Below are 57,671 nucleotides of genomic sequence, written 5' to 3'. Positions count from 1 at the left end.
AATGTAAGATAGCTTTGTTCAATATTCCATTACCTTTAAAGACATTTTATGCATTATTTTACCTTTAAATTAGCAGATAATCATAGTGTTCAATTATTTGAATTTCAGATAAATAATAAGTTTTTACTTTGAGTGAATAATCACGCAGAATAAGTTGCTATAAGTAAGCGTTAAGTTTGTAGATAAACAGCAAAATAAAACAGGGATCTGTATGAAGGTATGTTTTAAGAACCTCAGTCAAATTTTTACCATTTTTTGTATGACATTATTGCTTTCTGCCTGCGGTGGTTCTAATGATAAATCAAAAAATTATGCCATAACTGCTGATGTTTCAACAATTAGTTTTAGCAATGAGATAATTACTGAGTTTAAAGATTCAATAACGGTTAAGGTTACCTTTGCCGGCGATGGTTTATTAGTGGGTTATGCCCCTGACTCTCAACCCGTTGGCTGGCTAGCCTTTAGAACTGAAAACCTCACCGCTAATTCCGCCACTATTCATATTGATTTAACTCAAGCTGACCAAATTAATATTGGTGAATACGTCACAAAATTGCGTTTTTCAACTGGCGAACTCTCGGATAATGGCGCGACCTTAGTTCATCATGACATCAACGTTTCATTACTTATTTGGCAAGCCAATATAGATACTGAGCTGGTCAGTTTTCGTGGCACCTTTGGTGATGTCAGTATTCCTAGCCAAACAATAGCCATTACTAGTGAGAGTAATGACTGGCAGTTAAGCAGTGATATTGATTGGATAACTTTTGACATCTCTTCAGGCTCAGGTGATGCAACCGTCACTATTACCCCCAAGATTACCGGTTTTACTGCCGCGCAGTTATCAAGTGGAAATATTATACTCACCGAAACAACAACCGGCGATACTAAGCTTATTCCCGTAGAAGTCGGTTTAGATAATCAGTATTTATATACCAACCAAGCCAGTTTAGCTTTTACGTCAACCACTAATATCTCAGCACTTGAGCAAACGATAAAAGTGAATACCAACACCAGCGCGGTAATTAATTGGCAAGCAAGTTCCGCCGCAACTTGGTTAACCTTAACAAAACTTGATAATGACTTTCTTAAGGTTGTCGTAGATATTAATGCCATGCCAGCCGCTGCGATAAGTCAAACTGAAATAACCATTAATGCCATTGAAAATGAGGTTGTTATTGGTCAAACTGTGCCGGTATCATTATTTCAAAGTTCTGAGCAAACACAAACCAACGTTATCGCGGACATAACCGCAAATAGCGATACCGTAATAGCAGCACCTAACCTGCCCTACTTTTATCTTGGCTCAGCAAACAACTTACTGGTTTATCAACAATACAGTGGTGAGTTAGTTGCAACAATTGCTGTTGCTCCTGAAAACACTGAACTGGAGCAATTTATTGTTCACCCTGATGGAAGTAAATTACTAGCAAAAGCGCTGGAAACTATTATCAATGAAGACGAAACCACCACTGAAGTTGTTCATCGTTATAATATCAATTTAAACGATTATAGTTTTACTGAAATTGCAGCACCAACCATAGAATTTGAACCAAGCCGTTATGTGAAATTTTCAGGTCGATACTTTATTGTCACCCAAACTCTTGAATACGCTAATGAAGATTTACAGCGTTTATTTTGGGATCGTGAAAATGTATTTTTCACCTCATCCATTGACCAAGCCGCTGAAACAGAGGCTTTGTATGCGCTAGATTCCCCAACAGCAACCTTAAAACGTTATAGCGCGACAATTAATGATTTTAGCCAAGATAAAATCACCACCACCTTAACCCATGAATATAAGCCGGAACTGTTAGCTGAGGGCGATAGTATCTCAAGTTTTGTTGTTAGTAATGATGAAACGGCGCTTTACCTTATTAGCCCGACCAGTGAACACATCAGCTTTGATGGCAGCGTTTTTACTGATCAGGGTTTACTGACCCAAGCAGACGGTGCAACAACCTTGTTCGTTGAAAAATCGAACAACAATCTTGCCCATTATCTTCGTTTTGTTCCCGCTAGCGGCTTTGTAGTTAATGTTTACAACCAAGCATCAGCGCTGACTGCTACCATTGAAACTCAGGGACAACAGCCCAGCAGTATTGATCTTTCAGCAGACGATAAACGCTTGTTAGTTAACGCTACAAATAGCACTCAAATAGAAATAGTGACTTTAGCCCAGTTTGATGTGTCGGCAACTCAGTTATCCTTTAATACCACTTTTGGTAATACCAGCGTTGCCAGCCAAGAAGTAGATATTTCCGGTGTCAGTGATTCATGGCAAGCAACAGCAGATGTTCCCTGGTTAGCTTTTACCCAAACAACAACTGACGAGAGCAAAACGCTTGTTATCTCTATTGATGCAAATGAAATCAGCGGTTGGGGTTTATTTACCGGTATTGTTACTATTACTGACCCAGAGACTGGTATCAATGTACAAATAGTGATTGAGTTAGCGGTTGATGAAATAAGATTATTCAGTGACGCTTCTGCGCTTACCTTTACCTCACAAGCCGACAAATCAACGCTCAGTCATACGGTAGATATTCTTACCAATAAAACCAGTACGGTGACTTGGCAAGCACAAAGTAATGTCGATTGGTTATCTTTAACGGTTGATACCGTTAATAACACTCTAGCGATCACTGCCGATCCGAGCAAAATAGCCACTAACGGTTTATATTATGGTGAAGTCACCCTATCACCAGTCAACAGCACTGAAAGCGTCAATGGTACGATAAGAGTCAGTTTTGAAAAAGGCGATTTTGACACCAGCAGTGTCAGTGAAATTGTTATCCCTGATATTACACCTAATAGCTCAGCTGTGGTATTAGACCCACTTCGCCCTAATATTTATATCGGCCAAGGTGATGTGATAAAAGTGTTTAATATCATTACTGGCGCTGCAATAACAACAATTAATTCACCACTTGCCGGTGTTGATTTAACCAATTTAGTTATTCACCCGGATGGCTCACTCCTGTTAGCTTCGAATAGTGAAAATTACAGCGATGAAAATGGACAGCCACAAACGCGTATTAATCATTATCAAATAAACCTTAGTGATTTCAGTATTAACTTACTGCCAGCTACTGACATAGATCTACAATTTAGACCTAAAACTATCGCGATGATCGCGGGTAAAGCCATCGTTATCAGTCAAGCGTTAGAATATGCAAATTTAGCCTTAGCGGTGCAGTTTTGGGATAGAGAAAACATCTTCAATTCGCCTATCATCTATGACGTACCGGCAAGTAATAATGTCCTTGCCTATAACGCTAATACCTCAGCATTAATGCAATACACTTTAGCGTACAATGCATTTACCCCTGAAAGTGTCCAACAAATTACCAGTAATGAAAATATTAATAACGCTTATAGTGGCGTTTTATCAAATATAGTAACCAGCAGTGATGGTGCAGATATTTATACAGCGAGTACCACTTCAGAGTGGACGACTTTTGATGGTACAAGTTTTGCTGACCAAGGCGTTTTACGAGCGAGTATACGAACCGTTAACGTCGCCATTGACTCGGCTAATAATAGTTATTTTTATCGCTTCGATAGCTCTGGCTTTTTTCTTCTCAGTAAATACGATAAAAACCAACAGGCGCTATTTACCGTCGGTTATACCGCAGGCTCTATTGATAGTTACCTATCGCCTAGCTACCAACGTATCATTCACTATAATGCGTCATCATCAAGCTTAGTACTTGATTATATTCCTGATTAAGCACTAATAGACATTACGCTTACTTGATCCCGTGCTGACACGGGATTTTTATTTACCCTGATCTGTACTTATTTATTTTGCTGTGTACTTCACAAAACACTCAAGGTGAAACGAACAACTCAACAATTCAGCTTTTTTAACCGGTTACTCACCGTTTATAATCGTGCTGCACCTTGTAGGTTGGCTAAGGGCAACATAGAATAAATTCATCAACTTTGTCGATACGGTATTAACAAAGTCATTTAATTGTCTAAAATTTTAATAAAGGTCATTTATGAAGAAGCGCTTATTAGCTCCGCTTGCTATTGCTATCGCATTAGCCGGTTGTCAGTCGAACGACGATAACAAAAATAAAATTGAAGAAAGTCAGCAAAAAACGCAACAAGCTGATCATGTGAATCCATTGTTCAGCGCATTTACTACGCCACACGGTATGCCACCTTTTGATCAAATTAAAAAAAGTGATTACTTACCGGCATTTGAACAAAGCATTAGTGAAAATAAAGCAGAAATTGCCGCCATCGCCAATGCGATGAATGAAGCAACATTTGTAAATACCATTGAAGCTATGGAAAAGTCGGGTGACTTTCTCAACCGAGTCAGCAATGTATTTTACGGTTTAACTGGCTCAATGTCTGACGAAGAAATGCGCAGTATTGCCAAAGCTGTTTCGCCACAACTATCAGCATTAAATGACGACATTAATCTTAATGCGAAATTATTTGCCCGGGTAAAAGCGGTTTATGACAAAAAAGATCAGTTGAACTTGCAAGTAAACCAATTAACCTTACTTGAAAAAACCTACAAAGGTTTTGTCCGTGGTGGTGCTAATTTATCAGACGCTGACAAAGTAAAATTACGCCAATTTAATACGCAATTAAGTCAATTAAGCTTAAAGTTTGGCGAGAATTTATTACACGAAACTAATAGCTTTGAGATGGTAATTGATAACAAGGCAGATTTAGACGGTTTACCTGACGATATAATTGCCGCTGCCGCTGTTACGGCAACCGATAGAGGCCATGACGGTAAATGGGTGTTCACCACACATCGTCCGAGCAAAAATCCTTTCTTAACTTATGCAACTAACCGTAAATTACGTGAAACTTTATATAAAGGTTACACCATGCGCGGTAACAATGACGATGCCTTTGATAACAAGAAAATTGCTGCAGAAACAGCAAGTCTACGTTACCAAAAAGCACAGTTATTAGGTTACAAAACTCACGCCCATTTTGTCCTTGAAAATGCGACGGCTAAAACACCTGAAAACGTTTTTGGTTTATTAAATCAAGTATGGCCAGCCGCTTTAGCAAGAGCAAAAGAAGAGTCAGCCGATATGCAAAAATTGGCTAATTCAAAAGGGGCTAAAATTGAAATAGAAGCTTGGGATTGGTGGTACTACGCAGAGAAAATTCGTAAAGCACGTTACGACATAGATGCGGCAGAAACTAAGCCATATTTCTCGCTTGAAGGGACTTTACAGGGCATATTTTTCACCGCAGAGAAATTATGGGGCGTAACCTTCAAAGAACGCGACGACTTACCTAAATATCATCCAGATGTCCGTACCTTTGAAGTTTTTGACAAAGACGACAGCTATGTGGGTATTTACATGACCGACCATTACGTGCGCGAAAGTAAACGTGGTGGTGCTTGGATGAGCAGCTTCCGTAAACAACACCGTATGTATGGTGAAGACGTTACCCCTATTATCTACAACGTATTGAATTACCCGCGTCCAGTCGGTGATACGCCAACATTATTAACCTTTGACCAAGCATCAACTCTATTCCATGAATTTGGTCATGCTATTCAAGGGCTATTGTCTAACGGCTATTACCGCTCACAAACGGGCACAGCCTTACCACGTGACTATGTTGAATACCCTTCACAAGTTATGGAAAATTGGATGACAGAGCCAGAAGTATTAGCTAACTTTGCTAAACACTATAAAACAGGCGAAGTTATTCCGATGGCGTTAGTTGATAAAATTCAAGCCTCAGGAAAATTCAATCAAGGTTTTGGTACCACTGAGTACCTTGGTGCTGCTTTACTTGATATGAGCTGGCATTCTTTAGAAACAGCAGAGCTGCAAGATGCTGCTGTATTTGAGAAAAAAGTCTTGTCAGAAATTGGCCTGATCAAAGAAATATCCCCTCGTTATAGAACCGGTTACTTTTCTCATATATTCTCTGGCGGTTATTCATCAGGTTATTACGGCTACATTTGGTCAAATATCTATGATGCAGATACTTGGTTAGCGTTCAAAGAAAATGGCATATTCGATGAGAAAACTGCAGATTTATACCGTAAACATATCTTAGAGCCCGGTGGTAGTGAAGACCCAGCAGTAATGTACCGTCGTTTTAGAGGTCAAGACCCTAAAGTTCAACCTTTGCTTGACCGTCGTGGTTTAACAACAACTAAGTAACGTTAACAACGATATTTTTTGTACTTGTTATTAAAGACCCTGTCATGCTGATGCTGAATTAATTTCAGTATCAGCATGACAGTTTCAGTATCGTTTACAGAATAATTTTCAACGTTTATTGGTATTGTTGATAGCTTTCATAATGTAATCATAATAATATTTATTTCTAAATTCTGTACAGCTCACTAAAGTTAACACCTTATTATGAAGTCAAAATCTGCTGTATTACTCATATTGAAAGGCTTTATAAAAATGAGCGTTAGTTTCAATAACTGTAAAATAAAGCTCTCGCTGTTTTTATTTTTTATTCTCCTGCTCCCCTCCTACTTTTCATTGGCTACTGTGCAATCGACTCGGTTTGATCGGCTATCTATTGAAGATGGCCTGCCACAAAGTGACGTTGCTCATATATTACAAGACAAACAAGGTTTCCTATGGGTAGGTACTTCCAACGGGTTAGCGCGTTATGACGGCTATACATTCAAAGTTTTTAAGCATAGTGGTAAAAATCACAACTCACTAACGGGCAACGTGATTCGAACTATCTTTGAAGATAAGAATGCTAACCTATGGATAGGAACAGAAGTTGGACTTAACCATTTTAATCCAAGGACTGAACAGTTTAGTCACTTTCGTCACAATGCTAATAACCCGCAAAGCTTAAGTCATGATGTTGTCAATGCTATTACTCAAGATCGCTCAGGCAACATCTGGGTTGGCACTAGGGGCGGAATTAATCGTTTTGATGCACAAACAGGGCAATTTAGTCATTATAGATATGATGTCAATAATCCAAACAGTTTAAGCCATGATAATGTCTGGGCAATATTAGAGGATAATAACGGCGAAATTTGGGTAGGCACTCAGGCTGGTCTTAGTCGCTTTGATGCAAAAACCAAGCAATTTTCTCATTACCTCTACAACGAGAATGCCCTCAATAGCATAACTGAAGGAACAGTTTGGTCAATAATTACCGATAAACAGAATAATCTTTGGATGATTACTGAAAACGGCTTGAATCGATTTAACCTGCAAACTGAGCAATTTACTCATTACCGCCATGAGGTTAATCATTCTAATAGTTTAAGTGATGGAATAATTTTAACATTAGCGGCTGATAAAAACGGTAATCTTTGGATTGGGACAAGTCTAGGATTGAATAGACTGAACCTTAAGACTGAGATTTTTACCTATTACCGTCATGAAGAGGCCAATATAAACAGCATAGGCTATGGCGGTATTATGGCTATCTTAGAGGACAGAGAAGGTAATATTTGGTCAGGAACTAACAAGGCGGGTCTTAGCCGCTTCAACCCAAAAATAGAACAGTTTGGTCATTACCGTCGAGATATCCTTAACCCCGCGAGCTTAAGTAATAATTGGGTTGCTGCAATCGTTGAAGACCAGCAAGGCAATCTTTGGGTGGGTGTTGATTCAGAAGGTATTAATCGTTTTAATAAAAAAACTCAGCAGTTTGAGCATTATAGTATAAATAAAACTAGCCCAGAAAATGTAAGTAATAACTGGGTTAACGCAGTAACTAAAGATTACCAAGATAATATTTGGTTTAGCTCTAGGAATGCATTAAATAAATTCACCCTCAAAACTGAAGCATTCAGTACTTATCGGCATAGTTTGGATAATTCAGAAAGCTTAGGTATCCAAGCAATAACTGAAGACAGCCAAAATAACCTTTGGGTAGGTACAACTAAGGGCCTTGATTACTTTCTCACTAAGACTGCAGTATTTAAGACGTATCAGCATAGTGAGGTTAATTCAAACAGTTTAAGCCATAACCATATTTTAGCAATAACTGAAGACAGCCAAAAAAATCTTTGGGTGGCTACTGCTGAGGGCCTTAATTATTTTAACCCTAAGACTGAAGTATTTACTCATTATCGTCATGATATGGCTCAACCAAACAGTTTAAGTCATAATTATATTACCTCAATAGCTTTAGATGCAGAAGGTAACCTTTGGGTAGGTACCATGAATGGTTTAAACCTAATGGATATGAAGTCAGGCGAGTTCATATCGTTTAACGAAGAGGATGGGTTACCTGATAGCACCATTTATGCGATAGAAATCGATGACCAAGGTTTTTTATGGCTGAGTACCAATCAAGGCTTATCTCAATTTAACCCAAAATCTCAAACGTTTAAGAACTATGATGTCGGTGATGGCTTACAAAGTAATGAATTTAATGCCGGCGCTTCTTATAAAAGCGACAGTGGCGAGTTGTTTTTTGGTGGTATTAATGGTTTTAATCGGTTTTATCCTGAGAAGCTAATTCAGGATAACAATAAACCTGTGGTCGTCTTCACCGAAATGCTGTTGCTAAATCAATCAGTCGCCATTGATCCCAATAAAAAACACGAAACAAACAAGGTAAAGTCTGATGATGATAGCTTTGTTTTGGACAAAGGCATTCATGCAACATCAGCAATCACTTTAACCCACAAAGAAAATTTAGTGGCGTTTGAGTTTAGTGCTCTACATTTTTCTGCCCCAAAAAAAAATCAATATGCATACAAGCTTGAAGGTTTTGATGACAATTGGATAATGACCAATTATAAAAATCGCCGAGCAACGTACACAAATCTACCTGATGGTGAATATTTACTAAGAGTAAAAGCAAGCAACCCTAATGGTATTTGGAATGAAGAAGGTGTTTCTCTTAAAATAACCGTGCTGCCACCGTTCTGGAACTCTTGGTGGGCATATACTTTATATTTCATCTCATCTTTAATAATATTAGTCTTTTTTGTTAGGGCTCATCAAAAAAAAGCAATTTTTGAACGTGACCTTATTAGACAATTAGAGCATCAAGTGTTCACACAAACGGCTTCAATCAAACAAGAGTCGAAAAAAGTTATTAAAGCAAATGAAGTTAAATCTCAATTTTTAGCGAATATGAGCCATGAAATAAGAACGCCTTTAACCTCTATTATTGGCCAAACTGAAGCGATATTACATGGTGACATTGATAACAGCGCTGATGGCATAAAAGTTATTTATAATAATAGCCTGCACTTATTGAGCTTATTAAATGACACGCTAGATTTAAGCAAAATAGAGGCAAATAAATTTGAATTAGAAGTAACCCCCTTAGATCTCATACAAATATTTGTCGACATTAAAAATATATTTTCAGAACAAGCAAAATCTAAAGGTTTAAATTTTACCATACACCATAGCTTGCCCTCGCCTTTTATGATCAATATTGACGGATTTCGTTTAAAACAAATCCTTATTAATCTTTGTTCAAATGCGATTAAGTTTACTGAAAAAGGGCATGTTGCTATTGAAATACACACGCAACACTATAGTCATATTAACGAACTAACCTTCAAAGTTCGTGATACGGGCATAGGTATCAGTGATGAACAATTAAGAAGAGTGTTTGACGCCTTTACGCAAGCAGATACCAGCATTAGTAGGCGCTTTGGTGGTTCAGGTTTAGGGTTAAATTTATCTGAAAAGTTAGCCGATTTCATGGGTGGAATAATTGACGTTGAAAGTAAGCTAGGTCAAGGCAGTGTTTTTACCTTAATTTTACCTTTCACGCCAACGAGCGAAACAGCTATTGTCAAAGAATTCAAAGTAACAGAAAAGACCTATAGTGGCGTTATATTATTGGCCGAAGACCATGATGATAATCGGCACTTAATGACTCGATTACTAACCGGATTAGGTTTTGAAGTGTATACCGCGACAAATGGCTTCGAAGTTATAGAGTCTTATTTTAAAAACAAACCCGATTTAATATTACTTGATATTCAAATGCCAAAAATGGATGGTATAGAAGCGATAAAAATCCTCAGAGCTAGGTCCTGTGAAATACCGATTATTGCATTAACAGCAAATACCTTAGCCAAAGAGTTAGAACAATATTTAACACTAGGGTTCAATGGATTTCAAGCTAAGCCTTTTGAGCGACAAAATTTTATTAATACCATAGCTAAATATTTTGAAAAACCTATCAATAACAGCCGCGAAGAAAATAGCTCGCTGACAGATAACAGTATTGATATATCTGATTTAGTTGCCAAATTTGAAGTGGGTTTAATTGCCGAACATAAAAACTTCATATTGTTAGACCGAGAGAATGACATCGAAACACTCGCCAAACAAGCACATAGATTAGCCGGAGCCGCACAAATGTTTGGTTATACCAACATAACACGAATCGCCATGAGTTTAGAGTCGAGTATCAAGAGAAAAAATGAAGCCGATATCAAAGCTATCACTAAAGAGCTTATTGCAGCGTTATTAACTGTCATTAACAAAAGTGACCGATAAAGTTTATCTTCATGTTATTTGTTAACTAATTTGGGTCAAACTGGCTGGGTTATCTGCAGCATAACATACGGTTCGTTATGAACGTAAAAACCCCAGTAAGTGCAAATTTACTGGGGTTTTTATTAGCTTAAACTAAAAGAAACACTTACTTCATGTAAGGGTCACTTTCAAAAAAAGCAAAAACGGTATCAAAAGCTGGCTCTTGGTATTGTTTTAAGCCGGTATCACGAAAATCAATATCTATTTGACTTCTTACCAGTGTTTTCTTAACAAAACTACCGGCGATAATTTCTACCTGTAGTTCTTTGATAAGTTGAATACACGCTTCTAATTTAAAGCCGATCGGTCCACCGGAGAATTTACCTTTTAAAGCGCGGCCACGGATAACAACTTTATCAACATGATAGTCTTCCATCAATTTAGCAAAGGTAAATTGGAAGTGTTGTACTGCTTCGGAATCACCTGCATCTACTAAAGATATTTTTTGCACGCGTGTTTGCGGAATATCATACAAACCGTTTTCACGTGACATAATACAAATAATTGCATCATTACCTTTTAATTCAACACCACATATTCTCATAAATCACCCTAATTAAATTCGCGGACGCATTATATACCGAAACAGTGAAGACCGAAACGAATTAATGACATTAGTTGTGTTGGGCTATGGTGTTGCTTTTAATTTAATACCATTTTGCTCAGTAAAGCCTAAATAGTCCTCTAAGGCTTTGGGGTTACCTTTATTTTTCTGGCAAACACTTTTTTGATACTGATAACTAAACATGTCAAACCATTGATCCAATAATTGTCCGTTAACCGGTTCTTTTGCCATCACCAACATTTTTGCCGCAACTTCCGCGGTAGCAAATTGATAGTTTTCTTCGGCAATGCGTATTTGATAACGAGAGGCATTAGCCGCTTCATCAAGTAAGTGCGGATCAAAAGCAGCAATCGGGAAGGAGTTCAAGTAAGGGCTTTTACGAAACATTTTTTTCGCTTCACGCCAGCAACCATCGAGCATAACAAATAATGGTCTTTTTCCTGATGGAATAGCCATTTTATTACAAAAGACCTCACGTTCGGCTTGTGCATACTGCTGTGGAAAAACCACATAAGGTTGCCATTGAGGATCCTTTAATATCGCTAACATTTCCGGATTTGCTTGGGTACGTGACCATAAAAAAGCAAAGGTATCAGGCACAATATCAGCAATTAACTTACCGGTATTACTCGGTTTTAACACTTCGGTGTCATACATTAATAATAAAAAAGCGGCATTGCTGGTAGTTGTTGGTGAGTATGAACAAATACAATGATCTTTAGCGAGGCGGCATAAGTCGCAGCGAATAACCCGTTGCCCACGTGACTTATAAGTCGTAGTGCTTAGGCTCATTCGGTAATGATGAAGTTTATGTACGGCGTGCATTAAATTTGAAATACCTTTGCTTGTTCACATCCCAGTGAGCGCAAAATATCGTTCGTCCTGAACATAAAAAATAGCGGCAAGGAATACCAATGACATTAATTAATCTAAAGGGTATAAGGCCGCTACTCTAGTGATTTTTAGTTTGGTGTGCAATATTTTACATCACCGTTCATTAGATATATGGATTTACTCAAAACCATTTGGGTTCTGTGATTGCCAGCGCCAAGTGTCAGCGATCATGGTATTTAAATCACGACTCGCTTGCCAACCTAATAAACTATTTGCCAAAGCAGCATCAGCGTAAACGGTGCCGATGTCGCCAGCACGACGTGGTACAACTTTATAAGCGATGTCTTGACCGCTAATTTCTTTAAAGGTGTTTACTATTTCTAATACCGAGGTACCATTACCGGTACCGATATTAATGGCTTTACAGCCTTGTATTTTCGTTAAACTCTCTAATGCTTTAACATGACCAATAGCTAAATCAACCACGTGAATGTAGTCACGAACACCCGTACCATCGGGGGTATCATAATCATCACCGAACACTTGTAATTGTGGTAAGCGTCCCACGGCTACTTGGGCAACGTAAGGTAATAAATTATTAGGAATACCATTAGGGTTTTCGCCAATAGTGCCTGATTCATGTGCGCCAATCGGATTAAAGTAACGCAGACAAGCAATTGACCATTCACTATCACTTTTTGCTAAATCAAACAGCACATGTTCGACCATTAACTTAGTTTGACCATAAGGGTTAGTCGCTGAAGTTGGCATTGTTTCATCTAGTGGAGATGGGTTGTTTTCACCGTAGACAGTTGCTGAAGAACTGAAAACTAAATTTTTAACGCCATGCTTAGCCATCACTTGTAATAGTGTCACCGAGCCTGAAACATTGTTTTGATAATAAGTCAGTGGAATTTCGTTTGATTCACCGACAGCTTTTAAGCCAGCAAAATGTACCACAGCTTTAATATTATGGTGTTTAAAAACAGCATCGAGGGCTGCTTCATCGCAAATATCAGCTTTAATGAAGGTTACTGTTTTGCCAGTAATCGCTTTAACGCGATCTAGAACTAAGGTAGATGAATTTGATAAGTTATCAACGATGACAATATCCTTATCTAATTTAAGTAACTCTACCACGGTATGACTACCGATATATCCTGTGCCACCGGTGATTAATAAACTCATTTTTAGTCCTTTTTTAAATAGATCCTAGATCTTGAAGCCGTCATGTTGATACTGAAATTCATTCAGGATGGCGATGGGGAAGTGATAACTTCTTTCATCACTATGCTATGTCTTATATTCTGACACTGTCGCGATAAACTTACTAAGGATTTTTGAATAATTTGTTATAGCTACTGTATCTGCTCGACTGTTAACCTTAGTCTCAATAGCTAAAATCATCAGACTAAACCCCGATTAAAATATTATAAGTAATTTAATACCACCCAAATAAATATGATAATCGTTATGCTTTACTATCAAACGATATAAAATATAGACAATACTCCGCCACTATTTTATCGGTTTAGACGAATTAAAATTATCCTTCTGCCAGCTCTCGCGCACAAAGAAACGCTTTTATTTCATCACGAGAACCCAAAATATGCTGTTTTAACAAAGCAACTGACTTTTCAACGTTACCTGCTTTACATAAAGCGAGTAATTCATTGTGTTCAGATTCTGCTTTTGAAATACCGCCTGCCCACAATAAATGCATGCGAATATAACGGTCTGCATTTTTATTTAAGGTATTTACTAAGTCTTGTGTTTGTGGGCGATTTGCCCCTGAGTATAAGCAGTTATGGTAATCAGAGTTTAATTCGCTCCAAGTATTGGCGGCATTCTCTTTACCAAGCGCCTTATCTAGTTTCCCAAGAAGTTCTGTCGCTTCGTCAAGTTTTTCAACCGTAAGGCGAGGAACTGAAGACGCCAATAAGTCAGCCTCCAACATAGCGCGCAGTTCAAATAATTCATCAACTTGGCTGGCATTAAGCTCGGTAGCTGTAGCGCCTTTATGCGGTTCAAAAGCAACTAAACCTTCGGCTTCTAGTTGTAGTAACGCTTCACGTACCGGAATTCGACTAACATTTAATTCTTCTGCTAATGCCGCTTGGCGTAAAGGTTGTCCTGCTTGAATTTCGCCACTGAGGATCTTCTCTCTAAGGGTTTCAACAACTAACTGAGTTCGGGTTTTATAAACTATGGTCATAAAGTGCTTCTCTTACAAGTGTGCTGACATTATAAGGGTTTATCAGCTAAAAAAAAGCGGCTAATAAATATTAGCAGCTTATTCTTGTTATCAATGAAAGTTATAACTTTGAACTTACCCACTTAATAACTCAATGAACATATTTTAATAGCAAAAGGCTTATTGAAAGCGTTTATTAGCGTAACGCCCATCATAGATTGCGCTTATTTGATTAGAGCTAAGGTGGTCAGGCTTGATTGCCCCCAAAGTTTTAGCTCCTATTGGCACTTTATTGACGACCACACTAAAACTTATCACCGTTCACCAGGTTTTCTCAAGAGACTTAAAATAGTTAATAATAGCTAAATCGCGATACTTTAAAAAAGTATGCGGGCGCTGTTAATTATGCTCTTTATGTTCTATTAATAAGTTTTTCAACTCATTTATGGTCGCTAGATCTGAAGATGGCGTAAATTGCTGAGGCTGACTAGCACTATATAAGACAGGATTGTCAGGCGAATATAATTGCAACAGCCATAACCCTTTTTGCCCTTTCTTAAAGTTTATTGTCGTACTTATTAAGCCATCCCCTTCATGGCCAATAACGATGAGTAAAAAATCATCACTAACAGAGCCATCTAAAAAATCATCAACCTTAATAATCCCAGCGATAAGGTTTTTTCCTGTTTTTTGAGTCATTAAACGAGTAGTTCCAATGAACTCACCAATAACAGCAAGTTTTGACTGTTCAATAAGCTCTTCAGGACTTAGCTTTATCCAAGAAGCAAAGGCGAACGAAGGACTTAGCCAAATAACAACTAGCAAAATTATTATGCTGTTAATTTTCATAATGAATCCTTATTGGCAGTATTAAGTTAATTTGAGAAAGTAAAAATTAAAAACGTACTAACAATTAACTTTTAGTACGTTTTATCAATTAACTACAACAAAAGGGGATCAATATTTTCGTTATTTCCTGACCTTTCGGCGAGTTGAAATCATAGTCCAAAAAGCACCAAGTAAAATCAACACTAATGTAGCAGGCTCAGATACTTTTACACTATCACAAAGGTAAAGCGAACAAGCTGCATCAATATCTCCCGCGCTTAATCCTGAGAAAAGACCTCTCGAGCTAATTGTCGGATCCATGATATTACCACTAAAACCCGACTGAGTATGACCTATACCAATTGAGTGACCAATTTCATGTACCGCAATTCTGGTGATATCAAAAGCAGCGCTACCTAAACTGTCACCAATTTCCCAAGAAAACCCTTCATCATTCATGTGTAAATCTCCTGCAATAATCGCAGGGTTTCTATCATCGGGATAAAAGGCATGAGCTAAAACCCTTGAACCAAAATTAGAATTGTCACCATGCACTTTATTAACAAAAGAAATATCAATCGAATTATTTTCACCCGAAAACAAAGTTTCAGTAAAAGTTAAGTTGTTATTAGTTGCATTAGACCATGCATCAAAAGCGACCAAGAAAGCAGAGTGAATATTACCGGCTAAAAGGCTATTATCTGTGGTCATAGTACCAAAATAATATTTAACATCAACGGCTCCTTGACCTGGACCATCCCATCCATTACCGACAAGTATAATGTTTGCATTAACAGTGTTGGTAAAAGTTAACATTACGCATAAGTTAACTATCATTAATATTTTTCTAATTTTAAATCGACTGATAAAATTCAATGATAAATTCATTTTTTATTCGTTTTATTAATAATAAACTAACAAGAGCTAGGGCATTATTTACAGGTTTTTGGTTACCTACTATTATATAGACTTGTATCTGTTATTAGTATGTTCCTAGAGATAAAAGTCTAAATTTAACATCTTAAACCAATGAAATTAACTTTAATTACTTCGATGCAAAATAGACTTCACCATTAGCTAACCACTTGGGTAACTATCGCTATTCTTAATGAACTTAAATAGATAAAACCGAACATTGTACTGTGCCTGTACTGTTATAAATCGCTTGTTGAGTATCAATAATATTAGCGTCTTTCGGTGCGAGTATTAATGCTTGTTTAATAGTTTGTTTTGCCAATTTGTTACAGCCTATCGCATTTAATGCATAAGCATAATTATTGAGGTAAGCCGACTCTTGTGTCGCTAATTCATAGCCTTGTCGATACCAAAAGTTTGCTAGATTTAGATCATGGTTTAAAAAATAATTATCTAATAAAAAATAGGGTAGCCAATAATCTGGCCATCGTTTGGTTGCATGGGTAAGCGCAGTTATGCCTGCTGAAGTTTTTCCCACTGAAATTGAATCTTGAGCAGCACGTGTGTAAATAAAGGGTTTCAAATATTGACTGGTTTTAGTCGGCGGGAGCGCAGCTAAAAACCAATACTTCCCCCCTAGCCCATGTTCTTTCAAAAACACTAAACTCAGCAACTCTATTAGCCATTTCCCCCGAATGCATGGTAATGAGTTGTTTTTTTAAATCATAACCGGTAACCACGGCATAATGCCACATCGGATACCAGGGTACTGAGACATTTTGCAACACAACGACAGGAATATCTTGGCTAACTAACGACAACAATTGAGTTAAATTGCCTTCTTGTGCATAGGCAACAAAGCCAGCTTGCCGGGCAGCAGCAACCATCTCAATTTGAAAGCTACCTTTTAATTTTGGAATAAACAATTCTGCCGCTAAGCTTTGTTGATCTTTTTCCACCCCGTAATAATTGAATATTTCTGATAGGGTTGCAGGGCCACAAAAATAATCTTTTTTGGGGAAAAATGGCACGTTGTTAATTTGATGTTTAACAGCAATATTAGGTGGCGAAGCTAAGAGTGCTTTACTTTGTGGTGGCGCAGCGCAGCCATTGACCAAAAACAAAAAGCTGGCCAATAGGCCAGCTTTAAAAAAGGTATAATTTAACACTAGTAATTTAATTTATCGGTCTAATGAATGAATACACATCAGTTACGCCCATTACATCCAAAACGGCTAAAACCACTAGCACAGTAACAATAGTGCCAACAATACCACTAGCAGCAGGCATATCGTTTAATGTTGAGTTAAAAGTATTGAGTTCTTGTTGAGTCATATTAGCTACCCGTGTTCGAGCATCGGCTAAATCGACCCCTAAAGAAACTAATTTTTGCTGCACTTCTGCGCCATCAAGTAAGGTTAAAACCTGTTGAGTGTTATACAAACCTTGCTGGTGCTGAATAACATTGCTTGATGGGACCACTGCACCAAAAGCATTCGATATGCTAAACAGCATAGTAAATATTGCACAGGATACCATTGATATTTTTTTCATATTATTTCTCTCTAAATGATTAATAGTGATACTTGTAAAATTAAATAATACTGCTTAAGACTAACCGCTGATTGTTTGAGGCATTCACCAACCTTTGATGCATCAGTGATATGACTCTAGTACAGATAATTGAAAGCCCTAACAATATTAGCCTAAATCTTAACGTTCAATAAGGTTAATCTGTTGTGCTAGGCTTAAATTTAAATAAAACAATAAGTTTGATTCAACACAAAGTAATTGTCTTAGCATTTTATATAATACTATAAACCAGCTAACACACTCTTTTTATGAATCAACAATTTATCGTCTTCTTAAAAGCATTACTCGGCAGTTGCAAAGACTTATTGCCGATAATTTTAGTGATCGCTTTTTTTCAATTTGCTGTCCTCCAACAACCAATGCCAAATATTGGTGACATTTTAGTGGGCTTGGCATTGGTTGTGCTCGGCCTAACTTTCTTTATTTATGGTCTAGAGATGGGGCTATTTCCCATTGGCGAATCCATGGCACAAGCTTTTGCAAAAAAAGGCAGCGTAAGTTGGCTACTCACCTTCGCTTTTTGTTTGGGTTTTGGCACCACAGTTGCCGAGCCTTCATTAATTGCTGTAGCCAAGGAGGCCGCAAGTGTCGCTGCCTCTGGTGGCATTATTAATGATACTTTAGCCGCGCAACTTTCCTATGCTAATGGACTACGCTTTACCGTAGCTTTTGCTGTGGGTCTAGCAATCGTGGTCGGTGTATTACGTATTATCCGTGGCTGGCCAATTCAATACTTAATTTTAGGAGGCTATGTGCTTGTAGTGCTGATGACCATGATCGCCCCAAGTTGGATAATCGGCATTGCTTACGACTCTGGTGGTGTGACTACCTCAACCATTACCGTTCCCTTAGTCACCGCGTTGGGTGTTGGTTTAGCTTCGGCAATAAAAGGTAGAAACCCGATGACCGATGGTTTCGGCCTAATCGCTCTGGCTTCATTAACGCCGATGATTTTTGTGATGATTTATGGCATGGTGATCAGTTAATGGCATTACTTATTGAGTTGTTAACTACCTTAAAGAATACTGTTATTGATGTACTACCAATACTGTCAATTATTTTAGGTTTCCAGCTATTAGTTATTCGTAAACCTATTCCGCATGTTAAACAAGTTGGCTTTGGTTTTATTTATGTATTGATCGGTTTAGCCTTATTTTTACTTGGCCTAGAAAAAGCCTTATTTCCTTTAGGGAAAATGATGGCAACACAATTAACAGCGCCAGAATTCATTCATGCTGGCGAACAGGTATTAACCCGCATTCATTGGTCAGATTACCTTTGGGTTTATATTTTTGCTGCTGCAATAGGTTTTAGTACCACGATTGCCGAGCCTTCACTGATCGCTGTAGCCATAAAAGCTGAAGAAGTTTCTGGTGGTGCCATAAAAGCGAATAGTTTACGAATATCTGTGGCGATCGGGGTTGCTATTGGCATTGCCCTTGGCAGTTACCGCATTGTGGTTGGTCATCCCATTCATTACTATATTATCTCTGGTTATGTCGTTGTCGTTATTCAAACCTTTTTTTGCCCTAAGTTAATTGTACCACTCGCTTATGACTCTGGCGGTGTAACCACGTCAACTGTCACAGTACCTTTAGTAGCTGCTTTAGGCTTAGGTTTAGCCAGTACAATTCCTGGGCGTAGCCCACTGATTGACGGTTTTGGTTTAATCGCTTTTGCCAGTTTATTTCCTATTATTGCTGTTATGGCTTATGCACAGCTAACCCAAGCAAAAACACATCAAATTGAACGCCAAGGTGAAAAAAGAAAACGCATTAACATTAATAAACGTAGTTTAAGACAAAATAAACAAGAGCCGTTAAAAAGCTCGAAACACGACAAAAGAAACAGGTGATCATATGCAATTCAAACTAATTGTCGCATTTGTTGACGACGGTGTAACAGACGAAGTCATGAAAGGCGCTAGAATGGCTGGAGCCACTGGCGCAACGATAATAAATAATGCCAGAGGTGAAGGTATTAAACGCCAACGAACCTTTTTTGGTATGCAACTTGAGACGCAAAGAGACGTATTACTTTTTGTTGTTGAAGAACATTTATCAAGAAAAATTTTAGAACGGATCAGTAAAATTGCTGGCTTTGACCAAGATCCTGGCAAAGGTATCGCGATTCAATTAAATGTTGAAGATGCCGTTGGCGTAGCTCATCAAGTAGAGCGCTTAAAAGGTAAAGTTGAGGAAGAGCTATGATCCATAAATTAGTACAAGTTAAAGATGCAATGACCACTGATAACTATCAATTTGCTGATGGCATGATGACTGTCGCTGAAGGTATTAAATTAGCAAAAGAATATAACGTTAATGCATTAATTATTAATAAGCGTCATCCACAAGATGAATACGGCTTAGTGATGCTTGCTGATATAGCAAAAGAAGTATTAGCAAAAGACCGCTCCCCTGAACGGGTAAACTTATATGAAATAATGGCAAAACCTATCTTGAGTGTTGACCCAAATATGGACGTAAGATATTGCGCTCGGTTATTTGAACGCTTTAGTATTCATTTAGCACCCGTTGTTGCAGACAATGAAATTATTGGCATGGTTGATTACATCAATATGGTTTTTAGCCAAGTAGAGTAACGCCCCTGCAAGAAAGTCTAAAGTGATGCTTTAGACTTTCTATTAATTAAACTTTGTTATTTTTAGCAAAGTTTCTTGGCGTTTTAAAAGAAAAATAAGCGGTAATAAAGAACACCCCCATAACAATTAATGTCCCCATGTCGCCTTGATATGGTGTGAGGATGTTAAAATAAAACAAAGCATTTTCTAATAAACCAACACCGATACCGATAATAAATAAAATATAGCCATTAGACCGCCCTTTTGCTCCGATGAGTTTAGCCAACAAGTAGCCCAGTACAGGGATAAAAGACCAAATTAAAAAGACCACGATTGAAAATACAAACGCTGACAAGGCAAGACTTTGCTGTGACAGAACATTGACTACCGAGTAAAATTTAACCAAAGAATAGCCAATATATAAATACAAAAATAACATCTGGGTTTCCCTAAAATAAAGATAACGCAACCATAGTAACAAGCAGATTAAAAATTAACTTATGCTAGAACAAAAAAAGGCCACTTAACTAAAAATAGTTAAGTGGCCCTTTTTTAGAGATTGCCTATGCATCATTACCATTAGCTCAATTAGCCGTTAATTCCGCGGATGAATTACTTTAACAAGCCAGTTATTACCGCTGATAGTTGATTATATAAAGCATTTCTCATTGACGTTTTCCGCCATAACACACCAATTTCTCGATAATAATCTTGGTCTAATGGTGCAATGGTAAGCCCTTCATTTTCCCCAACATTTTTCTTTACCGCCATTTCTGGCAAAAAAGTAAAGCCTTGATGAAAAGCGGTCATCTGCACCAATGTTGACAGGCTTGACGCTGAGAAAGAATGAATACGGGATTTATCAGCAAGTTTACAAGCCGACAAGGCATGTTCAGTGAGGCAATGCTCTGATGACAATAAAAAGATACTCTGTTCAGGTAAATGTTTATAGCTGGCCGTTTGTTGAAATGTCTTCACCAGGGCTTTATTACCCGCCATGAAAAATCGGTCTTTCCCCACTAATCGACAGTGAAAATTATTTACCGCTATCGGCAAAGCTAAGATCAACAGATCAATCTCACCATTATTGAGCATATTCATTAGGTTTGCAGTGGTATCTTCGCGTAAAAACAAGACTAACTCGGGTAATTCTTTTTGACAGCCCCGCACAAAATCGGTTAATAAGAAAGGCGCAATCGTTGGAATACAACCAATACGCACTGTGCCGGCATGCTCGCTACCTTGTTGTTTTGCAAAGCTCACTAATTCGTTAGCCGACACTAATAGTTGTCGAGCTTTCTCAACAACTTCAACACCTTGGGTGGTAAATAAAAAAGACTTGTTGTCTCGTTCAATTAATTGACAATTTAGTTGCTCTTCTAATTTTAAAATAGCACTGCTTAACGTTGACTGACTTACAAAGCATGCACTGGCAGCTCGATGAAAATTTTGTTCTTGGTAAAGCGCAATTAAATAGCGCAAATGCTTAAGGTTAGGTAAAAACATAGGGCAACATCCAAAAAATAATGACGATTAATTTATCACATAACAATTAAATAAAACGATTAGGATGTTACAAATACTGAAATAATGCCTAGCATCAATCCGAGGTATTAAATTATTTTTGGCATCATCTTAAAATTGATGAACCGAGTGTGAAATCAATCAATACTAATTCAATTCATCGATTTCTTTAATTTATTCTTAAGATACGGTAAAGTTAGAGGATTAATTTACACCATCATATAGGAAGCAATATGTCACAAGCATCAGCACGTCATTTATTAGTAGATACAGAAGAGCAATGTTTAACGCTTAAAGCACAAATCGAAGATGGAGCAGATTTTGCGGTTGTAGCGCAGGAGCACTCAAACTGTCCTTCAAAAATGCAAGGTGGAGATTTAGGATCATTTGGCCGTGGTCAGATGGTGCCAGAATTTGATGAAGTGGTTTTCACTGCTGACTTAAACACGGTTCAAGGACCAGTAAAAACGCAATTTGGTTATCATTTGTTAGAAGTTACCGCTCGCTCTTAAGACCCAGCCTGCTTAAAAATCGATAAAGGCAGGCTATCAATGACAAAGCTTATAGTATTGATACTTCTTTATCGATTTCAAATTATTTATCTGTAATCCCAATTAGGCGCTATTGGTTAAGCTTATCATTATTATCTGCTAAACCTGCTGCTGTAGTGGTTACCTTTATAATACTACCCCACCAATAGTCAACATTTTCACAGTCGTTGAAATCTGGATATCGAATAACCGAAAGCAACCACCGGTTATCTTTCTTGCTAAGGTTACAAAAGAGTATCCTAGATACATTAGTCTTTTTTTATCCACTTATTTAATTTTTTAAAGCGAAACGCTAAAAGAATAAAAGTAATAAATAAATAAATACTCGGTTCAATAATTTCAGACTTTACCGACCAATAAAAATGTATCCCAATAAGAACAGCAGCTAAATATACCCAGTTATGAAGTTTTTGCCAATTCTTAGCCATTTTTTTTCTTAATAGAGAAATTGACGTTATCGCGAGCGTTAACAAAATTAATAACCCCGCCATACCAATAGTAATATAAGGGCGTTCTAATATTTCACTCAAAAATAGTGACCAATCAAACTGCACTTCAAATACCAAAAAATTAGTTAAATGTAGGAAAGCATAAGTAAAGCTATATAAGCCTACTAATCGGCGAACTTTTAATAATATTGATATTTTAAAGCGCTTACTCAAAGGCGTTATCATTAAACTTAACAGCAATAAATTAAATGCACCAATACCGGTAAAATGAATAATGGCTTCAACTGGGTCAGCGCCTAGTTGATCAGTAAAAGCCAGATAATAAGCATTGGCTAGCGGCAAAAAAGCCGCGAGGTGGACAAAAATTTTAAACAAAATAACTTTATACTTCATAGCGATGATACGACTCAAGTTATTACTACAGACTAGCGGGGTAATACCCCCCTGCTCGCGACTTTACTCTGTCGCCATTTTTAAAAGTTTTTCCGTAAATCAAGGTTTTTATATAAACCTGCGACTTGTTCACCGTAGCCATTAAAAGGCAAAGTATCGATACGGTTGCGAGCAAACAATCCTCCAGAAGTAAGTCTTCGCTCACTGGCTTGACTCCATCTTGGATGGTCAACTTCAGGGTTAACATTGGCATAAAAGCCATATTCGTTCGGTGCTAAAATATTCCATGTTGACGCCGGTGGATGTTCAACGAACTTTATTGCAACAATCGATTTAATACTTTTAAAACCATACTTCCACGGCACCACTAGACGTATTGGCGCGCCATTTTGTGCTGGTAATGTTTTACCATAGAGACCAACGCTCATTAGGGTAAGTGGGTTCATCGCCTCATCAATACGTAAACCTTCCACATAAGGATAATCAATACCGCCACCCATTCGCCTACTTGCTTGTCCTGGCATTTGTGCTGGGTCGTGCAAGGTTTCAAAAGCAATATATTTAGCCCGAGAATTCGGCTGTGCCTTTTTTAATAGTTTTGATAACTCAAAGCCAACCCATGGAATAACCATTGACCAAGCTTCTACACACCGCAGTCGATAAATTCGCTCTTCAAGGGCAAAACTTTTCGTTAAATCATCTAAATCTAAAGTATAAGGCTTGTCACATTCACCACTTATCGTGAGCTGCCAAGGTTTTATATTAAAGTTTTGTGCATTGTTAACGGGATCGCTTTTACCTATACCAAATTCATAAAAATTATTATGGCTGGTCACTTTAGCTTCAGGGGTCAGCACTTCAGTATTATTAGTACCGTCAGCCGTAAACGTTAAGGGGTAACGTTGAAAGGTTTTTTCTGGTGCTGATGAAAAGAAGTCTAAACCTTGAGCATTTGTAGTGTTTGCTATAGTTGAAGATAATAAAGTACCCGCACCGAAAAAACCCATTTGCTTAATGAGCTGTCTACGCTTTAAGTAAACACTTTCGTCGGTAACTTGATGTTCTTTTAGTACAGATTTTTCAGGAGATTGAATTAACATATGGCTACTTCTCGGGTTATTGATCAGCTAACGATAAACCAATAGACCCGAAAAATAGAGAAATACTTCATTATTTATAAAATAATATTACTGATTTATAAATTAACGGGCAAATTGGTGTAAGTAATCAACCACAGCTGACGATTCATATAACCAAGTAACCTTTTTGTTTTCGTCGGTAATTTTTAAACAAGGTACAGTACGCTTACCACCCTCTTTGATTAACTCTTCACGATAATTTTCATTTTGGTTAATATTACGTAACTCGATATTTAAACCATCACGTTTTATAGAACGACGAACTTTCACACAAAAAGGACAAGCGGGTAATTGATATAAGCTCAAATGTTGTGTACTTGTATCTATTTCAGCTTGTAATTCAGCTGTTCTTTTCGGACCGCTCGGTGAAAAAACGAAATTTAACAATAAGATAATACGACCAATAATCCAGCGAACAATAAACATAAATCAACTTCTCTTTATTTAAAAAAACAAAACACCAGACTGTCTAAAAACAGCCACTCTACTTTTGCGCGAGTTTAACATAACTACTTTGTTAGCACTGCTTCATTTCGCAAAAATAGCTTATCTACCACATCATATCATCAGGAATTTGATAGTCAGCATAGGGATCATCGGCTTCAATAGATTCACTTTCAACTTTGTCATTTTGTACTAAAATAACGCTAGCATCTAAAGTCGCAACTTTTGCTGCTGTTTCAGCCGTCACTAAATAACTCTGTTCAGTTAACCCACAAACCGCTAATCGACCGTTAACTAAAGCTCTATGGGTAACAGCGTTAACAAATAGCTTTTTAATTTTATTGTTAAAGGTGTAGTTATATTCAGTTTCACCGGCAACATTTTTTATTTGATGATGTTCGAGTATTTGTTGAATACGTAGCATTTTTTCTTTGTTGGCGAGCTGTTGCTTTTTCTCTTCATTAAGCGCGGTATCTTTTGCTAACTTTTCTTTTTGAGCTTTCGCTAAGTCTTGTTTGACTTGCTCTTGTAAACTCTCATCTTTTGATACACCACTGCGTTTTTGTTTGTTTGATTTACGCTGGCTTGTATTTGCTTGTCGTGCTTTTTGCTTAGTCGTTAAGCCTGCTTTTAATAGCTGATCTTGTAAAGATGCCATACAAACTCCTTAATTAGGTTTATCAGTAATAATTGTTGCTATTCTATCGGGAAAAATAGCAATAAAAAAGTAGCTCGGCTTTTCTTTATGCGTAAACCGATAATAATCTTCCATCATTAAATATTAACTTTATAAATAATAAGGTAATCTAGCACGTCTAAATATCCTAAACACTCCACATTATGAATAGAATTAAACATATATTAATTGGTTTCTTACTGATCTTATTTTTAGTTATTACAAGTTTAGGTACTTGGATTTACAGCCAAATTGATAGCGCATTACCGGTACTTGAAGGAAAGCGAACATTACTTGGCTTGAGTGATACTGCCATTGTTGAGCGCGATAGTCAGGGTATTGTCACCATAAAGGCGAAGAAGCGTAACGATGTTGCAGTTGCTACAGGGTTTATACATGCCCAAGAGCGATTTTTTCAGATGGACCTACTGCGCCGTAATTCAGCTGGCGAACTGGCCAGCTTATTCGGCGAAAAAGCCTTACCACATGATAAAGAGATCCGCCGTCATCGTTTTCGTGAGCGCGCCCGAGTCATAGTGTCACAACTCCCTGAAAAAGATTTAGCTTTACTAAAAGCCTATACCCGTGGTGTCAACCAAGGCATAAATAATTTAAGCTCACCTCCTTTTGAATACCTTTTACTTCAACAAGCCCCCGTTTCGTGGCAGGAAGAAGATACGATATTAACCGTGTTAAGCATGTACATGGACTTACAATATGCGGCAGGCGACCGTGAAAGAACCTTAGGCAATATAAAAAACACCTTAGGTGAAGATGTCTTTAACTTTCTTAATCCTAAAGGCAGCATCTGGGATGCAGCCATCGATGGTAGTCAGTATCCATCAAGTAAAATGCCAACACGTGCATGGCCTTCGGCATCCTCTGAACAAGATAATCTGGCCGCTAATACGGTGCAAAACTTAGTAACGAACTTACCTGAAAAAAGGTATCAAGGTGAAGAGTTTCCTGGTTCAAACAACTGGGCGGTATCGGGGAAAATAAGTAAAACAGGCAGTGCCATTGTTGCTAACGATATGCATTTAGGAATACGCGTACCAAACACTTGGTTTCGGGCGACCTTTGAATATCAAAGTAATAACAATAAAGCCATCAAAGTAACAGGGCTAACCCTCCCGGGAACACCTAACATCATTACGGGTAGTAACGGTAATATTGCATGGGGGTTTACTAATAGTTACGGCGATTGGAGCGATGTTATTATTCTTGATACCAATGCAGATAACAGCCAGTACTTAACACCAGCAGGCTATCAAGACTTTACCGAACATAAACATGTTATTGCGGTAAAAGGTCAAGATGCACAAGAGATCATAGTTAAAGAAACAATTTGGGGGCCAGTTATCGGGGCGAACAACAGCGAACAATTATTAGCTTATCGCTGGGTTGCTCATGATGTACAAGCCGTAAATTTACACCAAACTGAACTCGAATTAGCGACTAGCGTTGATGAAGCATTTGACATTGCTAACCAGGCAGGTATTCCAGCACAGAATCTAGTTGTTGGAGATAAAGCAGGAAATATTGGCTGGACAATAATGGGGCCTATTCCAAAAAAATCCTCTTCGTTTGGCGAAACGCCTACACATTGGGCCGATGGTATCAATCATTGGCAGGGATATTTAAAAGCAGATCAGTATCCTAAAATTAAAAATCCGCAAAATAATCGCTTATGGACCGCAAATGCTCGTGTGGTTGGCGGTAAGATGTTAGAAAAAATAGGCAACGGCGGTTACGCACTTGGCGCGAGAGCACAACAAATCAAAGAGGGCTTACTTGGCAAAGAGCTCTTTTCAGAACAAGACTTACTCGATATTGCGCTAGACGACCGTGCCATTTTTTTAAAGCGCTGGCAGAAATTCTTAATCGATAAAATACTAACACCAGACATGATTATCAATCACCCTAGTTGGCAAGCTGTGAAAGAAATCATCAACACTGATAATTTGTGTGCATGCACAGACTCAGTTGCTTATCGCCTTGTTAACAATTTTCGCTTGAATGTACGCAATGATGTTTTTAGTCTACTCAACGAAAACTTAACTCACTTAGATAATGGCTACTCTTTTCACACCATTCGCCACCAAGTAGAAACACCGCTTTGGCAAATGATCAATCAACAACCAACCAACTTTTTATGGTTGCCCGAAGATAACTGGCAAAAAGTTTTCGAACAAGCACTCACCACTACCTTAACCGATATGACGCAAAAGCAACCATTGGCCAAAGCGACGTGGGGACAACAAAATACCAGTAAAATACAACACCCACTCAGTAATGCTATACCCTTTATTGGTCGTTGGTTAGATATGTTGCCGATACCACTCGCCGGCGATAGCTATATGCCTCGTGTACAAGGGAAATCTTTTGGCGCCTCTCAACGTATGGTGGTTTCACCAGGTCACGAAGCCTCGGGAATATTGCATATGCCAACCAGCCAGTCTGGCCATCCATGGAGCCCATACTACGGTTTAGGTCATGATGATTGGGTACAAGGAAAACCCTCACCTTTCTTACCAGGTAAAACGAAATATACCCTGACATTACTGAGCTATTAAGCTAAGTGTTCAACCTTAAAATCAATATTTATAATATAAAAAGAGGAAAAGTATGACTATTCTAATTTGGTGTTTTTTTGCTGCCACCCTATTACCCTATTTAGCCAAAGTTCCTGTCGCGATAGCGATGAATAAACTCAATGGTTATGACAATAACCACCCGCGTGCGCAACAAGCAAAACTAACCGGTTTTGGAGCAAGAGCGCTAGCAGCCCATCAAAATGCTTTTGAATCTCTGATAATTTTTGTCCCCGCAGTGTTACTGGCGATGGTGACAAATACAGCTACCGACAGCGTAGCATTATTAGCAATCACCCATGTAATCGCTCGAATAGCTTATAACTTGTTATATTTATTCAATATTGGACTGCTGCGTTCAATTGTCTGGGGCGTAGCAACTGTCTCCTCTTTTGCCATTATTTGGCAATGTATCCCACAAAGCTAAACATCTATTGCTAATATAGATTTTTTTAATACAAGCCTTTAGCAATAAAGGCTTGAACAATTTCTTCCCCCTCGCTACAGTAATGCCATATATCCTTGTTATATGTTTTAGTCGCCTTGCTGACTTTCCTTTACTAAAACATCAGGATTCTTTCTTTTTAACCATTTTCTGAAATATTAAAATATAGGGTGGAAGTACTGTGAGTGAAGATTTAGATCTCAATAAAATTCGTGAAAAAATAACCAAACTTGACCAGCAATTATTAGAATTATTTGCTCAACGCCGCTCTCTCACTCTCAGTGTTGCAAAAAGTAAGGCGCATCAAATACGACCCGTTCGCGATCAACAACGCGAGCAAGAATTGTTAATACGGTTAATTAACCAAGGTAAAGTGCTCGGTTTAGACGCTCACTATGTCACCAGTGTTTATCAAACAATTATTGAAGATTCAGTCTTAAACCAACAAGCCTACTTACAAACATTGGCCAACCCCAATATCCAAGTGCCTACAGTTAGTGTCGCTTTTCTAGGTAATAAAGGTTCTTATAGTTATTTAGCCAGTCATCGATATTTTTCACGCCGAGCAGCAAAAATCAACGAATATGGTTGCCAAAGTTTCAAAGAAATTATGCAGCAAGTCGAATCTGGCCATGTAGATTACGGTATGCTGCCAATTGAAAATACCAGTTCAGGGAGTATTAACGAAGTTTATGACGCCCTGCAACACACTAATTTATCCATTGTTGGTGAGATAACTCAGCCTATTGAGCATTGCTTATTAACCGCAGTAAATACCCAACTCAGCAAAATAAAAACCATTTACGCGCACGGACAACCCTTTACTCAATGCAGTAATTTTCTTGATAAACAAAAAAATATTCGCATCGAATATTGTGACAGTACCGCGGATGCCATGGCCCAAGCTTATGAATTGCAAGACCCAACAGTCGCGGTTATTGGCAGTGAAGAAGGCGGACACCTCTATAAACTTCATGCTTTAGAAAAGTCGATTGCTAACCAAGCAGAAAACCACAGCCGCTTTATTCTAGTCGCCCGTAAGCCTATTGATGTTGCTGAACAAATTCCTGCTAAAACGGCTTTGATTTTGGCAACAGGACAAAAAGCAGGTGCCTTAGTGGACTGTCTTATTATTTTAAAAGCAAAAGGTATCAACATGTGCAAACTTGAATCTAGACCTATTCAAGGGCGTCCATGGGAAGAAATGTTTTATATTGATGTTGAAGCAAATTTGAAGAGTGCCGTACTGCAAGAGGCGATTAATGAAATAACCTCAATTACCAACTTTATTAAAATATTAGGTTGTTATCCTATTGAACATATTAGCCCAACCAGTGTACCGAGTAGCGCGATAAACGCTTAGCCGTTGTTACTTAACTTTTAAGTTAATGGCTTTGATAAAGTCTCTACATAAACAAAACTCACCTTACGCGACCTGATGAAAAATAAAGGTCGGTAAGGTTTCAGTTTAAGCCTTATTCAACAACGTTTTAAGAGCTACACGATAACATCGAACAACCCGCTTTATTTCTTGCCCACTCAGGACGTTTCTCACTGTAATGATGAAACTCAACTTGTTCATCATAAGGTTTTTCCAGAACCTTTTGTAATTCATGTAATTGACTAAAATCACCTTGCTCTGCCAGCTCAATTGCTTGTTGTGCTAAATAATTACGCAAAACATATTTAGGGTTAACGTTATTCATCGCCGTTTTTCTTTGCGCTGCTGTTTTCTCGTCGTGCTGAATGCGATTAGCATAGCTTTCTAGCCAAGAAGAAAAACGTGCTTGATGCTCTGACGTTAACTGCTCGTCTAGATAGAAACAATCGGCAAAATGATTGACGTTATTTGCTTTAACTTTTTCGTCATAACTAAAGTCAGCCAATAAACGATAGAAAATAGTCATGTCTGTTTCTATATCACCCAACAAAGTTTCTAGTGCTAAAAACAATTCAGTATCCGCTTTATGGTTTATATCTTCAGCCGAAATACCCAGTTTATTCGACATCATTTCATGCCACTGTTGTTGATATGTTTTACTGTAATTATTTAAGACAACTTCTAGTGGTGCAGATTCTTCAATCAATGGATAGATAGCATTTGCTAACTGGAATAAGTTCCATTGTGAAATTTCACCCTGTTTACCAAAACTATAACGCTTACCTTGAGCATCCGTGGTATTAGGTGTCCAAGACAAATCAAAATTATCAATCCAACCATAAGGGCCATAATCAATTGTCTCACCGATTAAGGACATATTGTCGGTATTCATCACGCCATGAACAAAACCTACTCGCATCCAATGCACCATCAATCGACAAGTGCGTTGAGCAATTTCATCAAACCAAGCTAAGTAACGTCGCACCGAGTCATTTTCATGGTCATTTAATAAATGCGGAAAATCTCGTTTAATTGAATAATCAACGAGTTGCTTTAACAACGCCTTGTCTTTACGATAAGCCGGCAGCTCAATACTACCAAAACGCATAAATGACGAAGACACTCGACAGACCACAGCGCCTAATTCAGCTTTCGCATTGCCGTTATAAAACATATCTCGAACAACACTATCACCCGTTAACGATAAGCTCAGTGCTCGGGTTGTAGGAATACCTAAATGAAACATAGCTTCTGAACATAAGAACTCTCGTACCGATGAGCGTAATACCGCTAAGCCGTCAGCAGTTCGTGAAAAGGGGGTTGGCCCTGCGCCTTTTAACTGGAGAACTTTATGGCCATGTAAAGGGGTATTGACTTCGGCTAAGTTAATAGCGCGGCCATCACCTAATTGCCCTGCCCAATGACCAAATTGGTGTCCGCCATAACACATCGCATAAGGAGCGAATCCTTCAGGCACGACGTTTCCTGTGAACAACTGTAAAAACTCATCACTTTTAAGCTGCTCTTCACTTAGCCCTAATATCGAGGCAACATCACGACTACTGGTAACCAACTGTGGATTTGACGTTCTTTTAGGCGTTACCCAAGAAAAAGCAGCGGCATGAACTTGGTGCGGAAAAATAGACTCTTCTAAATCTTCAGGTAACTGTGAAGAAAAGCTATTTTCAATATTGAAATCTAAGTAAGACAAAATAAGCGACTGATTGGAAAATAGAATTGAAAGGGAATTATTGACTGTCAGTTTCTATATTGCAATCTTCATTTCAAACAAAAAAGCTGATTTGGGCTATACCCTAGTCAGCTTTGAATTAATTATTTATATATTCACTGATAAATATTATTAAAAAATAATATATACTCATCTAATAGTTAGCTCTGACTATTGCAACGCTATGGTCAGTGCGTCTTTAAAAGTAGTATGACAAGATTGACAACCCATTATTAATTTTTGATATTCAGCGACAATAACAACCATATTTTGATCCTCGGCAGCTTGCTTTATTTTGATGGCGCCACCGTGAACAACTTCGTCAAAACCTTTAAAGGTAGCGACTTTTGCTGCTAAGGCTTTCATCAACTTTTTCCGTTGCGACATTGCCGGTTTTGGGTGATTAATAATCCCCTCTGCTGCACTTTCAACTAGGCTAAAGTCTTCTAAAATAATACCTTGTGTGATCATCTTGGTTTCAGATAACAATCCCTGCATGACTTGTTTAAACGTTACTATAGTGTTTTTTTCGATATCTTGTTGCTGTTGCTGTGCATTAACTGAAACGCCAACGAACAAAGCTATCACAGCACTTGTTATAATCATTATTTTTTGTATTTTATACATGGTCACTCTTATTTTATCACTAAGGATAAATGATTAAATTAGGGTTAATAAAGCTATTAGGGATTAATAATCGCACAAGGAAGCCATAATTACGCTTAAAATATTATAGCCCTTTAGCTTATTTCACTTTACCGGTAAAATAGCGGCAATTTTTAGCGCCCTATTAGGCTTTATCTTGCAAACATTAGCCCAGCTCAACTCAGGTAAGTATTCAGATATCACTCATTTAACACTAAGTGAAAATTTAACTGAATTTCCTCAGCAAATTTTTTCATTAGCCAGCTCACTTGAAGTATTAGATTTATCTGGTAACCAATTAAGCGCTTTACCTATTGAATTTTCTTCATTACAAAAGCTAAGAATATTATTTTTGACCAATAATAACTTTAATAACATTCCCGCGGTATTGGCGGCTTGTCCACAGTTAGAAATGATCAGTTTTAAAGGTAATCAATTAAGTCAAATAGATGAAAACGTACTGCCAATCACAACACGTTGGTTGATATTAACCGATAATAAAATTACAGCATTACCTCATTCAATGGGTAAATTAACCCGTTTACAAAAATTTGCCTTGGCCGGAAATCAATTACAGCAACTGCCCGACAGTATGAAAAACTGTAAAAACTTAGCGTTAATACGCCTTTCAGCTAATCAATTAACAATGCTTCCCGATTGGCTCTTCCAATTACCCAGCTTGGCGTGGCTGGCGTTTTCGGGTAATAAATTAGCCAATAATATTCAACCCGTCACTGATCAGATGCCAAGTATTTCACCACAAGACTTTCAACTAAAACAAAAATTAGGTGAAGGCGCATCAGGGGTAATTTATCAAGCAGCATGGTTAACGAAACCTACCACCATTGATTCCGACGATGATATAGCGGTAAAACTCTTTAAAGGTGAAATAACCAGTGATGGCTACCCTATTGATGAACTAAATAATTGCTTGCAAGCCGGTGAACATAAAAACTTAATCAAAGTGATAGCTAAAATCATGTCGAAAGAGCAACTTGCTTTAATCATGGAGTTAATTCCAGCTCGCTTTTATAACTTAGGTTTACCACCATCATTAATAACCTGTACTCGAGATACATTTGCTATTGGTGCAACATTAACAATAAGCGAGGTAATAAGAATAGTACTGAGCATGGCTGATGCATTGCGTCACTTGCATGAAAACAAGGTCAGCCATGGTGACATCTATGCTCACAATACTATGGTCGATGAACACGCAAATATGCTGTTTGGTGACTTTGGTGCTGCTTCTAATTTAAAGGTTTTGCCTGAAACACAACAAATAGCAATGCAAGCAATAGAAGTGAGAGCTTTTGGTTGTTTATTAGATGATTTATTGCCTTTGTCTTATCAATTAGAAAGCACTGCGCAATATCAAGCTCTGGAGATAATAAAAGAGTCTTGTATGCAAGCTGATACGTTTAAAAGACCAACCTTTATCGCTATTGTTGAGCAATTAAAAGTACACGTTTAACCTGATTTTTTTAATTAATATTATTAAGCGCACGGCCGGTAAGAGCAAAGGACACATATAATCTTTTGTTTATTCACTCGAATAACTGGCTTTAAGAGCTCTATTTTAACGCCAGTGTATTCACAGAAAACCGATTTTTTTATAAACCAGCACTAAAAAAATTCAATCGCATTTGCTTGCCCAGCCCCTTTAACCTAAAATATCGGCAAGATAATTTTTCCTTCAAATAATAAGGTTTTCCATGGCACAACCATTACCAGATAAATTTATCATGTCGATGAACCGCGTATCAAAAGTGGTTCCACCTAAAAGAACGATACTTAAAGATATTAGTCTCTCATTTTTCCCTGGCGTTAAAATTGGTGTTTTAGGTTTAAACGGTTCAGGTAAATCAACGCTGCTTCGTATTATGGCAGGTGTCGATAAAGATTTTGAAGGCGAAGCAACGTCTTTAGCCGGTACAAAAATTGGTTACTTACCGCAAGAGCCTCAACTTGACGAAAGCCAAACAGTGCGTGAAGCTGTTGAAGAAGGGGTTTCGACAGTTAAAAATGCTATGGCTCGTTTAGACCAAGTCTATAACGAATATGCCGAAGAAGGCGCAGATTTTGATGCCTTAGCCAAAGAACAAGGTGATTTAGAAGATATTATTAATGCGCAAGATGGTCATAATCTTGATAACGTTTTAGAACGTGCGGCTGATGCTTTACGCTTACCTGAATGGGATCAAAAAATTGCGGTACTCAGTGGTGGTGAACGACGTCGTGTCGCGCTTTGTCGTTTATTGCTCGAAAAACCAGACATGTTATTGCTTGATGAACCAACTAACCATTTAGATGCTGAATCTGTTGCTTGGTTAGAGCGCTTCTTACACGATTACCCAGGCACTGTGGTAGCAATTACCCATGATAGATACTTCCTTGATAATGTCGCGGGTTGGATTTTAGAACTTGATAGAGGACATGGTATTCCTTATGAAGGCAACTATTCTTCATGGTTAGAACAAAAAGATGCGCGTCTTGCACAAGAAAGTAAAGGTGAAAGTGCACTACAAAAAACCATTAAGCAAGAACTTGAATGGGTGCGTTCAAATCCGAAAGCTCGTCAATCAAAAAGTAAAGCCCGTATGGCACGCTTTGAAGAACTTAATAGTCAAGATCATCAAAAACGTAATGAGACCAACGAACTTTACATTCCACCTGGACCTCGTTTAGGTGATAAAGTTTTAGATGTTAATAACTTAACAAAATCTTTTGGTGACAGAGTCCTGATTGATGACTTAAGTTTTAGTGTGCCAAAAGGCGCTATCGTGGGTATTATTGGGCCAAACGGTGCGGGTAAGTCAACATTGTTTAAAATAATGTCGGGTGCTGAAAAACCAGACTCAGGAAATGTAGAGCTAGGAGATACAGTTAAACTTGCCAGTGTTGATCAGTTTCGTGATGACATGGACAATAGTAAAACCGTCTACCAAGAAATATCTCAAGGCCATGAGATATTACAAATTGGTAATTTTGAAATTCCAAGCCGTGCTTATGTCAGCCGTTTTAACTTTAAAGGTAACGATCAACAAAAGATCATCGGTGAGTTGTCAGGTGGTGAACGTAACCGAGTTCATTTAGCTAAGCTGGTACAAACCGGTGGTAACGTATTACTGCTTGATGAACCAACCAACGATCTTGATGTTGAAACCTTACGTGCGCTTGAAGAAGCGTTATTAGAGTTCCCCGGCTGTGCTATGGTTATTTCCCATGACCGTTGGTTCCTTGACCGTATCGCAACTCACATTTTAGATTACCGTGATGAAGGTAAAATTAACTTCTATGAAGGTAACTTTACTGACTATGAAGCTTGGTTAAAGAAAACATTGGGTCCTGCAGCTACTGAGCCGCATAGAATTAGATACAAAAAAATTGGCTAACTTAATACTTAGCAGTAAGCTATTAAATAATTACTATTAGTTATTAAATAGTTATCGGCACTTTATTTCTTTGAATCTATAAAAATTCATCTGAATAAAGTGCCTTTTTGCTAAAAGGGAGCTATGCTGAAAGTACCAATTCATTATTTGAACTTTAGCAATGGAAAATAGACGTCAATTCACTCGAATTTTGTTTTCAATCAATGCGATATTAGAGGTTGAACAGCAGAATTATCCGGTTACTATCCACGACATTTCACTTAATGGCGCCTTAGTTACTATGCCTAATGCTGAAAGCTCATTAAAGGGTAAATTGGGCTTATTACATTTTGACTTAGTGAATGGCGAATCAATCGTTGAAATGCATATTGCTGTCGTGCATGAAGTCAGTGATAAAGTAGGTTTACAATGTGAAATAGGCTTACAGTGCAATGCCATCGATATTGACAGTGTTACTCATTTAAGACGTTTAGTTGAATTAAATTTGGGTGATGAAAGCCAGCTTCATAAAGAACTATCACAATTATCACGCTTAGCTTAAGGCGATAAAATCACCTTGTTTTTATAAAGGAACATTATGAATCACTTAGTTATTTCATTTATTACCAAAGACCGCCCAGGTTTAGTCGAAACGTTATCGAAAGTCATTAAACAACACCAAGGTAACTGGCAAACCAGTAGTTTACATCATTTATCAGGCTGCTTTGCGGGTGTACTCGAAATAGCGGTAGAGCAAGCGCAATGTGAAGCGCTAACCACTGCGATTAAGGCACTAGACGGTTTTAAAATAATTATCGAAAAAACCACACCTGCCCAAACAAGCAATGAGTCTACGGTTGTTTTAGAGCTAACAGCAAACGATCGAGAAGGAATTGTAGAAGAGATATCAGCGGTTATTCACCATCAAGGGGGTAACATGATAAAGCTTGTCAGCGTGCAAGATAATGCACCACATACTGGCCAGCCACTATTTAAAGCGAAGATTACCTTAGCCGTTAATAACGAACAAACACCAAGCTTAATAAATGCCTTAGAGAATCTTGCTGACGATTTAATGGTTGATATTTCTCGTTAGTTTGCTAAATATTTACTTAATCTGCGCGGTTTTATTAGCCCACTTATCAATGCTTCTTTGGGCTTGATATTACCGTGACATTTATTCATTAACTTGCTTACCCCTGATATAAAAACCTAGCAAACAAGATAATGCCCTTCAGTCAACTCCAGTAAAATCACTTTAAACTGATGCCGGTTAAACTAAATAGCCTGAGTATTAAGCCAAGACAGCCTTCAAGTCGACAAAAACTTGCCATAACCGTTAAACATTTACGAGTGAAATAGTAAAAAAAACCTGACATCAGTCAGGCCTTTTCAAAGATGAGCTGGTATTTTTATTAAAGCGTAATACCTAGTTTCTTCAATTCTTTTTGAACAACTGAGTTCGGTAATGGAATGTAGCCATCTTTTTCAACAATTTTTTGACCCGATTGAGAAAGTACCATAGTTAAGAATTCAGCATCCATTGGCGCTAATGGTTTGTTTGGGTGCTTATTTACATAAACGTATAGGAAACGAGATAGTGGGTATTTTTTCGAGATAGCATTCGCCATATTAGCTTCAACATAGTTGTCACCTTTCTTAGATAAAGCTAAAGCACGAACACCTGATGTTTTATAACCGATACCAGAATATCCAATACCGTTTAATGAAGATGATACGGATTGAACGACAGAAGCTGAGCCAGGTTGTTCATTAACCGTGTTTTTAAAATCACCTTTGCAAAGCGCTTTCTTTTTAAAGTAACCGTAAGTACCCGACACTGAGTTACGACCATAAAGTTGAATATCTTTTCCTTCCCAGTCACCTGTTAAACCTAAATCACCCCAACGGTCTGCATCTTTATTAGCACCACATTTGCGATTATTTGAGAAAATAGCATCGACTTGGTCAATACGTAATCCTTTAATAGGGTTATCTTTATGCACAAATACCGCTAATGCATCAATAGCAACACGAACAGCCATTGGCTTGTAGCCATAACGTTTTTCAAATGCTTCTATTTCACGTGACTTCATCTTACGGCTCATTGGGCCTAAGTTTGAAGTGGCTTCTGTTAATGCTGGTGGTGCAGTAGATGACCCGGCCGCTTGAATTTGTATATTCACATTTGGGTAGGTGCGTTTGAACTCTTCAGCCCAAAATGTCATCATATTTGCTAAGGTATCTGAACCCACTGAAGATAAGTTACCTGAAATACCACTGACTTTTTTATATTCAGGTAAATCTTTATCCATTGCTAATGATGAGAAACTCACCAAGCTTGCTAAACCTATAACGCCTAAAGCACGTTTAAAACCCATGTTATTCTCCACTGAGAGTGTTGTCCCAATTAAATTATTATTAATTTGTTTGGGGCTAATTAATTTGTGAACACTATATAAAGCTTATGTGACAATTATATTTAAGGTTTATGACACTTATATTACAGTGCTGCATATATAGGTATATAAACGATATTAATTGAATTTTTTCTCACTCACTGATAGATGAAAACTAATAGTTACGTGCTAGCTACAGTTTTATAACAATTAGCTTTACTAAGGCATGCTGTGAAGCGCGAAATAAAAAATCAAATCAGAGTGCTCATCATTAGAGCGAAAAAGGTTAAAGCACCCATTCAGATATAATATGAAAACAATGATTATGTTGCTAATGAAAATACAGCGAATGTAGAACCAGTTTTTCCATCAGTAAAGCGCAGAGATATTGATGAGAACCGGCTTAAGCTTAAGTTACAGTTAACTTTGGTGGATAGGGGTTTAGCGAATAAAGCGCTACGAGCACTTTATTCGCTAATGAAAACAGACTCTGTAATAAAATTATTTTTTATTTAATGCTTCAAAGTAAATAATAAATTCACTGCCCTTGCCCCACTGGCTTTCAATGGCTAACTCGGCACTATGATGATGTAAAACATGCTTAACAATTGATAAGCCTAACCCTGAACCACCGGTATCACGAGAACGTGACTTGTCTACTCTAAAGAACCGCTCGGTGATCCGGTTAACATGCTCCGGACGAATACCTGGACCATTATCTTTAACGGAAAATTTAGCCTTGTTACCACTTCGTTGCCATACAATGTGCACAGAACCATGCGCAGGCGTATAAGCAATCGCATTCGATATTAAGTTAACACAAGCACTTTTCAATTCAGTATCTATGCCCTCAATCCATAAATCATCGCTAAGATCAGCGGTAATTTTATGCTGTTTCTCTTGATTAAGCCAAGTGGCATCGTCGACCAATGTTTTAATCAGTTTAGGCATATCAACCAGTTGTTTATTTTCTTCCTCGGCGTGATTTTCTACTCGAGATAAAACCAATAACTGCTCTACTAAACGGTCCATCCGTGATACTTGAGTTTCGATAGTAGTAAAAGCTTTTTGCCAATGAGGCTCGAGCGCATGCTCAGTGGTCAGTATCATTTCGACATAACCACGCACCACCGTCAGCGGTGTTTTGAGTTCATGAGAAACATTGGCAACAAAGTCACGCCGCATTTCTTCTAATCTTTTAATTTTACTGACGTCTCGGGCAAGAAAGAGTACTTGGTCACTTCCATAAGCCATTAAACGTAGTTCTAACTGTAACTCGCTGTTAATAGGTGAAATGATATGACAAGGCTGTTCAAAATTACCTAACTCTAGATACTTAGAGAACTCAGGAAAACGAATAAGGTTATCAATGCGTTGACCAACATCACTAGGCCAACGAATGCCTAAAATACGTTGAGCTTTTTTATTGCCCCACAAAATAGTCAGTTCATCGGACAAGACCAAAGCAGCATCAGGTAATGCTTCAGCACCATCCCTGAATTTTCTAATTCTCTCGTTTAGTTGTTTTTGTTTGTGACGGTGCTGCCTGATCTGTCGATACAAGCCATCATATATTTTTCCCCAAATACCTTCAGATTGCGGAGGAGAAAGTGACTTACTGCGCCACAGCCATTTAATCAATTTAAGTAAGTGATGATAGTGCCAACATAAAATAACCAGCGTACTGATACAGAGCACTAAGAGAGTTTGGCCAATTAAAAAACCAAAGCACGCGCTTATCGACAATATAGTCAATAAACGCGTGATAATACTTTTTACGGATAAACGAAAATACATAGTGAGTCGTTTTTACCTATAAATAATAATAAAATGCATACTTATATATTACACACTCGTTTTAAGCTTTCCAGAGAATCGGTAGCCAGAGCCTCGAACGGTTTGAATAAAATCTTCATGCCCTTCGCCAGTAATTGCTTTACGTAATCGTCTAATATGAACATCTACCGTGCGGTCTTCTACATAAACATTGGTACCCCAAACATTATCAAGTAATTGTTCACGGCTATAAACACGCTCGGTATGGGTCATAAAAAAGTGTAATAAACGAAACTCTGTCGGCCCTAGTTCAAGTGATCTGTCGTTAATTGAAACACGATGGGCAATGGGATCAAGTTTCATACCATGAAATTCAATGGCTTCTTCAAGCGCCGTAGGGGAAACTCTGCGAATAACGGCTTTGATACGTGCGATAAGTTCTTTTGGTGAAAAGGGTTTGGTGACATAATCATCAACGCCGGCATCAAAACCTTTAACTTTGTCATCTTCATCGGCACGAGCAGTTAACATTATAATAGGAATAGAGCGCGTATATTCATTCTGTTTTAATGACTTAGCCAGTTTAACACCTGTACCTCCTGGCAACATCCAATCGAGTAAAATCAAATCAGGATACGGCTCAACAATCTTTGCTTTAGCCTGTTCGTAGTCTTCTGCTTCAATAGCATTAAAGCCATTTTGCTCTAATACAAAAGTAATCATTTCCCTGATCGGCGCTTCATCTTCAACAACCAATATTTGTCTATTCATGTAAACTTCCCGTTGTCTAACTACACTTTACTTGTTGACCATTGTGATAACTATTTATGACATTTATATTACACACAACAAGTTTAATTCATTTATCTTCATGCAAAAAGCTAGTTATAAAAAAAGCGACCAAAAAGTCGCTTTTTATCATCACTATATAGCGATTAACTAAAACTTGTATTCTATACCCGCCGCCAAGTAATCTTGATCAGCTTCATTATCTATATCAAAACTCGTGTAAAAAGCGAAAAGTTTAGTACTTTTAGCTAATGCGTAATCAGCGCCAACTGTCATACCTGAACGGTGATCACCGCCATCATAATTAGCCGTTTGTACTTGTCCTTTAACCGTAATCTTATCAAAACCGTATTTTGCTGAAAATAAGAAACCTTCGACATCACTGCCATCAGAAACTTTTTCTTGTCTGTGAACAATAGCACCTAACGTAAAACCAGCGAGCTTACCCTGGACAGTTAAACGGGCCGCATCATAACCTTTTACTTCTGAATCTACCGCGATAGCAGCATAAATTTTAGATTTTTTAAGCGCTTTATCGCCATAAAAAAGAGCCATTGAGGTGCCATCTTGTCCATCTAAAGCATCTTCTGCAATATAAGTAACACCCAATTGAAAACCGTTAACCTTAGGTGATTTATAAGTAACCGTGTCACTCATGCGGTTCTCACCTTTCCAAAGCTGCTTAATATCGCCGTTTAAATCACTGAATAAATCTACCTTGCCTTGTGACTGCTTTAATACCGTATCGTTAATCCCTAACAATACTTCACCAAAGTTGCCTTTTAAACCTATGTATTGATTACGGTCAGTAATGCTATTACCCTTGTCACTGTCGCCATCAAGGTCCACTTGAAACTCTGCTTTAAAAATAACTTCAAGGCCATTACCTAAATCTTGACCACCTTTAAAACCAATACGTGAAGCGTTACTTTTAATTTCAGAGTAAGAGCCAGTGCCGTCGTCTGATGATTGAACGGTAACATTGGCTTTACCATAAATATCAACATCACCAGCAGATGCTGATACAGAAAGAGTTGATAATAATGCCGCAGCAAGAATGCTATAAGAAAGTTTCATATGTATACCTTATCGATGTCAAAATTATTTATGTTAAGAACGATTAAAATTAACTGATTATTTGCCGCATATTCTGCCTAATTTATATGACACTTTTGTGACAGTATGAATCTTTTTTTAAAAGTTTATGACAATTTTATAAATTTATCTTAATTTTACTAAGAAATACTTCGTATTAGCTACTGCAATTTAAAAGATAAACGTTATTACCTTTGCAAAGAGATAAAAACACCTTATATTGAATAAAAATCATTCATATAGCAGAAAATACTTTTAACCTACCGTAAAATGTCTAAAATCAATGTAGGTATCATAATAAAGAAGATGAAATGAAGGTAACAAGCATATCTCGAAAACTATTGACCCGGGTACTCTCGGTTTATTTTGTTTTAACCTTTATTGTCACCTGCGTGCAAATCGGTGCTGAGTACATTAATACTAAGAGCCATATCAACAGTGAACTGCTGACCTTAGAAAAAACATTTAGCAGCAGTTTAACACGTGCTGTTTGGGAGCTAAACACTCAGCAAGCTGTCGATATTGCAGTAGGATTAGTCGCGATACCTATAATCAAAGGGATTGTTGTCACCGATGAGAATGGCCAAATCATTGCTCAACTAGGTGAGTTTTCCGAAGATGAACTGTTTAATCAACCAGAAAAATTAACCTTGAATAGCGAATCTACCGCCATTAATTCTTTTTCAGAAGGATTATTCGGTCATTCATTTCAACTTATCTTTGAGTTTTCTGGTCGAACAACTAAAGTGGGTACCGTCGTTCTTATATCAAGTAATGAGGTTATTTTCGATCGTATTGAAGTGGGTATATATTTCTTAATCGGTAATGCGATGGTAAAAACAGCCGCGTTAGTTATTTTATTTTCACTCGCCTTTTCCAGTTTATTAACTAATCCGCTCAATGACCTCACCGAACAAATTAATCATTTTGATATAGACGATCCCGAAGCATCAAAACTTCACACCATGAATTATGAGAATAACGAACTCAACATTTTACAAAGCGCCTATAACAATCTGCTCGATGAACTGGTGCAATATCAAAATCGACTGAGTACCGCAAAGCAAGAAATATTAATGGCGAATCATAAACTCGACGATCAAAATTTAATACTAGAACAAGAAGTCGCTAAAAAAACATCGTCGCTGAGTACCACAATGCTTGAAATGAATAAGCAACAGCACGAGCTTATTGAGCAACAAAAACAATTAAAAGCCGAAAATATTCGGCGCAGTCAAACAGAACAAACCTTAACAAACACCAATCAAGAATTAAAAAACTCGATTCAAGAACTCAAAAAGGCGCAAGAGCGTTTACTTGATGCAGAAAAAATGGCAATTTTAGGCAAGTTATCGGCTGAGATATCCCATGAAATTAACACCCCCATTGGTGTCAGTATTACTTCAACCAGTTATTTATCAGATTTATTAAATTCGTTAAAAGATGATATCGAAAACCAAAAGTTAACTAAACGCTCTTTAGATGACTTTACAAAAAGTGCTGACCAAAGTTTATATTTGTTATTTAACAATCTAAATCGTGCCTCTGACTTAATCACTAGCTACAAGCAAGTCGCGGTTGATCAAACCAGCAATAAAACGCGCCAGATTAATGTTGCACAATACCTACATGAAATTATTCAGTCATTACAGCCTAAATTAAAAAAAACCAAACATACGATTAATGTAGATTGTGCTGATAATATTGATATTTATTGCCATGCGGGGGCAATTTCGCAAATATTTACCAACCTGATCATCAATTCTATTATCCATGGCTTTGATGGTATAGACAGTGGCACTATTACCATAGGTGCAAAACTTAAAGGTGAACGCTTACATCTGCATTACCAAGACAACGGCGTTGGTGTTCCTCAAAAAAAATTACCGCAAATTTTTGACCCTTTTTATACCACCAAAAGTGGTACTGGGGGCACAGGCTTAGGCACTCATATTATTAATGAATTAGTTACCGACACATTAAATGGCACAATAGTCGCACATTCTGAGGCTGGACATGGTCTTAGCTATGATATTGAATTTAATGATATGCGCTAAAGTAATTTTCATTTCACTATCTTAACTTTAAGGCTCTGCAAGTGAGTGCTAATAGCTGATATTTAAGTTACTATATTGCTCTTTTAAAATTTATCAGCCGGTGCACTTAGTGTTCCAGCGGCGCAGGAAACTTCTATGTGGTTCAAAAACCTATACTTTTTCACATTTACTCGCCCTTTTGCATTATCAGAAGATCAATTAGAAAAACACTTAGCTGAACATTTATTCACCCCTTGTGGGTCAACAGAGCAATCCCATTTTGGTTGGGTAAACGCTTTGGGTAAACATGGCCATTCAACGGTTCACTCAGCTAACGGCAACCTGTTAATTTGCGCAAGAAAAGAAGAAAAAATTCTTCCTGCTCCTGTTGTAAAAGACATGATTGAAGCAAAAATTGCTCAACTTGAAGTTGAACAAGCGCGCAGTGCAACTAAAAAAGAAAGAGAGCAGTTTAAAGAAGACATTATTTTTGAACTACTACCACGGGCATTTTCTCGTGTCACCGATACCCATGCTTACATCAATGCTGAGCATAACCTTATTGTGGTAAATTCTGGTAGTCGCGGTAAAGCTGAAGATTTATTAGCTTTGTTGCGAAAAGTTATTGGTACTTTACCGGTAACCAGTGTTTCTCCAGAAAAAGCGCCCGATGAATTAATGACCGACTGGTTAAACGAGAAAAGTATTGGCGACAACTTTACCTTAGGTATGGAAGCAGAGTTTCATGCCTTAGGTGATGATGGCGCGGTCGTTCGCGTTAAAAATCAAGACCTAGATAGCGATGAAATTAAAACGCATTTAGATGCTGATAAATACGTAGTGAAATTAGCTCTTGAATGGGATGAGGCGATGTCGTTTATTCTTTGTGACGATTTAGCCATTAAACGTTTAAAGTTTTTTGATGTCTTACAAGAGCAAAATGACGATATAGATGGTGATGACGTTATCGCAAAACTTGATGCCGACTTTGCCTTAATGGCTGGAGAGATTAATCGTTTGATTAATGACTTACTCGCCGAATTCAATGTTAAAGCAACAGATTACTTAGAGAGTTAATACGCTTTAGCTGACTAACGTCTTTGGATATGAAAGCAGCTAAATTTAGCTGCTTTCATATTTCCGCATTAACCGAGTTAATAATACCGGTTAAATAATACCAGTTAAAATAAGTCGACTACTTCAAACGAATAGAGTTGATGATATCGGTCGTTGAAATACCTTCTTCAAAGTTAAGCACTTTAACCGTGCCACCATTGGCCATCACTTCTTTACCACCAGCAATATCTTCAACCTTATAATCACCACCTTTAACTAAAATATCAGGGAGAATATTACTGATAATACGTTGCGGGGTGTCTTCAGAGAAACTCACCACCCAATCAACAGCACCTAATCCAGCTAAAACCGCCATTCGTCTATCGGTAGGATTAACTGGCCGTCCACTGCCTTTTAATCTTTTTACTGAAGCATCGTCATTAACAGCAACAATCAAACGAGTACCTAAAGTACCGGCATGGGTTAAATATGACACATGGCCAGCATGTAAAATATCAAAACAGCCATTGGTCATGACGATATTTTCACCACGAGCTTTTGCTAATTTAACCGCAATTTTTAATTGCTCTTCGCTAACAACACCAAAGCCACTTTCTTGTCCTTGAGAGATTTCAGCTAATAATTCGGCTTCGCTAACGGTTGATGTACCCAGTTTACCAACAACAATACCGGCGGCAATATTGGCTAAAGCACTCGCTTGGGCATAGTCAGCTTTTGCTGCAATCGCCAAAGCAAGTGTCGCGATAACAGTATCGCCAGCACCAGTTACATCATAGACTTCACGCGCGCGAGTTGGTAAATGGAATTCTTCATGATCTCGGCGAAGTAAGGTCATCCCTTGTTCACTGCGCGTCACTAACATTGCCTCTAAATCAAGATGGACTAAAAGTGCCTGACCTTTAGTGACAATATCATTTTCTGTTTTACATGCACCAACCACAGCTTCAAACTCTGATAAGTTTGGCGTTAATAATGTCGCGCCACGGTAGCGTTCAAAATCAGTACCTTTGGGATCAACTAAAACAGCTTTTCCTTGTTTTTTGGCGATAGCAATTAAATTTTGAACGTCAGATAATGTGCCTTTACTATAATCAGACAGCAAGAGTAAGTCATGGTTAACCAACTGGGCCGCCACTTTTTCTTCAAGTACTTTTTTATTTACTTCGCTCAGAGATTCTTCAAAGTCTAAGCGAATTAATTGCTGATTACGACTCATCACACGTAATTTAGTGATCGTTGGAATATTAGCTTGTTGATCAAATTCACAATGAATATTTAGCGCTGATAGCTTTTTTTGCAAATGCTGAGCGGCTTCATCATCGCCGGTGATACCAACGAGAGTCGCCCTTCCACCAATGGAAGCGATGTTTAATGCAACATTAGCTGCACCGCCGGGGCGATGTTCATCTTGATTAATTTTGACAACGGGAACTGGCGCCTCTGGCGATATACGATGTGTTGGACCGTACCAATATCGATCTAACATAATATCACCAACAACCAATACACTTGCTTGCTCAAAAGCGGGAATGTCTACTTTCATCCTATGCCTCTTAACTCTTTATGGATATACAGATATAATGGTTAATATTGTATCACATGAATTTCAATGAGTTGACATCATCCCGTGAGTAAAAATAAAGTTTTACAACCTGATTTTAAAATATCCTTCCTATTACCTAAGTATTGGTTAACTTGGTTTGGGGTAATTATTCTCTATACCATTTCATGGTTGCCTTATAAATTACAATTAATGCTCGGCAGAATGCTCGGGCGTTTACTGTATAAAATAGGCTCAAGTCGCAAAACGGTAGCGATGAAAAACTTACAACTGTGTTTTCCAGAGATGTCGTCACAAGAACGTACCCGTATTTTAAAGAAAAACTTTGAAAACACTGGCATCGCCTTATTTGAAACCGGCATGGGCTGGTGGTGGCCAGATTGGCGAGTTAGACGAAAAACCAAGGTTGTTGGCCTTGAGCATTTAGAAAAAGCCCATCGAGAAGGTAAAGGGGTTTTACTCTTAACTATGCATTACTTAAGTGTAGAAATTAACTGTCGTGGCATTGGTACTGGACACCCTACCGTGGTTTTTTATCGCCCGCACAATAATCAACTGATGGAATTTTTTCAGTTCAGAGGTCGTGGCCGCTCCAATAAATACATGTTGGGTAAGCGCGACGTTAAGGGCTTAATGAAGGCACTACGTGATAAGGAAGTTTGTGTTTATTTGCCCGATCAAGATTATGGTCGAAATCGTAGTTTATTTGTGCCTTTTTTTGCGGTACCTGATGCGGCAACAACTACGGGGACATTAATCTTTGCTCGCCAGAAAAACGTACAAAATCATATACTCATACCAACCAGAAATGACGATGGCAGCGGATACACCTTAGAAATAAAACCGATGATGGAGAATTTTCCTACCGATGATGATGAGGCTGATGTTATTCGCATCAATCAAGAACTAGAAAAAGCTATCATGTTTAAACCTGAACAATATATGTGGTTACATCGACGTTTTAAAACAAGACCCAATGAAGATGACCCTTCACTCTACAAATAAGTTAAAGGCTGAAATCATCAACATTGTATAAATAACAACTTTTCAGTATGGTAGTATTTATTATAGGTACATCATACTGGAATTTTCCATATGGCCTCATAACTAAGAAAGCGTTATATGAACTTTTGGTTACGCAACATTATTTTTGGCTCAATTCTAATTACTTTAGCTTTTTTCTTATTTGACAACCAAGAAGAGCTGTTTTCTTCTTTGGAAGAAGATATTACGGTAACAGCAGAAGTTGCGCTTATTAAACCTGCAGATAAAGCGGTTTTAGCGACAGAGCCCTCTACTCCAATAATAAAAAGTAATAATGCGGCAGCGGATGGTTTATCTCGTTTTTATGCTAATTTACATGGCGATGATGGCAGTTCAGGACCAAAAATTCGCAATAATATCGTTTATTTACAAGAACCCAAAGGCGACATCGTCAAGTTACTTGAAGCTCGACGCATGGTAACGCGCCCCTTACGAAAAAACTGGCGTGGCGCCAATGAAAACCACCCATTTCGCTTAGGTGAAACCCTCTTTCAAAAACTTTCTGAATATGCAAACAAAGAAGGTTTAGAAGTTATTTGGTGGTTAAATAGAGATTTTTTAGTTAAAGACCCTTTTCGCATTAATAAAGAAATCATCAAAACAGCTTACCAAGTGGGTAAAGCGGTGGAAGGACATTTTCGTGAAGGTATTAAAGTCTACTTTTGTCATCAACAACGAGCCATAGTACTGATTGATTTGGATATACCTTACCTCGATGAAGAGTGTATTTTATTACCGCAGAAGTCGCAAAGACGCTAATAATAACGTCTCTGTGATGATCTGGTATAGCTTATAAGGATTTTTTATACAGTGACTGGCAAATTGTAGCAACGTTTTCAGCTATTACTTCGAAGTCTAGCTTAGTCAATAATTGCTGCTCATTTTTTAAGGTCGCGTGGTGACCCAAATCACGTAACGTGCAATAACTCGTGGTTAGCTGCTTTTGTTGTTCGATACTTATTACACCGCAGCGTTGTAGCTCTTTAAGCAAATGTACATTATCAGAATATTTGCAAAGCTCTGGGTGCTTTGAACTTTCGCTAAGCACAAGGAATTGAACTAGAAATTCGATATCAACTAACCCACCTTCGCCTTGCTTAATATCAGTATCAGCCGATGTTGATTTATCTAGATGTGCACGCATTTTTGCACGCATTTTTAATACATCGGTACTAACATTTTCTCGTTCACGCACGCAGGTCAGTATTTCTTGCCTTATTGCTGAGAACTTATTTGCTAATTCAGGATTACCAAATACAGTACGAGCTCTTACTAACGCTTGATGTTCCCATGTCCACGCTTCTTCTCGCTGATATTGTGCAAAAGTATCAACATGAACGACCAACAACCCAGAATTACCAGAAGGACGGAGCCGCATATCTAGCTCATACAAAATACCACTGGCCATACGCGTATTAAAAATGTGCATGATACGCTGTGCTAGCTTCATATAAAATTGCGAAGCGGGGATCTGCTTTAAACCGTTTGTGACTTCATTACTTTGACTATTATGAACAAAAACCAAATCTAAGTCCGAACTATAACTTAATTCTATGCCCCCCATTTTTCCATAGCCAATCGCAGAAAAACCTTTGTGATCTTGACCAACCGTTGACGTTGGCACACCAAAACGTTGAGAGATCTGTTGCCAAGCCAAATGAATAACTTCTTCAATAATCGCCTCGGCAAGGGCTGTTAAATGATCACTAACCTTAGTGACGGGTAAAATCCCACAAATATCCCCAGTGGCAATACGCAAATGTTGGGCTTGTTTAAATTGCCTTAACATGTCCATTTGCGCTTCTTGATCCTCTTCAGGTATCCGCAACATAGCTTGCCTTAAGTCAGCTGAATAACTACTGAGTTCTGGCGGGTTGTGTAACAATTTAGGATCGATTAATTCATCTAATAATATTGGATATTTGGCAAGATGCTCTGCTATCCAACTACTTTGAAAACACAATTTGATTAGGTGCTTTAAGGCACCTTCATTTTCAAAGAGTAATTCAATATAAGCGGTACGCGTTGATATCTTATTAAAGATAATTAAGACCCGCTCTAGTGTAAAGTGGCCACTATGCTCTTGTTGTATATGCCACATTAAAACCGGGACTAACTTATCGAGTACGCCACGTCCTCGATTACCAATACTGCGTTTTTCCATCTCAGCTCTAAATTCAGCAAGCAGACTCCATATTTTTTTAGCATCAACGAAGACACTAACCTGCTCTATCCAAGCAATACTTTCCTCGTCTGACCATTTACTGTCCCATAGTGCGCTCCAATGCTGATCTTTCGCTTGGTGATTAGGACTCTCTTCGCCAATAAGCGCACAAAACTCCTGATGAACACCGTTCATTTGTAGCGCTAAAAATTCAAGGAATTCTGACCATGTTTGACATTGTTGGTGATTAAGAGCCCATAATAAACGTGTTTGATCCAAGTCATTATCTGGCAGGGTCTGAGTTTGTTGATCATTTAACGCTTGAATAATATTCTCGACTCGTCGTAAAAAACAATAAGCAGCGGTCAGTACAGCTTCATTCTCAGCAGTAATTTCTTCTTTCTCAACTAAGATAGGCAACACTGTTAATAAGCGACGATGTTGTAATTCTTTTATCCGTCCACCACGAATAAGCTGAAACACTTGTACTATAAATTCAACTTCTCGAATACCACCAGCACCGAGTTTTATATTGTTATTTAATTGCTTACGACGCACTTCTTGCGCAATCATCATTTTCATACGGCGTAAGCTATCGATAACACTAAAATCAATATAGCGACGATAAACAAAAGGACGAAGTATGGTTGAAAGTTGATCATGATATTTACCGTGACCAATAAGACGCGCTTTAAGCATCGCATAACGTTCCCAGTCACGCCCTTGCTCTTGGTAATAATCTTCCATGGCATTAAAGGTTAAAACAAGTGGACCACTTTCGCCAAAAGGACGTAAACGCATATCCACGCGATAAACAAAACCATCGGCTGTTTTTTGATGTAAGGCAGTAATTAATTTTTGTGCCAAACGAATAAAAAATTGCTGATTATCAAGACTACGCCTGGCTCCTTGAGTTTCGCCCATTTCCGGGTAGGTAAAGATAAGATCGATATCAGAAGAAAAATTTAATTCGCGCCCGCCTAGCTTGCCCATGCCATATACTAACAGTTGCTGAACTTCACCACTTTTGCTGGTTGGAACTCCCCACTTACCTTGGCAAAAAGATGTTAACCAGTTTAATGCCGCTAAAATAAGCTGGTCAGCGAGTTCCGATAAACGCTCTAACGACAAGGTTAATTCAAGCTCAAATAACAAGTCAGCAACAGCAATATTCACCATTTCTTGTAAACGAAATTTCCGTAAAACTTTATGTAATTGCTCTTCACTTTCACAAGGGGCAATTAGCTCAGTAAGCATTTGCTGATAATTGGGACAGTCAGTTTGGTAAACTCGTTCAGTTGCAAATAAAGACACCACAATTTCAGGGCACTGCAATGCACTGTTTAATATAAAGTCACTTGCCATTAATGCCTGTTGAAAATCGGCGAGTTGCTGCTTGGACAAATTGGTGGTTGCTTCAGGATATTGATGATTAAACAATTGCGTGCTTTTTTGCTGTTGAAGAGAAAGTATATTTGGCAGCTGAGTTGATTTATTCATTTAATGACCCATTTGTTAACTATGCAAAAGATAAGGAAGAAGAATTTCAAATGAAATCACGAATTAATAGACATATTATGTCTATGATGCTATTAATACCGGGTTATATATATTAGACATATAGATAGCAAATTCGTACTCAAATAACCTGAGTATATGTTAACCATAGCATTTTTGAGGACACTATGGCAGGAATGCAACACATCAAATACGCTTTTTTAAGCTTGATTATTTTCTTAGTCGGTTGCTCTGATCCCTTCGAAGAAAAAATTAAACAACAAACGCCAATCACTGAGCTTCGTATCCAACAATTAGCGGACGCTTTAACCGGTGGCCAGGTACGTAATGCCAGTTTAATTCATCAGTATGCTGATAAACTTAAACAGCAAAAACCTAATCTTACACAATTAATAGACGAATTTAAAAAAGATGCGACGACAAAAGGCCCGATGTATTTGTCGCTGCTCGACCGCTTAGCAACCGTTAAAAATCAACCGGGTATGTTTGCCAGTAAGGAAGACATTTTCAACGAACTGGTTAACATTTACCTTGCCGCTGATCCGGTACTTTATTCTGATGCGTTAAGCGACCCGCTCAATGTGCTCGCTGACATGTCTGATGGAGTTTTACCGCGCGTTAACTCACTATCAAAAGCACAAAGTAAACAAGCCAATAATGCTCAGGACTTCGGTACGGGTGAACAGTTAATTGGCAATCCAAGTTACGGTAGTTGGACGCAAGGCAGTAATGGTATGTCTTTTTGGGCGTGGTATGGCATGTATTCAATGATGGGTGATGTATTTGGCTCACGCCGTACTTCATACAATGATTGGGGACGTTCAAGAAACTACAGTTACTATAATGATTACGGCCGTACTCGCTATAGTTCACCAAGCCAATTAAAAAAACAAAATGATTTAGATACCCGTACAAAGAAATCATTTCAAAGCCGTGGCCAAAAATACAGCAGTACTTACAGTAAAAGTAGAACCGGTTCATCTAGCCTTTCTAAACAAAGTAGTACCGCACAAACCAGTGCCAAGCGTTTTAGTACCAATAGTTCATACGCAAAAAAATCTAGCTACTCAAAAAGCTCCAGCTTTAGAAACAGCAAAAGTACCACATCTCGCAGCTTTAGACGCGGCAAATAACGAGTAGGATATAGGAATTAACATGAATACATTTTTTGAAATTACTGCCCTAAATCAAGATTTATTAATTTACTTAGTCATTGATATCTCTATTGCGATTGTTTTATTAGGTGCAATGCGTTTTATTTCAGGTTTATCCGCTAAAGTTAACTCCACGCAAGAGCTAGCCCAAAAAGACAACTTTGCTTTTGGCATCAGTGTCGCAGGGAGTGTTGCTGCCTTAGGTATTGTGCTTACCGGCGCCATAAGCGGTGAAAATGCGCCAAGTTACTGGATGGAATTTATTGGTATGTTCGCTTATGGCACATTAGGCTTAATACTGATAAAAATTGGTCGAGTTATCCATGACAAGTTATCACTACAACATCTCAATAAAACACAAGAAATTTTAAACGAAAACATAACCATAGGTATTGTTGATGCTGCTGGCGCCATTGCTACCGCTATTATCATTCGCGCGGTATTACTTTGGGTACATGGTTTAGATGTCGATACCTTTATCGCCATTATTGCCGGTTTTATTATTTCTCAAGCTATTTTGCTCATGGTCACTCGTTTAAAAGAGCGCCAATACGCTAAAAATAATCAAGGCGATTGCCTGCAAGAAGCCTTTGCTCGAGGACAAACCGCCCTTGCCATTCGTTATGCCGGTCAGTTGATTAGTACCGCTTTAGCCGTTACCGCAGCAAGTCACTTTTTAACGTACTCTCCTGAAACGTTATTAAATAATTTAGTCTCTTGGTTTGTATTCGCTATTGTGATGACGCTATTGGTCGCTTTGTTAACCGCAATTGCCAAACGTATTGTGCTTTGGGGGATTAACTTAGTTGAAGAAGTAGATCAACAGCAAAATATCGGCGTTGCTTGTGTTGAAATGGCAACGAGTATTTCAATTGCCCTTATACTCACCGCATTGATGGCATAGCCTTCATTCCCTCTTTATACCCAAAAGCTTTAAGAGCATAAACTCTTAAAGCTTTTTTATGTTCAGGGTGAACGGTATATCGCGTTCACCTGTTGTTGAAGGTGTCGAGCGCTTTATATTTATGAATAAAAAACAATTATTTTGGAACGATACCCTACTTATTTTAACCATGGCTGTTTTAGCTGGCTGTGGCTTAATTTATGAATACCTTCTCTCCCATTATGCTGGTCGTGTTTTAGGCGCAATGGAAAGTACCATTTATGCGATGATCGGCTTAATGATTGTCGCCATGGGCTTAGGTGCTTTTGCCGCGCGAAAGATCACCTGTGCGTTCAAAGGCTTTGTTTGGTTAGAGTTAACTATTGCTTTCTTAGGTTGTAGTTCAATTTTGATTATAGGTGGCTTAATAGCGCTAACTCAAACGTTTCCACAGGTATTAGCAGACACCTTTAATTTACCCCCCGACTCCATGCCCCAAGGTGGTTTTTTAAAACAACTTTCGCAACTCGCCTTTAATAGTCCTTATTTTTTTGGTTTCATCTTAGGCTTTTTCATTGGTATGGAAATCCCATTAATTGCCCGTATTAGAGAGTCTATTCATCAAAAACATTTAAAAAATAACTTAGGTACTATTTACGGTGCCGACTATGTTGGGGCGGGTATTGGTGCTGCGGTTTGGGTTGTTTTTTTATTATCAATTGATATTAGCAAAGCCAGTGCATTAACTGCCGCGTTAAACCTAATTGTCGGTGGTATTTTTATCTTTCATTTTTGGAATAAACTCACCTGGCGAAAAACCTTAGTTTCCCTTCATATTTTACTATTGGTCGCCATTTGCGTTATTTATCAGTCGGGTAATAGCTGGTTAAACCAAATGAGTAACTTGCTCTATTTAGATAAAGTTGTTTATACCGATAAGACCCGTTATCAACAACTAAACTTTACTCAACGACATATGGGAACAGCCCAGCCAAGTGTAATTAATTTTTATCTTAATGGCCGTTTACAATTTTCGTCTGCTGATGAGTTTATTTATCACAGTTATTTAGTCAGTCCGGTTATGGCTGGCTCTGCTAGACACGACAATATATTAATTATTGGTGGTGGTGATGGATTAGCATTACGTGATGTGTTGCAGTGGTCGCCAAAAAAAGTCACCTTAATTGATTTAGACGCCGAGTTAATGCAAATATTTTTGGATCCTACCGAAAAGTTATCACCGTCGTTGGCCGCTCAGCTTAATCAATTAACGCAAAAAAGTTTACAAGACCCTAGGGTAAAAATTATTAATGAAGATGCCTTTTTAGCGATTGATACCTTGTTAAAACAACAAAAAACCTTTGATAGCATCATTGTTGACCTACCGGATCCTAGCCATCCTGATTTAAATAAACTTTATTCTGTTAATTTTTATGCGCGCTTACAGCAGTTACTCGCAGGTGACGGCTTAATTGGCATACAATCGGCAAGTCCATACCATGCCAAGGATGCTTTTATTGCGATTGGAAAAACAGTAAAAGCGGCTAAATTCGCTCATGTTCAGCAATATCACGATAATGTGCCAAGCTTTGGCGAGTGGGGTTGGACGATAGCGTCAAAACGTGGTGCTAGCCCCCTTAACCGTTTACAGTCTTTAGAAAAATTACCAATTGAACATCATTGGCTAACACTACCTATGGTGATTAATTCGTTCGAGTTTTCAAAAAGCTTTTATAAAGACCAAGCAGATGTTCCTATTAATTATTTAGGCAGCCATAGTATTTATCAATTACACCAAAAAGCATGGCGCGACCAGCAAGGTTTGAACAATGCCTATTTACAAGAATGACAAATAAATAACAAATAATACAAATCGGCACTTGACATATTATGTCAAAGTGCTAAATTTACCTCAACGACATAATATGTCTGAGAGATATTCACTTTTAGATTTATTAACGACAAACACAGAATAAGGAATCACATGAATATCCATAAAATTGCTGATCACTTAAATAGCTTAGCGGACAATTCTGAAACCGGGATGGTTTTTGATTGTCAGCCTATTTCAGGCGAAGTGGACGTTTTACAAATTACTGTTATCGACCGCGAAGAATTACCAATTTTTGTTTCTGTAACCGATGATCAAATTCTATGTATCACTTACTTATGGGGCGTAGAAGAAGTAAAACCTGATTGCCTACAAGACATGCACGTAAGCATGTTAGAAATGAATATTCCAATGCCATTATCGTCATTTTCAAAAATTGGTGATAAATACGTAATTTTTGGCGCTCTTTCTATTAATTCATCATTTCATGATATCGAACACGAACTAGGCGTTTTAAATAGTAACGCGATGGAAATTATAGATGACATGGGCGAGTACCTAATTTAATTAACCACCCTAAGGAAAAAAACTATGAGTATTTTTAAAAAGATAATGACCGCAATTCGAGGTGGCGCTTCAGAAGTTGGTGAATCAATTGTTGATTCAAATGCTACCCGTATTTTTGAACAAGAAATTCGTGATTCAGAAAATCATTTAACCAAAGCTAAACGTGACCTTACCGGTGTTATGGCTCAGCAAATGTCATCAAGCCGTGAAGTTGACCGTTTAAAGCGTGAAGTTGTTGAGCACGAAGGCTATGCCGTTCAAGCCCTTGAAAAAGGTGATGAAACGTTAGCATTAGCCGTTGCTGAAAAAATTTCTACCTTGGAAAATGATCTAGCGTCTCAACAACAAGCACTTGATAGCTTTTCAGGTAGTGCAAATCGTTTAAAAGAATTAGTGAAGAAAAGTGAACGTCAAGTCGGCGAATATAAGCGTCAACTTTCTATGGTTAAAACGACTGAAAGTGTGCAAAAAGCCACTTCGGCAATCACAGACAACTTTTCATCAAGTAACTCTAAGTTATTAAATGCTAAAGATTCTTTAGAACGCATTAAAGCTAAGCAGCAGAAGTTTGATGATCAAATGAAAGCAGCAGAAGTACTTGAATCTGAAAATTCAGATAATTCATTAGCCGCTCAACTTAAACAAGCAGGTATTGGTGGCACGGATAATAGTGCAAATTCAGTATTAGATCGTTTAAAAGCTAAACAAAAGTAGTACACAAGCTCGTTAGTCATTATTGGTTAACTAGCACCGTTTTAACCGCCTAGCTGTTTTCCTCCCAACAACTAGGCGGATTTTTGGGATCTGAATATGAGTTTTCTAAAGCGACTATTTAAAAAGAAAGCAGACGAACGCCAAGTTAACTCAGCTGAAGAGTTAAAGGTTAAAGATATTATTGTATTGACCGATAGTTTCGCCTTACCTGAATCGTTACGCACACAACAGTTTCAAGTATCAGCCATTAACTGCTACGAGTTTGAAAGTGACACACAAACTGAGTGGGTATTACAAGGCGCAAACAACCTTGAACTCTATCTAACTATCGAAAATGACGACCAAACTTACCTTAAATTTGCCCTTAAAATTCAACATCAAGATATCGAGTCACTTTTCGATTTAGATGAGTTTGCCACGGTATTTGATGAACCAGGGGAAGCTTTTCTAGAGAAAAAGTCAGATTCTTCATTAACGTCAGGTTGGAGTAGTCCACAATATCAGCAACAAGTTTTTGCAAAAGTAGGCTATTTTCACCGCAGAGATAATCGCACTGAAAGTTTGAGCGCCTATGAAGGAAATGAAGCGGGCGAACAATTTGAACTTTATAGTTTGCTTGATGAAGAACAAGCACGTGGTATTGATATCGAAGTATGGCAAGATGGTGATACCGATCTGTTTATTACGTTATACCGTCCAACTTCTGATATTATTGATATTTTCCCAGGGAGCTAATTTGTGAGCAGAAAATTACCTGAAAAATGGCAATCTTCAATTCAAGCAGTCAAAGCAGTACAAGTTGCTTTTGATATGGATGAAAAAGTTCAATTAGCAATTCGTACTCAAGCATTACATGCCGGCTTGAGCCCTTCGGATCAAATTCGCGATATTCTCGGTCTGCCAACAAATAAAAGACCTAAACGACCTCGCTTAACAGTGAGTTTAGGACAAGATGACTACCAAATATTAGCATTAAAATACGATCTATCCCCTGAACAACAACTTGAAATAAAGCGTAAATTAATGGATGATTTAATTCAGCACGTTACGCTAAACAGTCAAGAATAATGGTTAATTACCGCACAGTGAGTTTATAGACATTATGATGATCACCCATAGACTTAAGCATTACACTATCGATGAATTTGGTATTAAGAATTACAAGTCTCGATATATTTTAATCTTAACGGTATTAACGCTCTATTTGATTATGGCAGCGGCGGCAAAACTCTTACTGCATTTTGAACTACCCGCTCCATCAGCCAATATTAAAACATATAACGATGCTTTTTGGGCGTTACAAGTCAGCTCTAGTACCATAGGTTATGGTGATTACTATCCCGTAACTACAGGCGGTAGAGTGGTTGTTATGTGTATGTTCTATATTGGTGTTGGATTAATGAGCTTTATTGGTGCGCAGTTTATCAATCGTTTTTTTGGATTTTCTAACACCGATGTTAAAAATAGAGAGTTGCGCAGACAGAACAAAGAAATACTAGATCATAATAAACAACTCGAAATAAAAATTGATTTATTAGTCAATAAGATTGAAGAAGTTATTCACAAATCAGCCAAGTAAATATTAATAAATAATGTAATAAAATTATTATATTATGCCATACTTGTCTTTGAAATATAAAAAAGGGAAAACACTATGTTAATAAAAACTATTGCTCTAGCAGCACTTATCATGACAGCAAC

The 57,671-nt window shown here is 37.9% G+C and carries 52 protein-coding genes (2 of these 52 only partly in view); 28 read left to right on the top strand and 24 right to left on the bottom strand.

The window, feature by feature from the left end; translation table 11 throughout:
- On the bottom strand, positions 1 to 22 hold the beginning of the coding sequence (locus ESZ26_RS01125; RefSeq protein ID WP_146796348.1) for a regulatory protein RecX. 425 nt of this gene lie to the left of the window's left edge; the window shows 22 of its 447 coding nt (coding positions 1-22); its start codon is at positions 20 to 22; its stop codon lies off the left edge, out of view.
- Between the two features lie 189 nt (positions 23 to 211).
- Between ESZ26_RS01125 and ESZ26_RS01120 the strand changes: the two genes are divergently transcribed.
- From ESZ26_RS01120 to ESZ26_RS01110, 3 genes are all read left to right on the top strand, one after another.
- Positions 212 to 3,733: a BACON domain-containing protein gene (locus tag ESZ26_RS01120; protein ID WP_146796345.1), complete on the top strand. Its 3,522-nt coding sequence runs from the start codon at positions 212 to 214 to the stop codon at positions 3,731 to 3,733.
- 274 nt (positions 3,734 to 4,007) lie between these two features.
- Positions 4,008 to 6,167, top strand: coding sequence for a M3 family metallopeptidase (locus ESZ26_RS01115; protein WP_146796342.1), 2,160 nt, complete (start codon positions 4,008 to 4,010; stop codon positions 6,165 to 6,167).
- A gap of 252 nt (positions 6,168 to 6,419) precedes the next feature.
- A complete protein-coding gene (locus ESZ26_RS01110) occupies positions 6,420 to 10,469 on the top strand; it encodes a hybrid sensor histidine kinase/response regulator (protein WP_170246277.1) in 4,050 nt (1,349 codons plus the stop codon).
- A 145-nt stretch (positions 10,470 to 10,614) separates the two neighbouring features.
- Here the strand turns inward: ESZ26_RS01110 and ESZ26_RS01105 are convergent, their stop codons facing one another.
- The 9 genes from ESZ26_RS01105 to ESZ26_RS01070 all read right to left on the bottom strand — a co-directional run bounded on the left by ESZ26_RS01105 (position 10,615) and on the right by ESZ26_RS01070 (position 17,398).
- A complete protein-coding gene (locus ESZ26_RS01105; protein ID WP_070375975.1) occupies positions 10,615 to 11,052 on the bottom strand; it encodes a DUF3010 family protein in 438 nt (145 codons plus the stop codon).
- Positions 11,053 to 11,136: 84 nt separating this feature from the next.
- Positions 11,137 to 11,898, bottom strand: coding sequence for a tRNA-uridine aminocarboxypropyltransferase (locus ESZ26_RS01100; protein WP_146796336.1), 762 nt, complete (start codon positions 11,896 to 11,898; stop codon positions 11,137 to 11,139).
- A gap of 186 nt (positions 11,899 to 12,084) precedes the next feature.
- A complete protein-coding gene (galE, locus tag ESZ26_RS01095) occupies positions 12,085 to 13,095 on the bottom strand; it encodes a UDP-glucose 4-epimerase GalE (RefSeq protein WP_146796333.1) in 1,011 nt (336 codons plus the stop codon).
- 358 nt (positions 13,096 to 13,453) lie between these two features.
- Positions 13,454 to 14,122 (bottom strand): GntR family transcriptional regulator, encoded by a 669-nt coding sequence (locus tag ESZ26_RS01090; protein WP_146796330.1) that lies wholly within the window; start codon positions 14,120 to 14,122, stop codon positions 13,454 to 13,456.
- 378 nt (positions 14,123 to 14,500) lie between these two features.
- Positions 14,501 to 14,950 (bottom strand): hypothetical protein, encoded by a 450-nt coding sequence (locus ESZ26_RS01085; RefSeq protein ID WP_146796327.1) that lies wholly within the window; start codon positions 14,948 to 14,950, stop codon positions 14,501 to 14,503.
- Positions 14,951 to 15,070: 120 nt separating this feature from the next.
- Entirely contained in the window at positions 15,071 to 15,817 is a 747-nt protein-coding gene (locus tag ESZ26_RS01080; RefSeq protein ID WP_146796324.1) for a matrixin family metalloprotease, read from the bottom strand.
- Positions 15,818 to 16,043: 226 nt separating this feature from the next.
- On the bottom strand, positions 16,044 to 16,427 hold the full coding sequence (locus ESZ26_RS19405) for a tetratricopeptide repeat protein (RefSeq protein ID WP_244947060.1): 384 nt from the start codon (positions 16,425 to 16,427) through the stop codon (positions 16,044 to 16,046).
- Positions 16,428 to 16,440: 13 nt separating this feature from the next.
- Complete coding sequence (locus ESZ26_RS19400) at positions 16,441 to 16,980, bottom strand: PA2778 family cysteine peptidase (protein ID WP_223271660.1); 540 nt, start codon at positions 16,978 to 16,980, stop codon at positions 16,441 to 16,443.
- Positions 16,981 to 17,020: 40 nt separating this feature from the next.
- Positions 17,021 to 17,398, bottom strand: coding sequence for a PA2779 family protein (locus ESZ26_RS01070; protein ID WP_146796321.1), 378 nt, complete (start codon positions 17,396 to 17,398; stop codon positions 17,021 to 17,023).
- 287 nt (positions 17,399 to 17,685) lie between these two features.
- Here ESZ26_RS01070 and ESZ26_RS01065 point away from each other — a divergent pair, with 287 nt between their 5' ends.
- The 4 genes from ESZ26_RS01065 to ESZ26_RS01050 are packed head-to-tail and all read left to right on the top strand — an operon-like array spanning position 17,686 to position 20,039.
- Positions 17,686 to 18,423, top strand: a complete 738-nt coding sequence (locus tag ESZ26_RS01065) for a DUF1538 domain-containing protein (RefSeq protein ID WP_146796318.1) — start codon at positions 17,686 to 17,688, stop codon at positions 18,421 to 18,423.
- A complete protein-coding gene (locus ESZ26_RS01060; protein WP_146796315.1) occupies positions 18,423 to 19,292 on the top strand; it encodes a DUF1538 domain-containing protein in 870 nt (289 codons plus the stop codon). Before ESZ26_RS01065 ends, ESZ26_RS01060 begins: the two co-directional genes overlap by 1 nt.
- 4 nt (positions 19,293 to 19,296) lie before the next feature.
- On the top strand, positions 19,297 to 19,647 hold the full coding sequence (locus ESZ26_RS01055) for a P-II family nitrogen regulator (protein WP_070375962.1): 351 nt from the start codon (positions 19,297 to 19,299) through the stop codon (positions 19,645 to 19,647).
- The gene (locus tag ESZ26_RS01050; RefSeq protein ID WP_146796313.1) at positions 19,644 to 20,039 is read left to right on the top strand and encodes a CBS domain-containing protein; all 396 of its coding nucleotides are present in this window, start codon (positions 19,644 to 19,646) and stop codon (positions 20,037 to 20,039) included. Before ESZ26_RS01055 ends, ESZ26_RS01050 begins: the two co-directional genes overlap by 4 nt.
- A gap of 46 nt (positions 20,040 to 20,085) precedes the next feature.
- Here the strand turns inward: ESZ26_RS01050 and ESZ26_RS01045 are convergent, their stop codons facing one another.
- The gene (locus ESZ26_RS01045; RefSeq protein ID WP_146796310.1) at positions 20,086 to 20,457 is read right to left on the bottom strand and encodes a hypothetical protein; all 372 of its coding nucleotides are present in this window, start codon (positions 20,455 to 20,457) and stop codon (positions 20,086 to 20,088) included.
- 173 nt (positions 20,458 to 20,630) lie between these two features.
- On the bottom strand, positions 20,631 to 21,524 hold the full coding sequence (locus ESZ26_RS01040; protein ID WP_146796308.1) for a hydrogen peroxide-inducible genes activator: 894 nt from the start codon (positions 21,522 to 21,524) through the stop codon (positions 20,631 to 20,633).
- A 251-nt stretch (positions 21,525 to 21,775) separates the two neighbouring features.
- Here ESZ26_RS01040 and ESZ26_RS01035 point away from each other — a divergent pair, with 251 nt between their 5' ends.
- On the top strand, positions 21,776 to 22,054 hold the full coding sequence (locus ESZ26_RS01035; RefSeq protein WP_070375959.1) for a peptidylprolyl isomerase: 279 nt from the start codon (positions 21,776 to 21,778) through the stop codon (positions 22,052 to 22,054).
- A gap of 287 nt (positions 22,055 to 22,341) precedes the next feature.
- Here the strand turns inward: ESZ26_RS01035 and msrQ are convergent, their stop codons facing one another.
- From msrQ to ESZ26_RS01015, 4 genes are all read right to left on the bottom strand, one after another.
- Complete coding sequence (gene msrQ / locus ESZ26_RS01030) at positions 22,342 to 22,935, bottom strand: protein-methionine-sulfoxide reductase heme-binding subunit MsrQ (RefSeq protein ID WP_146796305.1); 594 nt, start codon at positions 22,933 to 22,935, stop codon at positions 22,342 to 22,344.
- A gap of 80 nt (positions 22,936 to 23,015) precedes the next feature.
- Positions 23,016 to 24,035, bottom strand: coding sequence for a protein-methionine-sulfoxide reductase catalytic subunit MsrP (msrP, locus tag ESZ26_RS01025; RefSeq protein ID WP_146796302.1), 1,020 nt, complete (start codon positions 24,033 to 24,035; stop codon positions 23,016 to 23,018).
- A gap of 102 nt (positions 24,036 to 24,137) precedes the next feature.
- On the bottom strand, positions 24,138 to 24,500 hold the full coding sequence (locus ESZ26_RS01020) for a glutaredoxin family protein (protein WP_146796299.1): 363 nt from the start codon (positions 24,498 to 24,500) through the stop codon (positions 24,138 to 24,140).
- A gap of 124 nt (positions 24,501 to 24,624) precedes the next feature.
- On the bottom strand, positions 24,625 to 25,176 hold the full coding sequence (locus ESZ26_RS01015; RefSeq protein ID WP_146796296.1) for a DUF2058 domain-containing protein: 552 nt from the start codon (positions 25,174 to 25,176) through the stop codon (positions 24,625 to 24,627).
- Positions 25,177 to 25,358: 182 nt separating this feature from the next.
- Here ESZ26_RS01015 and ESZ26_RS01010 point away from each other — a divergent pair, with 182 nt between their 5' ends.
- The 3 genes from ESZ26_RS01010 to ESZ26_RS01000 all read left to right on the top strand — a co-directional run bounded on the left by ESZ26_RS01010 (position 25,359) and on the right by ESZ26_RS01000 (position 29,596).
- Positions 25,359 to 27,770: a penicillin acylase family protein gene (locus ESZ26_RS01010; RefSeq protein WP_146796293.1), complete on the top strand. Its 2,412-nt coding sequence runs from the start codon at positions 25,359 to 25,361 to the stop codon at positions 27,768 to 27,770.
- 52 nt (positions 27,771 to 27,822) lie between these two features.
- The gene (locus tag ESZ26_RS01005; RefSeq protein ID WP_146796290.1) at positions 27,823 to 28,215 is read left to right on the top strand and encodes an MAPEG family protein; all 393 of its coding nucleotides are present in this window, start codon (positions 27,823 to 27,825) and stop codon (positions 28,213 to 28,215) included.
- A gap of 199 nt (positions 28,216 to 28,414) precedes the next feature.
- Positions 28,415 to 29,596, top strand: a complete 1,182-nt coding sequence (locus ESZ26_RS01000; protein ID WP_146796287.1) for a chorismate mutase — start codon at positions 28,415 to 28,417, stop codon at positions 29,594 to 29,596.
- A gap of 127 nt (positions 29,597 to 29,723) precedes the next feature.
- On the opposite strand, the gene ESZ26_RS00995 is transcribed toward ESZ26_RS01000, so the two are convergent.
- Complete coding sequence (locus tag ESZ26_RS00995; protein WP_146796284.1) at positions 29,724 to 31,325, bottom strand: protein adenylyltransferase SelO; 1,602 nt, start codon at positions 31,323 to 31,325, stop codon at positions 29,724 to 29,726.
- Positions 31,326 to 31,514: 189 nt separating this feature from the next.
- Positions 31,515 to 31,970, bottom strand: a complete 456-nt coding sequence (locus ESZ26_RS00990) for a hypothetical protein (protein WP_146796281.1) — start codon at positions 31,968 to 31,970, stop codon at positions 31,515 to 31,517.
- Between the two features lie 175 nt (positions 31,971 to 32,145).
- On the opposite strand from ESZ26_RS00990, the gene ESZ26_RS00985 reads away from it, so the two are divergent.
- From ESZ26_RS00985 to ESZ26_RS00970, 4 genes are all read left to right on the top strand, one after another.
- Complete coding sequence (locus ESZ26_RS00985; RefSeq protein WP_146796278.1) at positions 32,146 to 33,462, top strand: leucine-rich repeat-containing protein kinase family protein; 1,317 nt, start codon at positions 32,146 to 32,148, stop codon at positions 33,460 to 33,462.
- A gap of 241 nt (positions 33,463 to 33,703) precedes the next feature.
- Positions 33,704 to 35,383, top strand: a complete 1,680-nt coding sequence (gene ettA / locus ESZ26_RS00980; protein ID WP_146796275.1) for an energy-dependent translational throttle protein EttA — start codon at positions 33,704 to 33,706, stop codon at positions 35,381 to 35,383.
- 160 nt (positions 35,384 to 35,543) lie between these two features.
- On the top strand, positions 35,544 to 35,924 hold the full coding sequence (locus ESZ26_RS00975; protein ID WP_146796272.1) for a PilZ domain-containing protein: 381 nt from the start codon (positions 35,544 to 35,546) through the stop codon (positions 35,922 to 35,924).
- A 36-nt stretch (positions 35,925 to 35,960) separates the two neighbouring features.
- A complete protein-coding gene (locus ESZ26_RS00970) occupies positions 35,961 to 36,458 on the top strand; it encodes a glycine cleavage system transcriptional repressor (protein WP_146796269.1) in 498 nt (165 codons plus the stop codon).
- Between the two features lie 319 nt (positions 36,459 to 36,777).
- Here ESZ26_RS00970 and ESZ26_RS00965 read toward each other — a convergent pair whose 3' ends face one another.
- The 4 genes from ESZ26_RS00965 to ESZ26_RS00950 form a co-directional block, all read right to left on the bottom strand.
- On the bottom strand, positions 36,778 to 37,743 hold the full coding sequence (locus tag ESZ26_RS00965; RefSeq protein ID WP_146796267.1) for a PstS family phosphate ABC transporter substrate-binding protein: 966 nt from the start codon (positions 37,741 to 37,743) through the stop codon (positions 36,778 to 36,780).
- A 519-nt stretch (positions 37,744 to 38,262) separates the two neighbouring features.
- Entirely contained in the window at positions 38,263 to 39,558 is a 1,296-nt protein-coding gene (gene phoR / locus ESZ26_RS00960) for a phosphate regulon sensor histidine kinase PhoR (protein ID WP_146796264.1), read from the bottom strand.
- A gap of 48 nt (positions 39,559 to 39,606) precedes the next feature.
- Complete coding sequence (phoB, locus tag ESZ26_RS00955; protein WP_146796261.1) at positions 39,607 to 40,308, bottom strand: phosphate regulon transcriptional regulator PhoB; 702 nt, start codon at positions 40,306 to 40,308, stop codon at positions 39,607 to 39,609.
- 168 nt (positions 40,309 to 40,476) lie between these two features.
- The gene (locus ESZ26_RS00950) at positions 40,477 to 41,403 is read right to left on the bottom strand and encodes a porin (RefSeq protein WP_146796258.1); all 927 of its coding nucleotides are present in this window, start codon (positions 41,401 to 41,403) and stop codon (positions 40,477 to 40,479) included.
- Positions 41,404 to 41,732: 329 nt separating this feature from the next.
- On the opposite strand from ESZ26_RS00950, the gene ESZ26_RS00945 reads away from it, so the two are divergent.
- Entirely contained in the window at positions 41,733 to 43,478 is a 1,746-nt protein-coding gene (locus tag ESZ26_RS00945; RefSeq protein WP_146796256.1) for a sensor histidine kinase, read from the top strand.
- Positions 43,479 to 43,613: 135 nt separating this feature from the next.
- On the top strand, positions 43,614 to 44,534 hold the full coding sequence (rdgC, locus tag ESZ26_RS00940) for a recombination-associated protein RdgC (RefSeq protein WP_146796253.1): 921 nt from the start codon (positions 43,614 to 43,616) through the stop codon (positions 44,532 to 44,534).
- Between the two features lie 118 nt (positions 44,535 to 44,652).
- On the opposite strand, the gene hldE is transcribed toward rdgC, so the two are convergent.
- On the bottom strand, positions 44,653 to 46,077 hold the full coding sequence (gene hldE / locus ESZ26_RS00935) for a bifunctional D-glycero-beta-D-manno-heptose-7-phosphate kinase/D-glycero-beta-D-manno-heptose 1-phosphate adenylyltransferase HldE (protein ID WP_146796250.1): 1,425 nt from the start codon (positions 46,075 to 46,077) through the stop codon (positions 44,653 to 44,655).
- 84 nt (positions 46,078 to 46,161) lie between these two features.
- Here hldE and lpxL point away from each other — a divergent pair, with 84 nt between their 5' ends.
- Positions 46,162 to 47,100: an LpxL/LpxP family Kdo(2)-lipid IV(A) lauroyl/palmitoleoyl acyltransferase gene (gene lpxL, locus ESZ26_RS00930; RefSeq protein WP_146796247.1), complete on the top strand. Its 939-nt coding sequence runs from the start codon at positions 46,162 to 46,164 to the stop codon at positions 47,098 to 47,100.
- 117 nt (positions 47,101 to 47,217) lie between these two features.
- Positions 47,218 to 47,898 carry a TcpQ domain-containing protein gene (locus tag ESZ26_RS00925; RefSeq protein WP_146796244.1) on the top strand — a complete coding sequence of 227 codons (681 nt, stop codon included), beginning with the start codon at positions 47,218 to 47,220 and terminating at the stop codon, positions 47,896 to 47,898.
- A gap of 31 nt (positions 47,899 to 47,929) precedes the next feature.
- Here ESZ26_RS00925 and glnE read toward each other — a convergent pair whose 3' ends face one another.
- Positions 47,930 to 50,803, bottom strand: coding sequence for a bifunctional [glutamate--ammonia ligase]-adenylyl-L-tyrosine phosphorylase/[glutamate--ammonia-ligase] adenylyltransferase (gene glnE / locus ESZ26_RS00920; RefSeq protein WP_146796242.1), 2,874 nt, complete (start codon positions 50,801 to 50,803; stop codon positions 47,930 to 47,932).
- A 185-nt stretch (positions 50,804 to 50,988) separates the two neighbouring features.
- Between glnE and ESZ26_RS00915 the strand changes: the two genes are divergently transcribed.
- From ESZ26_RS00915 to ESZ26_RS00875, 9 genes are all read left to right on the top strand, one after another.
- Positions 50,989 to 51,954, top strand: a complete 966-nt coding sequence (locus tag ESZ26_RS00915; protein ID WP_146796239.1) for a hypothetical protein — start codon at positions 50,989 to 50,991, stop codon at positions 51,952 to 51,954.
- 22 nt (positions 51,955 to 51,976) lie between these two features.
- A complete protein-coding gene (locus ESZ26_RS00910; RefSeq protein WP_146796238.1) occupies positions 51,977 to 52,879 on the top strand; it encodes a DUF350 domain-containing protein in 903 nt (300 codons plus the stop codon).
- Positions 52,880 to 53,000: 121 nt separating this feature from the next.
- Complete coding sequence (locus ESZ26_RS00905) at positions 53,001 to 54,707, top strand: polyamine aminopropyltransferase (RefSeq protein WP_146796395.1); 1,707 nt, start codon at positions 53,001 to 53,003, stop codon at positions 54,705 to 54,707.
- Between the two features lie 135 nt (positions 54,708 to 54,842).
- The gene (locus ESZ26_RS00900; protein ID WP_146796235.1) at positions 54,843 to 55,256 is read left to right on the top strand and encodes a YjfI family protein; all 414 of its coding nucleotides are present in this window, start codon (positions 54,843 to 54,845) and stop codon (positions 55,254 to 55,256) included.
- Positions 55,257 to 55,280: 24 nt separating this feature from the next.
- Positions 55,281 to 55,970 carry a PspA/IM30 family protein gene (locus tag ESZ26_RS00895; RefSeq protein WP_146796233.1) on the top strand — a complete coding sequence of 230 codons (690 nt, stop codon included), beginning with the start codon at positions 55,281 to 55,283 and terminating at the stop codon, positions 55,968 to 55,970.
- Between the two features lie 96 nt (positions 55,971 to 56,066).
- Positions 56,067 to 56,705: a hypothetical protein gene (locus ESZ26_RS00890; RefSeq protein WP_146796231.1), complete on the top strand. Its 639-nt coding sequence runs from the start codon at positions 56,067 to 56,069 to the stop codon at positions 56,703 to 56,705.
- Positions 56,706 to 56,708: 3 nt separating this feature from the next.
- Entirely contained in the window at positions 56,709 to 57,038 is a 330-nt protein-coding gene (locus ESZ26_RS00885; RefSeq protein WP_146796229.1) for a hypothetical protein, read from the top strand.
- 34 nt (positions 57,039 to 57,072) lie between these two features.
- Positions 57,073 to 57,549, top strand: a complete 477-nt coding sequence (locus ESZ26_RS00880) for a potassium channel family protein (protein ID WP_146796226.1) — start codon at positions 57,073 to 57,075, stop codon at positions 57,547 to 57,549.
- A 75-nt stretch (positions 57,550 to 57,624) separates the two neighbouring features.
- Positions 57,625 to 57,671 carry the 5' portion of an LPP leucine zipper domain-containing protein gene (locus ESZ26_RS00875; protein ID WP_146796224.1) on the top strand. The gene runs 214 nt beyond the window's last position, so only the first 47 of its 261 coding nucleotides appear in the window; it begins with the start codon at positions 57,625 to 57,627; the stop codon falls past the right edge of the window.

The sequence above is a fragment of the Colwellia hornerae genome, from assembly GCF_007954355.1.
In the GTDB taxonomy this organism is placed as follows: domain Bacteria; phylum Pseudomonadota; class Gammaproteobacteria; order Enterobacterales; family Alteromonadaceae; genus Colwellia_A; species Colwellia_A hornerae.
This window is presented reverse-complemented; position numbering and strand designations above follow the sequence as displayed.

Excerpts from the sequence above, each read along its gene's own strand:
- ESZ26_RS01120 (WP_146796345.1), top strand. The coding sequence starts at position 212 with ATGAAGGTATGTTTTAAGAACCTCAGTCAAATTTTTACCATTTTTTGT.
- ESZ26_RS01115 (WP_146796342.1), top strand. The coding sequence starts at position 4,008 with ATGAAGAAGCGCTTATTAGCTCCGCTTGCTATTGCTATCGCATTAGCC.
- ESZ26_RS01110 (WP_170246277.1), top strand. The coding sequence starts at position 6,420 with ATGAGCGTTAGTTTCAATAACTGTAAAATAAAGCTCTCGCTGTTTTTA.
- ESZ26_RS01105 (WP_070375975.1), bottom strand. The coding sequence starts at position 11,052 with ATGAGAATATGTGGTGTTGAATTAAAAGGTAATGATGCAATTATTTGT.
- ESZ26_RS01100 (WP_146796336.1), bottom strand. The coding sequence starts at position 11,898 with ATGCACGCCGTACATAAACTTCATCATTACCGAATGAGCCTAAGCACT.
- galE (WP_146796333.1), bottom strand. The coding sequence starts at position 13,095 with ATGAGTTTATTAATCACCGGTGGCACAGGATATATCGGTAGTCATACC.
- ESZ26_RS01090 (WP_146796330.1), bottom strand. The coding sequence starts at position 14,122 with ATGACCATAGTTTATAAAACCCGAACTCAGTTAGTTGTTGAAACCCTT.
- ESZ26_RS01085 (WP_146796327.1), bottom strand. The coding sequence starts at position 14,950 with ATGAAAATTAACAGCATAATAATTTTGCTAGTTGTTATTTGGCTAAGT.
- ESZ26_RS01080 (WP_146796324.1), bottom strand. The coding sequence starts at position 15,817 with ATGAATTTATCATTGAATTTTATCAGTCGATTTAAAATTAGAAAAATA.
- ESZ26_RS01070 (WP_146796321.1), bottom strand. The coding sequence starts at position 17,398 with ATGAAAAAAATATCAATGGTATCCTGTGCAATATTTACTATGCTGTTT.
- ESZ26_RS01065 (WP_146796318.1), top strand. The coding sequence starts at position 17,686 with ATGAATCAACAATTTATCGTCTTCTTAAAAGCATTACTCGGCAGTTGC.
- ESZ26_RS01060 (WP_146796315.1), top strand. The coding sequence starts at position 18,423 with ATGGCATTACTTATTGAGTTGTTAACTACCTTAAAGAATACTGTTATT.
- ESZ26_RS01055 (WP_070375962.1), top strand. The coding sequence starts at position 19,297 with ATGCAATTCAAACTAATTGTCGCATTTGTTGACGACGGTGTAACAGAC.
- ESZ26_RS01050 (WP_146796313.1), top strand. The coding sequence starts at position 19,644 with ATGATCCATAAATTAGTACAAGTTAAAGATGCAATGACCACTGATAAC.
- ESZ26_RS01045 (WP_146796310.1), bottom strand. The coding sequence starts at position 20,457 with ATGTTATTTTTGTATTTATATATTGGCTATTCTTTGGTTAAATTTTAC.
- ESZ26_RS01040 (WP_146796308.1), bottom strand. The coding sequence starts at position 21,524 with ATGTTTTTACCTAACCTTAAGCATTTGCGCTATTTAATTGCGCTTTAC.
- ESZ26_RS01035 (WP_070375959.1), top strand. The coding sequence starts at position 21,776 with ATGTCACAAGCATCAGCACGTCATTTATTAGTAGATACAGAAGAGCAA.
- msrQ (WP_146796305.1), bottom strand. The coding sequence starts at position 22,935 with ATGAAGTATAAAGTTATTTTGTTTAAAATTTTTGTCCACCTCGCGGCT.
- msrP (WP_146796302.1), bottom strand. The coding sequence starts at position 24,035 with ATGTTAATTCAATCTCCTGAAAAATCTGTACTAAAAGAACATCAAGTT.
- ESZ26_RS01020 (WP_146796299.1), bottom strand. The coding sequence starts at position 24,500 with ATGTTTATTGTTCGCTGGATTATTGGTCGTATTATCTTATTGTTAAAT.
- ESZ26_RS01015 (WP_146796296.1), bottom strand. The coding sequence starts at position 25,176 with ATGGCATCTTTACAAGATCAGCTATTAAAAGCAGGCTTAACGACTAAG.
- ESZ26_RS01010 (WP_146796293.1), top strand. The coding sequence starts at position 25,359 with ATGAATAGAATTAAACATATATTAATTGGTTTCTTACTGATCTTATTT.
- ESZ26_RS01005 (WP_146796290.1), top strand. The coding sequence starts at position 27,823 with ATGACTATTCTAATTTGGTGTTTTTTTGCTGCCACCCTATTACCCTAT.
- ESZ26_RS00990 (WP_146796281.1), bottom strand. The coding sequence starts at position 31,970 with ATGTATAAAATACAAAAAATAATGATTATAACAAGTGCTGTGATAGCT.
- ettA (WP_146796275.1), top strand. The coding sequence starts at position 33,704 with ATGGCACAACCATTACCAGATAAATTTATCATGTCGATGAACCGCGTA.
- ESZ26_RS00975 (WP_146796272.1), top strand. The coding sequence starts at position 35,544 with ATGGAAAATAGACGTCAATTCACTCGAATTTTGTTTTCAATCAATGCG.
- ESZ26_RS00970 (WP_146796269.1), top strand. The coding sequence starts at position 35,961 with ATGAATCACTTAGTTATTTCATTTATTACCAAAGACCGCCCAGGTTTA.
- ESZ26_RS00965 (WP_146796267.1), bottom strand. The coding sequence starts at position 37,743 with ATGGGTTTTAAACGTGCTTTAGGCGTTATAGGTTTAGCAAGCTTGGTG.
- phoR (WP_146796264.1), bottom strand. The coding sequence starts at position 39,558 with ATGTATTTTCGTTTATCCGTAAAAAGTATTATCACGCGTTTATTGACT.
- phoB (WP_146796261.1), bottom strand. The coding sequence starts at position 40,308 with ATGAATAGACAAATATTGGTTGTTGAAGATGAAGCGCCGATCAGGGAA.
- ESZ26_RS00950 (WP_146796258.1), bottom strand. The coding sequence starts at position 41,403 with ATGAAACTTTCTTATAGCATTCTTGCTGCGGCATTATTATCAACTCTT.
- ESZ26_RS00945 (WP_146796256.1), top strand. The coding sequence starts at position 41,733 with ATGAAGGTAACAAGCATATCTCGAAAACTATTGACCCGGGTACTCTCG.
- rdgC (WP_146796253.1), top strand. The coding sequence starts at position 43,614 with ATGTGGTTCAAAAACCTATACTTTTTCACATTTACTCGCCCTTTTGCA.
- hldE (WP_146796250.1), bottom strand. The coding sequence starts at position 46,077 with ATGAAAGTAGACATTCCCGCTTTTGAGCAAGCAAGTGTATTGGTTGTT.
- ESZ26_RS00925 (WP_146796244.1), top strand. The coding sequence starts at position 47,218 with ATGAACTTTTGGTTACGCAACATTATTTTTGGCTCAATTCTAATTACT.
- glnE (WP_146796242.1), bottom strand. The coding sequence starts at position 50,803 with ATGAATAAATCAACTCAGCTGCCAAATATACTTTCTCTTCAACAGCAA.
- ESZ26_RS00915 (WP_146796239.1), top strand. The coding sequence starts at position 50,989 with ATGGCAGGAATGCAACACATCAAATACGCTTTTTTAAGCTTGATTATT.
- ESZ26_RS00910 (WP_146796238.1), top strand. The coding sequence starts at position 51,977 with ATGAATACATTTTTTGAAATTACTGCCCTAAATCAAGATTTATTAATT.
- ESZ26_RS00905 (WP_146796395.1), top strand. The coding sequence starts at position 53,001 with ATGAATAAAAAACAATTATTTTGGAACGATACCCTACTTATTTTAACC.
- ESZ26_RS00900 (WP_146796235.1), top strand. The coding sequence starts at position 54,843 with ATGAATATCCATAAAATTGCTGATCACTTAAATAGCTTAGCGGACAAT.
- ESZ26_RS00895 (WP_146796233.1), top strand. The coding sequence starts at position 55,281 with ATGAGTATTTTTAAAAAGATAATGACCGCAATTCGAGGTGGCGCTTCA.
- ESZ26_RS00890 (WP_146796231.1), top strand. The coding sequence starts at position 56,067 with ATGAGTTTTCTAAAGCGACTATTTAAAAAGAAAGCAGACGAACGCCAA.
- ESZ26_RS00880 (WP_146796226.1), top strand. The coding sequence starts at position 57,073 with ATGATGATCACCCATAGACTTAAGCATTACACTATCGATGAATTTGGT.